The sequence below is a fragment of the Luteimonas sp. MC1895 genome, from assembly GCF_016457215.1.
In the GTDB taxonomy this organism is placed as follows: Bacteria; Pseudomonadota; Gammaproteobacteria; order Xanthomonadales; family Xanthomonadaceae; genus Luteimonas.
The window spans coordinates 285,370-343,040 of sequence record NZ_JAEMDY010000001.1 but is presented as its reverse complement, the minus strand read 5'-3'; the positions used below and the strand labels follow the sequence as shown (position 1 = coordinate 343,040).

Genomic DNA, 57,671 nt, shown 5'->3' with positions numbered 1-57,671 from the left:
CACGTGAAGTCGATCGCCGACGAGGTGGTGAAGTTCGCCAAGCGCCTCGACTGCCAGCCGCTGGGCGTCGAAGGCGAGCGCGAGGCCGAATGGGTGCTGGTCGACCTGGGCGACGTCGTGGTCCACGTCATGCTGCCGCGCGTGCGCGAGTTCTATGCGCTGGAGCGGCTGTGGACGGTGGGCGACCAGCCGCCCGGTGACCACGATGACGGCGGCGGGTATCGCCGCGGCGACAGCGACGACGCGAACCGCGACGCCGGCTGAGGCGCGATGAAGGCTCGCCTGGTGGCCGTCGGCGAACGCCCGCCGGCCTGGGTGGCCGAAGGCTTCGCCGAATACCGCAAGCGGCTGTCGCACTGGCTGCCGCTGGAACTGGTGGAAGTCACGCCGGGCCTGCGCGGCAAGGGTCGCGACGCCGCCCGTGCGACACACGACGAAGGCCAGCGCGTGCTGGCCGCCCTGCCGCGCGACGTCCACGTCGTGGCGCTGGACGGTCGTGGGCGGGCCTGGGATTCAGAGGCGCTGTCCACCCGCCTGGAACACTGGCGTGGCCAGGGACGCGACCTGGCCTTCCTGGTCGGCGGGCCCGAGGGCCACGCCGACGAGGTGTTGGCCCGCGCCGACGAGACCTGGTCGCTGGGCCCGCTCACGCTGCCGCACATGCTGGTGCGGCTGGTGTTGGCCGAGCAGCTGTACCGCGCCGCGGCGCTGCTCGCCAACCACCCCTACCACCGCGCCTGAGCGCGCCGCTCAGCCGCGGTCGAGGCGGAACTCGACCGGCACCACGCCGATGGCCTGCACCGGCCGACCGTCGCGGACGGCCGGCTGGAAGCGCCAGTGGCGCAGCACGTGGCGACGGGCCGCTTCGTCGAGCGCGCGGTAGCCGCTGCCGCTCTCGACGCTGACCTCCAGCGGCCGTCCATCGACGCCAACCAGCACCTTCAGCACCACCGTGCCCTGGTGGCCTGCGCGGAGCGCGTCCCGCGGATAGGGCGGCGCGCTGGCCTCGGCATACGCCAGTTGCATGCCGGTGACCGGCCCCGCCTCGGGCCGGGTGCCCACGTCGACCATTCCGGTGTCCATCGCCGGCGACGGCTCCGCCGGGAGGGTGCCGCCGTCGACCAGCGGCGGGGCCGCGACGGTCGGCGCCGGAACGACCACGCGTCGTGCCTGGGCAGCCGGTGCCGGTGGCGTCACCGCGGGCTGAACCGGCACGAGCTCGGGCGGAGGGGGCGGCGGCAGCGGCCTCGGCTCGAACCACTCGCCCTGCAGGCTCTTTGGCGGTGCCGGAGCCGTGTCCGGGCGGCCGAGCGGCGCCAGCATCAGCATCAGCGCGGCACCGTTGAGGAGCAGGGCGCCGGCGATGCCGACGATGCGAACCGGATCGGGCCGGCGTGGATCGTCCGCGGCGTGGCGGGTGGACAGGGCGGGGAGCGGACTGCCGAGCGCGTGCTGCAGGACCATGGACCACCTCCTCGTTTGCCGGCGTCTTGCCGGGGTGCGGGGATGCCAACGCGCGGCCGCCGGCCGCGGGGTTGTCAGCGCCCCAGTTCGAACACGATCTCCAGGTTGGCCACCAGGGTGTTCTCGCCAGCGGCGACCGGGGTCGACGCCTCGGCATCCATGGCCATCGCGCGCATCGCGTACATCGGCTGCGGCGTCTGCAGCCGGCCGCCTTCGCTGATGCTCACGATCCGGCGCACGCGCAGGCCCAGGGCCTCGGCGTACATGTCGGCACGGCCGCGCGCCTGCTCGAGCGCCTTGCGCCGCGCCTCGTCATAGACCGCCTCGGGCTGGTCGATGCCGAAGCTCGGGCCATTGACGTTGTTGGCGCCGCTGGCCACGAGCGCATCCAGCACCTCGCCGAGCTTCGCGATGTCGCGCACCTTGAGGTTCACCGAGTTGCTGGCGTTGTAGCCGGAGATGCGCGGCTCCTCGTTCTCCACGTGGCGGTAATTCGGATGGATGCTGATGCCCGAGGTCTGGATGTCGCGTTCGGCCACGCCCGCGGCGCGGATGGCCGCGATCACCCTGGTCATCTGCGCGGCGTTCGCGCGCATGGCGGCACTGGCGTCCGCAGCTTGGGTCACCACGCCGGCCGATGCGGTGGCCACGTCCGGCGCGCGGCTGGCTTCGCCGGTGGCCGAGACCGAGAGCAGCGTCCCGTCGGTGGCGCCTGCGGTGGCGGGGGTCTGCGCGTGTGCGGTCAAGGCGGGGCTCCCGAAGGCGATGAGGAGGGAGAGGGCGGCGACGGACGCCGTGCGCTGCAGGCTGGGGATCATCTTGGTCTCCGGAAACGGTCAGGGGAAGGGTTGTGCCGGTGGAGTGAACGGGTCGTGAGCCGCAGCGGGGTTGATGCCGGGGCGCACGGTCGGCCCCGCGCCGGCACGGTATCCTTCGACGATGCTCCACCTTGCCTCGAAATCCCCGCGCCGCCGCGAGCTGCTGGCGCGCCTCGGCCTCGACTTCGGCGTGCTCGACGTCGAAGTCGCGGAGCAGCGCGCGCCGGGCGAGTCCCCTGACGGCTATGTCGCGCGCGTGGCGCGCGAGAAGGCCGGCGCCGGCCTGCTGCGCGTGGTCGCGGTGCCCGGCGCGGTCGTCCTGGGTTCGGACACCGAAGTGGTCCTGGGCGACGAGGTCTTCGGCAAGCCCGCCGACGCCGCCGATGCCGAAGGCATGCTGCGCCGGCTCTCCGGCCGCAGCCATCGCGTGCTGACGGCCGTGTCGCTGGTCTCGGCCGGATGCGAGGCTTCGACCCTGGTGGAGAGCGAAGTGACGTTCGCCACCCTGTCCGATGCCGACATCGCCGAGTACGTCGGCAGCGGCGAACCCATGGGCCGTGCCGGCGCCTATGCGATCCAGGGCGGCGCCGAACGCTTCATCCGCCGCCTGGCGGGCAGCTATTCGGGCGTGATGGGCCTGCCGCTGCACGAGACGGCGGAGCTCCTGCGCGGCTTCGGCCTGCAGGCGCGCACGCCGCGCGCGGACGGCGGCGCATGAGCGAGGAGATCCTGGTCAACGTCACCCCGCGCGAGACCCGCGTGGCCGTGGTCGAGAACGGCATGCTCCAGGAGCTGCACATCGAGCGGGGCTGGAGCCGCGGGGTGGTCGGCAACATCTACAAGGGCAAGGTGCAGCGCGTCATGCCGGGCATGCAGGCGGCCTTCGTCGACCTCGGCCTCGAGCGCGCGGCCTTCCTGCATGCCAACGACGTGCTGCGGCCGGGGCGCGCCGAAGACCTCGCGGTCGAGGAGCCCGGTGCGCCGCGTGCGCCCGCGCCGCCGCCCCAGCCGCAGTCGACGCCGCCGATCGGCGAACTGCTGCGCGACGGCCAGGAAGTGGTGGTCCAGGTGGTCAAGGATCCGATCGGCACCAAGGGCGCGCGCCTGACCACCCAGATCAGCATTCCTTCGCGCTACCTGGTGCTGCTGCCGCAGTCGAAGGTGATCGGCGTCTCCGCGCGCATCGAGGACGAGGCCGAGCGCGCGCGCCTCAAGGCCCTGGTCGGCGACCTGGCGCTGGCCAACGGCCACGGCTACATCGTGCGCACCAACGCCGAAGGCCAGCCGGCCGAAGCCCTGGCCGAGGACGTCGCCTACCTGGCGCGGGCCTGGGCGCTGGTCGAGCGCAGCGTCGCGTCCGCCCGCGTGGGCAGCTGCGTCTACGAGGACCTGACCCTGCCGATGCGGGCGGTGCGCGACCTGATGCGTCGCGACGTGGAGAAGGTCAAGGTCGATTCGCGCGAGACCTGCGACCGCCTGAAGACCTTCGCCGCGCAGTACATGCCGGGCCTGGACGAGAAGATCGAGCACTACACCGGATCGCGCCCGGTGTTCGACCTCTACGGCGTGGAGGACGAGATCGGTCGCGCGCTCGAGAAGGAAGTACCGCTGAAGTCCGGCGGGTACCTGGTGATCGACCAGACCGAGGCCATGACCACGGTCGACGTCAACACCGGCTCCTTCCTCGGCCAGCGCAACCTCGAGGAAACCGTGTACCGCACCAACCTCGAGGCCTCGCAGGCGGTCGCGCGCCAGCTCCGGCTGCGCAACCTCGGCGGCATCATCATCATCGACTTCATCGACATGACCGATCCGGAGCACCGTCGCCAGGTGCTGCGGACGCTGGAGAAGTCGCTGGCGCGCGACCACGCCAAGACCACGGTCTACGACTTCTCGCCGCTGGGCCTGGTGGAGATGACCCGCAAGCGCACCGTCGAGAGCCTGGAGCGCCAGCTCAGCGAAACCTGCCACGAGTGCGGCGGCCGCGGCATGCTCAAGACCGCCGAGACCGTCACCTACGAGGTGTTCCGCGAAGTGGTGCGCGCGGTGCGCCAGTTCGACGCCGAGCGCCTGCTGGTGATCGCCTCGCCCAAGGTGGTGGCGCGCATCACCGAGGAGGAATCGGCGGCGGTGGCCGAGCTGGAGGAGTTCCTCGGCAAGACGATCCGCTTCCAGGCCGACGCGCAGTACCTGCAGGAACAGTTCGATGTCGTCCTGCTCTGAGCCTCGCGCACGGCGCGCGGACCGCTGATGGCGGGCACGCTGCGCCGCGCCCTGCGCCGTGCGCGGCGCGGCGCCTGGTACGCGGTCGCCATCGGCCTGGTGCTGATGGCGCTGGGCGCGGGCATCACCAGCCAGCTGCTGCCGCTGGCCGAGCGCCACCCCGACCGGGTCGCCGACTGGCTGGGCCAGCGCGCCGGGAGGCCGGTGGCCTTCGACCACCTCGAGACCCAGTGGACCCGGCGCGGCCCGCTGCTGCGCGTCGACGGGCTGCGCATCGGCGAGGGCGACCATGCCATCGCCATCGGTGAAGCCGAGATCCTGGTGGCGCAGTACGCCGGCCTGCTGCCGGGGCGCTCGTTCACCGAGCTGCGCCTGCGCGGCCTCGAGCTGACCCTGGAGCGCGACGACGACGGGCGCTGGCAGGTGCGCGGATTGCCGGGCCAGGCGCAGTCGGGCGGCGACCCGTTCGCCGCGCTGGAGGGCCTGGGCGAACTGCAGGTCATCGACGGCGTGCTGGTGGTGGACGTTCCGGCGCTGGGCCTGCAGGCGCGCCTGGACGAGGTCGACCTGCGCCTGCGCGTGGACGGCGACCGGGTGCGCGCGGCGGCGCGTGCGTGGATGGTTCCCGGCGTCTCGCCGCTGGACATCACCGCCGAACTCGACCGCGGCAGCGGCGACGCGCAGGCCTGGCTGGCGCTGCGCCGGGCCGATCTTTCGGCGTGGACGGCCCTGCGGGCGGGCGGCATCGCTGCGGCGGCGGGTACGGGCCGGGTCGAGGCCTGGGCCGACCTGCGCGGCTATCGGGTGGCCAGCGTGGACGTGCGCAGCGAACTCGAGGGCCTTCGGCTGCAGGGTGGCGGCGATGGTCCGGGCGCGCGCGAGGTCGCGCTGGGCGAGGTCGCGGTCCAGGCGCGCTGGACGGCGCTGGACGACGGCTGGCGCTTCGATGCGCCGCGCCTGCGCCTGGGCGCCAGCCCGGAGGCCCAGGTCCTGGACGGACTGCTGCTTGCCGGCGGTGCCCGCCGCGCGCTGCTGGCCGACCGGATCGATGCCGGTGCGCTGCTGGCCCTCGCGCCGCTGGTCCCCGGCGTGCCGGAGCGGCTGGCCACGTGGCTGGCCGAGGCGCGCGCCGGCGGCGTGCTGCACGCGGTGGAGGTCGTCGGTGACGCAGGCGGGGCGCTGCGGGCGCGCGCGCGGGTCGAGGGCCTGGGCTTCGCCGCGGTCGGCGACGCGCCGGGACTCGCCGGCCTGTCCGGACATCTCCAAGGCGACGCCGCGGGCCTGGTGTTCACGCCCGATCCCGCTGCGCCGGTCGTGTTCGACTGGCCCTCCGGCTTCGGTCCCCCGGCGTACGAGATCCGGCTTCGCGGCGACGTGACGGCGTGGCGCGATGGCGACGGCTGGCAGGTGCGGACCCCGGCGCTGCGCGTCGACGGCCAGGGCTATGGCGCGGCGGTGCGCGGCGGCCTGGTGTTCCAGGGCGACGGCACGCGGCCGGCGATCGACCTGGCCGCCGACGTCGACGAGGCGCAGGTGCCGGTGGCCCGCCGGTTCTGGATCCGCCACCTGATGTCCCCTGCGGCGGTCCACTGGCTGGATACCGCGCTGGTCGGCGGACGGGTCCTGGACGGGCGCGCGGTGGTCTCGGGCGACCTCGACGACTGGCCGTTCGAGGCGGCCGGCGGAACGGCCGGAGCAGGGCTGTTCCATGCCTCGGCGCGGCTCGAGGACGCGGAAGTGCTGTTCGATCCGGAGTGGCCGGCCGCCACCGCGCTGGATGGCCGGATCGACTTCGTTGCCGCCGGCTTCAGCCTGGACGGGCGGGCCCGCCTGGGCCAGGTGCCGGTGGCCTCGCTGCGCGCGGGCATCGCGGACTTCGGTGACCAGCCGCTGCGGGTCGACGCGGAGTTCGCCGCCGATGCGGCTCCGGTGCTGGCCCTGCTGCAGGCCAGCCCCCTGCGCGAGGGCCGCGAGGAGATCTTCGACGCGTTGTCGGCCACGGGTCCGCTGCGCGCGAGCTTCGGCCTGGTGCTGCCGCTCGGCAACGGCGACGCGGGCGACGGCCCGCGCATCCGCGGCCGGGTCGCGCTGGCCGGTGCGCGCCTGGCCGAGACGCGCTGGGACCTGGCCTTCGATGACGTGCGCGGCGAAGCCCGCTACGACCAGGCCGGCTTCAGCGCGCGCGGGCTGCGCGTGCGCCGCGACGGCCAGCCGGGGGTGCTGTCGCTGCGCGCGGGCGAGGGGCATGTGCAGTCGCCCGCCATGGGCTTCGAGGCCGAGCTGCAGGCCAGCCTGGACTCGTCCGAACTCGCCGCGCGCGCGCCGCAGCTGGCGTGGCTGGGCGCGCGCCTGGACGGTCGCTCGGACTGGACCCTGGCGCTGGGGCTGCCGGCGGATGCGGGAGGCGACGGTGCGGGCGGGCAGCTGCAGCTGCGCTCCAACCTGGTCGGCACGCGGCTGTCGCTGCCGGAGCCGCTGGGCAAGCCGGCGGCCGAGGCGCTGCCGGCGCGCATCGACCTCAAGCTGCCGCTGGGCGAGGACGACGTCGACGTGGTGCTGGGCGGCCGCGTCGCGCTGCGTGCCCGCAGCCGCGGCGGACGGACGGGCGTCCTGGCCGTCCTTGGGCGCGACCGCGTCGACGCCGCGCCCCCGGACGCGGGCATCCGCATCACCGGACGCACGCCGGTGCTGGACGCCGTCGCCTGGGCCGGCCTGTTCGGCGGCGGCGACGCGGCGGGCGACGGCCAAGGCCTCGCGCTGCAGGGCATCGACCTGCTGGCCGATCGCCTGCAGCTCCTCGGCGGCACCTTCCCCGCCACCAGGGTGGTCGCGCGACCCGAGCGTGGGCTCACGCGCATCCGCTTCGACGGCCCGGCGCTGGCCGGGACGGCGTCGATTCCGGAGGCGGACGGCGCCACGGTTTCCGCGCGCGTCGAGCGCCTGCACTGGCGCAGCGCAGCTGGCACCGGCCCGTCTGGCGAGCGCCCGGGTACGTCGGGGGGACATGGTCCGGCCAGCGATGCGCGCGCGGCGTCCGGCACGGCCGCCAACGTGCCCGCCGACGCCGACGCCGACATCGACCCGGCGGCGATCCCGCCCCTGGACATCGTCGTCGACGACCTGCGCGTGGCGGACTCGCCCCTCGGACGCGTCGAGCTGCGTACCCGGCCCGCGGCCGGCGGGCTGCAGGTGGACACCTTCCGGCTGCGCGCGCCGCGGCAGTCCATCGACGTCGAGGGGGCGTGGACCGGACGCGGCGCCGGCGCGCGGACGCGGATGCAGGTGGCGGTGGACAGCGGCGACTTCGGCGCGCTGCTCGGCGGCCTCGGCCTGGGTGGTCGCCTCAAGGGCGGCGACGGCACGGCGCGCTTCGACGCCAGCTGGCCGGGATCGCCGGCCGGCTTCCGGCTGGGCGAGCTGGAGGGCAGCCTGGCGCTGGTGGTCAAGGACGGCCAGCTGGTCGAGGTCGAACCGGGGGCCGGGCGTTTCCTCGGCCTGCTCAGCGTGGCCGAGCTGCCGCGCAGGCTCATGCTGGATTTCCGCGACTTCTTCTCGCGCGGCTTCGCCTTCAACCGCATCGACGGCACGGTGCGCTTCGCCGACGGCCTTGCGCGCAGCGAATCGCTGGTGATCGACGGCGCCGCGGCCGAGATCCACATCGGCGGCAGCGCCAACCTGCGCGCGCAGACGTACGACCAGGTGATCGAGGTGCAGCCGCGCACGGGCGGCCTGCTGACCGCGGTGGGCGCGCTCACCGCGGGCCCGGTCGGGGCGGCGGTCGGCGCGGTGGCCAATGCGGTGTTCGAGAAGCCGCTCGGGCGCATGGGTGCGCGGACCTACCATGTCACCGGTCCGTGGAAGGACCCGAAGGTGGTGGTGGAAGGCAAGGACGCCGCGCCTGCGGACGCCACGCCTCCGGACACCTCGGCGAAGCCCGTACCGTGAAGGGGTCGCCCGCGCCCTGCGGCGGCGCGACCCGCCTTGAAGCACCGACGACATGCCCGCACCTCTCACCTTGACCCTTCGCAGCCGGACCCCCTCATGACCCAAGCCCTCGAGATCGCCCAGTCACGCTTGCTGCTGCCCGCGGGCCTGGACGTGTCGGGGTTGGAGCGCGCGTTCGGCACCCTGCTGGGCCCGGGCATCGACTTCGGCGACCTCTATTTCCAGCACGCGCGGCGCGAAAGCTGGACGGTCGAGGACGGCATCGTGCGTGACGGCGCGCACTCGATCGAGCAGGGCGTGGGCGTGCGCGCGATCAGCGGCGAAAAGACCGGCTTCGCCTATGCCGACGACATCGATGCGCAGTCGCTGCTGGCCGCGGCCGGATCGGCGCGGGCGATCGCGCGCAGCGGCAGCGAGCACCGCGTGCAGGCGCTGGTGCCGGCCGGCGCGCGCACGCTGTACCCGGCCGAAGATCCGATCGACGGCATGGCCAACGACGCCAAGGTCGAGGCCCTGCGGCGCGTCGACCGCCTGCTGCGCGCCGCCGACCCGCGGGTGAAGCAGGTGATGGTGGGCCTGTCGGGCGGTGTCGACACGATGCTGGTGGCGCGTTCCGACGGCGTGGTCGCCGGCGACGTGCGGCCGCTGGTGCGGCTCAACATCCAGGTGATCGTGGAGCAGGGCGGGCGGCGCGAGACCGGCTCCGCCGGCTACGGCGGCCGGCACGGCTACGCAGCGCTGCTCGGCGACGGCCGCCCGGAGCACTTCGCGCGCGAGGCGCTGCGCCAGGCCCTGCTCAACCTCGAAGCCATCGATGCGCCGGCCGGAGTGATGCCGGTCGTGCTCGGCAGCGGCTGGCCCGGCGTGCTGCTGCATGAAGCGGTCGGCCATGGCCTTGAGGGCGACTTCAACCGCAAGGGCACCAGCACCTACGCCGGCCGCATGGGCCAGCGCGTGGCCGCACCGGGCGTGACCATCGTCGACGACGGCACCCTCGACAACCGCCGCGGCTCGCTCAACGTCGACGACGAGGGCACACCCACGCAGTGCACCACGCTGATCGAGGACGGCGTGCTCACCGGCTACATGCAGGACACGCTCAACGCGCGCCTGATGGGCGTGGCGCCGACCGGCAACGGCCGCCGCGAATCCTTCGCGCACCTGGTGATGCCGCGCATGACCAACACCTACATGCGCGCCGGGCAGGACGATCCCGCCGACATGATCCGCTCGGTGAAGAAGGGCCTGTACGCGGTCAACTTCGGCGGCGGCCAGGTCGACATCACCAGCGGCAAGTACGTGTTCTCGGCGACCGAGGCCTATCTGATCGAAGACGGCAAGGTCACCGCGCCGGTGAAGGGCGCGACCCTGATCGGCAACGGCCCCGAGACGATGCAGAAGGTGCGCATGGTCGGCCACGACATGGCGCTCGACGACGGCGTCGGCACCTGCGGCAAGGACGGCCAGAGCGTGCCGGTGGGCGTGGGCCAGCCCTCGCTGCTGATCGACGGCATCACCGTTGGCGGCACCCGCGCCTGATGCCGAGCGTTCCCCAACCGCGCCACATCCCTGTAGGAGCGGCTACAGCCGCGATGGCAGCAACGCGCCAATACCCTGCAGGAGCGGCTACAGCCGCGATGCGCGCGAAGCCTGCGGTGCAGGCGAAGCGGCGACGCGATTGCGGCTGTAGCCGCTCCTACAGGGAGGGGTCTTCGGCGTCGTCGCCGTCGTGCTGGGTGCCGTCCGACTCCAGCAGCACGCGCACTTCGCGGTACAGCTCGCGGAAGGCGCGCGGCGGCTTGCCGGCCTTGCGTTCGGCCAGGGTGTTGCGCACCAGCTGGCGGATGCGCTGGCTGTCGGCGGCGGGGAATTCGTCGATCAGCGCCGACAGTGCGTCGCTGCCGTCCTCGCCCAGCAGGCGCTCGCGCCAGGCCTCGGCGCGGTGCAGGCGCGCGGTGTCCAGGCGTGCGGCTTCGCCGTCGGTGTCGAGCGCGTCACGCAGCGCGTCCAGCGCCTCCTCGTCCTCGCGCCGCAGCTGCTTGGCGAGAAAGGCGATCTCGCGCTTGCGCGCGATGTTGGAGGTGATGCGGCGCGCCTGGGCGATGAAGGGCAGCAGATGCTCGCCCAGTGGCAGCTTCGCCAGCCGGCCCGGGTCGAGTTCGACCAGCTGCCGGGCCAGCTCCAGCACGTCCAGCGCTTCGCGGCGCTGGGCGCTGCGGCTGGGTCCGAGGAAGTCGCCGGTATCGTCGTCCTTGCCACGCATGTCGTCCCAGCCGCCCGTTCAATCATTCAAGAACCCCGAAGGATAAGGCATTGACCACCGCCATCACCGCAGACCGCGCCCTCCACGACGACAGCCGCGAGCGCCTGGCGCGGCTGGAAGGCATCGCCGGCCAGCTGCTGGAGCGCTGCCGCGCCGCCGGCGCCAGCCAGGCCGAAGTCTCCTGCAGCGAGGACCGCGGCCTGGAGGTCAACGTGCGCATGGGCGAGGTCGAGTCGGTGGAATCGACCCGCGACCGCGGGATCGGGGTCACGGTCTACTTCGGCAAGCGCAGGGGCAGCGCCAGCACCGCCGACCTGCGCGAGGAGAGCCTGGCCGCCACCGTCGAGCAGGCCTGCGCGATCGCCCGCCACACCGAGGACGATGCCGCCTCGGGCCTGGCCGATGCTTCGCTGATGGCGCGCGACCCGCGCGAGTTCGACGCCTGGCATCCCTGGGACATCGACGCGCGGCAGGCGATCGAGCTGGCGCTTGCCGCCGAGCAGGCCGGTCGCGACGCCGATCCGCTGATCGCGAATTCGGACGGTGCCGGCGTGGGCAGCGGCGCCTCGCTGTCGGTCTATGCCAACTCGCACGGCTTCGTCGGTGCCGAACGCGCCAGCCACCACAGCCTGTCGTGCGCGCTGATCGCCGGCGAAGGCGACGCGATGCAGCGGGACGGCTGGTACAGCTACGCGCTGGCCCCGGGCGACCTCGAGCCCGCGGCCGCGATCGGGCGCAGCGCGGCCCGGCGCACCGTCGAGCGGCTCGATCCGCGCCCGCTCGCCACCGGCCGCTACCCGGTGCTGTTCTCGGCCGAGGTGGCGCGCTCGCTGATCGGCCACCTGCTGGGCGCGGTCTCGGGCGGCGCGCTCTACCGTGGCGCCAGCTTCCTGGTCGACGCCGCCGGCACCCGGCTGTTCCCGGACTGGTTCGCGATCCACGAGCGTCCGTTCCTGCAGCGCGGCCTGCGCTCGGCGGCCTTCGACGCCGAAGGCGTGGCCACCCGCGAGGCCCCGCTGGTGGAGGCCGGCGTGCTGCAGCGCTACGTCCTCGGCAGCTACAGCGCCCGGCGCCTGGGCCTGGAGACCACCGCCAACGCCGGTGGCGTGCACAACCTCGAGGTCGCCGCGAACGCCGGCAGCCTCGAAGACATGGCGCGCGACATGGGTCGTGGCCTGCTCGTCACCAGCCTGATGGGGCAGGGCGTCAACACCGTCACCGGCGACTACTCGCGTGGCGCGGCGGGCTTCCTGGTCGAGGGCGGCACGATCGTGCATCCGGTCGACGGCATCACCATTGCCGGCAACCTGCGCGACATGTTCATGGCGATCGAGGCGGTCGGCCGCGACGTCGATCCACGCTCGCACATCCGCACCGGATCGATCCTGGTGGGCGCGATGACCGTGGCCGGCGTGGGGTGATCAGACTTTACTTTCACGATTTGCGGCGATAGCTTGTCCCCCGTTACAGGGGGAAAACTCGATGCAGATCAGGGACGTCCACGGAACGGGAGTTCCGGCGTGAGCGCGCAGCTTGCTGCGCAGCCTTCGGGCTACATCCAGGCGCAGATGACGCGCCTGCAATCCGAACTCGCCCAGGTCAGGACCCGTTCGCAGGGTGCTGTGGCCAAGGTGCGGGAAGGCAACGAGCGAATGCTCTCCTCCGCGGCATCCGCCATCGCCGCCGATTCCGCTCGAAGCTGCGATGCGGCGGCCGCCGCTGCGCTTGAGCGCGCTCGCCGTGGTGCCTGGCCCGCAGCGCTCACGCTGTCGGCCCCCTGGGGCCCCGGCCGTCCGCAGGCGCTGTGCTGGATGGGAGTGCTGGTGGCCGTTCCCGTGGTCGCGATGCTGCTTGGCATGGGCGGTCTGCTCATGTTGATCGCCGTGGCGGGCGCGTATGCCTGGCTGGTGCACTGGGGGCGGCGGCGAGAGGCCGAGCGCGCCAGCGCGTCCGAGCGCGCTGCGATCGAGGGCTTTCGCGCACTGCGGCCACAGCTGCTGGCGTTCGATGTGAAAAGCAGCGCCGATCCCGACTATCCGTACAGCGCCACTATGGCGCCGGTCGGTAATGGCGAGAGTTTCTCCCAGGACATCCGGACCGACACGAAGACGTACGGACCACAGTTCGGCGCCACGTTCCTCGGCCTGCGTGACGGCGCGCGCAACCTCTTGATCCTGGTTCGCCTTCCGGTGGACGGGTTCTCCCTGCAGGCCATCCCGTTCAACGACCTCCAGCGTGCGGACCCGCGCTGGGCGGTCTGGTCGGGACTCGCGGAAGGGCTCGCCGCAGGCGCCGTGCAGCACGCCACGGCCATCAAGCGCTTCGCCGAAGAGGTGGGTGACTGGCAGGCCGAGCTGTCGCGGGCGCGCCTGATCGAGCAGCGGATCGAAACCCTGTCCGGGCAGGAGCAGGCCTGGTCCGACGTGGCCCTGCCGGCCGAAACGCTCGACGCGATCCTGAGCCTCGTGGATTCCTTCAAGTCGGGTCGCCCCGTCAAGGGCATCCTGCTGCATGGCCCGCCGGGCACCGGCAAGACCCTGATCGCGCGCAAGCTTGCCCAGCATGCCGGATGCAATTTTGTCTCCGTCGGGATCGCCGACCTGAAGGCTCCGCATATCGGCGAGACCGGGCCCCGCGTGCGCGAGGTCTGGGAGCGCTGCCGGAAGGGGGCGCCGACGATCCTGTTCATCGACGAGTGCGAAAGCGTGTTTGCCGCCCGCGGCTCGAACACCACCGATGCGTTCGGAAACGAACTGGTGCAGACCTTCCTGGCCGAGTGGGACGGCTTCAACCAGTGCGCGGGGGAGGTGTTCGTGATCGGCGCCACCAATCGCCACGAGCTGCTCGACAACGCGGTCATGTCGCGCTTCACCGAGTCGATCGAGATCCCCGCACCCGACGCGCATGGACGTGAGCGCATCCTGGCCAACGAAATCGCCAAGGCGCGGCTGCACTTCGCGCCGACCGAAGACATGGTGCGCGAGACCGCGGGCATGTCCGGGCGTGACATCCACACGCTGGTGTCGAAGATCGTCGCCAGCCACCTGCACGGCGAAGTGACCCGTGAGGACTTCGCCGCTGAAGTCCGCAAGCTGCGGGGCAAGCAATCCACCTCGGTCGAGCGTCTGGGCTGGGACGCGCTGGTGTTGCCGGAATCGACGCTGGCCGAGTTCAGGAGCCTGGGGCGGGAGCTCGTCCACGCCGAAGAACTGCGCAAGCTGGGGGTCGGCGTGCCGCGCGGCATCCTGCTGTACGGCCCGCCGGGGACCGGCAAGACCCAGGTCGCGCGCGTGCTGGCCTCCGAGTCCGGCCTCGCCTTCATCGCGGCCAGCTCCAGCGAACTCAAGGCGGGCTACACCGGCCAGTCCGGCGGACTGGTCCGCCAGCTGTTCGAGAAGGCACGCGCCCAGGCCCCGTGCATCCTGTTCCTCGACGAGCTCGACACCGTCGCCCGCTCGCGCGGCGACGGAGACAGCTTTACCGGCGAGATCGTGGCGCAGCTGCTGCAGGAACTCGACGGTGTGGCGACGAAGAAGGGCCAGGTATTCCTGCTCGCTGCCAGCAACCATCCCGGGAGCATCGACAGCGCGCTGCTGTCGCGGTTCGAGCGCCGCATCGAGATCGGACTGCCCGACGAGCCGGCCCGCGCAGCGATTCTCGCACTGCAGCTTGCCGGAAAGCCGCTGAGTTTCGAGGTGGAAGCCGCATGCGTAGAACTCGCCAGGCGCACCGGCGGATTCTCGGGCCGTGACCTCCAGTCGCTTGTCACCACGGCGACGCGTCGTGCGCTGCAGCGCGCGATACAGGAGACCGGGGATCCACGCACATTCACGCTAGTCATTGACGACCTTGAAACTAGTCTGGCGGCCTGAACCAGATCGCCACAGCTGCACCTAACTAATAGCGAAAGGGGGTTCTCCATGCGTATCCTGTTGGCTCTTGTCGTTGCGTTGATTGCTGCAGTCGTCGCCTCGTTCATCACGGGCATGTTGGGCTTGGGCTTCCTGAGCTCGCTGGTGTCGATTGGCGTGTTTATCGTCGTTTTCTTCATGATGAAGCGTGGTGCGCCCATTGGGTCGTCCCGGGTTCCGGACGGGTTCAACGCCGACTTCGCCCACGAAAATATTGCGATTGACACTGCGTCCGGCAAGCTGTGGCTCCGCGACAAGAGCGGCGCGTCGACAGTAGTGGACAAGGGAGATGTTCTGCGCTGGAACTTGGCCTTCATGTCGCGAGGCGCCATCCATCTCGACAGCCGGCTTGAGGTTCATGTGCGTGACCTGAAGCGCCCCAAGTTCGAGGTCCCGTTCCGTCGGCATGGGGAGACTTGGAAGTGGGGTGCGGCGCGGAACCATGCCGAGGCGGAGGAGTGGGTCTCCCGCCTGACGACCTGGGTCCAGACCAGTTGATCTAGTCGCGCCGGGCAGGCCGTCCCGGCCATGCGCTAGGGCCGGCGGGGTCCGTGCCGGCCCCCACCCATCGCGATCGCACATCCGATGGCGGGCGGGAGTGACGTGCTAACGTCGGGGAGACCCATCCTGACGGGGAGGCGCGACATGTTCGACCAGGACCATCACGACGACGCACCACGGGTGGCGGCCGGAGGCGCCATCGATCCGCAGCAGCGCCAGTGGGCGATGTTCGCGCACCTCTCCGCGCTGCTGGGCGGGCTGCTCACCACGGCCTGGGGCGGCAGCATCGGCTGCTTCATCGGCCCGCTGGTGATCTGGCTGCTCAAGAAGGACACCATGCCCTTCGTCGGCGACCAGGCCAAGGAAGCGCTGAACTTCAACATCACCGTGGCGATCATTTTCCTGGTGCTGTTCCTGATGACGATCTTCACCCTGGGCATCGGCATCATCATCACCGGCCCGCTGTTCGTGGTGGTCGGCCTGTCCTGGCTGGTGTTCACCATCATCGCGGCGATCAAGGCCAACGATGGCATCGCCTACCGCTATCCGCTGACGCTGCGGCTGATCAAGTAGCCGCCAGGGCCGCGGCCACGCGCCGCTGCCGTCTCAGTGCGAGCGCTCGACCGCCAGGCGGCCGAGCGCGGCCAGCAGGTCACCGCGCGGCCCCAGGGGTTCCAGCATCGCGTCCATGGTGCGCGCCAGCGCGTCGAGCCGGGCGCGCGAGGCGTCCAGGCCGATGATTGCCGGGAACGTCGCCTTGTCCTGGGCGGCGTCCTTGCCCGCGGTCTTGCCCAGCGTGGCGCTCTCGCCCTCGACGTCGAGCAGGTCGTCGCGGATCTGGAAGGCGAGGCCGAGCGCGTCGGCGTACGCATCCAGGCGCGCGCGGTCGGCGTCACCGGCACCGGCGGCGATCGCGCCCATGCGCACGGCGGTGCGGATCAGCGCGCCGGTCTTGAGGGTGTGCAGCTGCTCCAGCGCGTCGATGCCGGCCGTCGATGCCTGGCCGGTCGCGGCGAGGTCCAGCGCCTGGCCGCCGCACATGCCGCCGGCACCGGCGGCGAGCGCGAGTTCGCGCAGCATCGCCACGCGCGCGGCGTCGCTGCAGCGGGCCTCGGCGAGCACCGCGAAGGCCAGCGACTGCAGCGCGTCGCCGGCCAGGATCGCGGTGGCCTCGTCGAAGGCGACGTGGACGGTGGGCTGGCCGCGGCGCAGGGCGTCGTCGTCCATCGCCGGCAGGTCGTCGTGGACCAGGGAGTAGGCGTGCACCAGCTCGATCGCGGCGGCGGCCGCGTCGAGCGCGGACGGGTCGGCGCCGAACGCGGTCCCGGTGGCGTAGGCCAGCAGTGGACGTATGCGCTTGCCGCCGAGCAGCACGGCGTGGCGCATGGCCGCGCCCAGGCGCTGTTCGGCGGCGGGGTGGTCGGTCAGCGCGGACGCGAGCACGCCGTCGATCCGGCTGCGCCAGGCGTCGAGCTGCGCGGCGGCCGTGCCGCCGGTCGCGTCAGGCATCGTCGCCAAGGGCGGGGAACGAGGTTCCGGAGTCAGGCTGTTGCGGATCGGTCAGCAGGCGCACGCGCAGCTCGGCGGCTTCGAGCGCCTGCTGGCAGCGGCGGTAGAGGCCGACGCCGCGCTCGTAGGCGGCGAGCGAATCCTCGAGGCTCATGTCGCCGTGCTCCATCTTGCCGACGAGCTGCTCGAGGGCATCGAGCGAGGCTTCGAAATCGGCGACCGGAGAGCCGGCGTTGGCGGTATCGGCGGGGTCTGGCATGGCCTCGAGTTTACTCCAGCTGCCGCCAGCGCAGGCGCGCGCCATGGTCGCGAAGCCAGTCGCACAGCGTGGCCGACAGCAACCGGTCGCCGGCGGCCAGCACGCGGCCCTCGTGGTCGGACAGCAGCGGCATGCGCGTGCGTTCCCATGGCGGGACGCCGGCGTCCTGGAGCAGGTGCTTGAGGGCGTGGGAGTGGGTGCGCCCGGGCAGCTGCAGGCGCTCGCCGCCGCGCCGCGCGTGCACGCGCAGGGGCGTCGCGAAAGCTTCGGCGCCGTCCAGCGCGAGCTCGCCGCCACCCGGGATCGGCAGCGGCGTCCGGCCGTCCCAGAGCTGCGACCAGTCGGCCGGCAGGGATGGTGCCGCGGGCACCGCGTGCAGCCCGTCGCGCCAGGCGCGCAGGCACGCATCGGCCCAGCGGACTTCCCCTGCGCTGTCGCTACGCGCACCGAGCAGGGTGTCGACGGCTTCAACCGCCGTGGCCGGCAGCGGTGGCAGCCCCAACCCGGCGGCCCAGGCCCGCACGAGGCGTGCCCGTCGCGCGGCCGGCAGGGCGCGCAGCGGCGCCAGCGGCAACCGGCGCGCCTGCCGGCCGCCGGTCGCGTCGGCCAGCACGGCATCGAGCACCGCGCGGTCATCGTCGGCCAAGAGGTCGGCCGCCTGGGCGCACAGCGTCGCGCTGCGGGCCAGGGCGGCATCGGCGCCCGGCCAGCGCTGCCGCAGCAGCGGCATGACCTGGTGGCGCAGCAGGCTGCGGGCGTGGGCGGGCTCGGCATTGGCCGGGTCCTCGATCCAGGACAGGCCGTTCGCCCGCGCCCAGGCCTCGAGGCCGGCGCGGGGCTGGCCAAGCAGCGGACGCCACATCCAGCCTGGTCCAAACCGCCGCCAGGGCCGCATCGCGGCCAGGCCTTCGGGGCCGGAGGCACGCAGCGCGCGCAGCAGGAAGGTCTCGGCCTGGTCGTCCAGGTGGTGGGCGAGCGCGAGCACCTCGTCCGCGTCCAGCGCGGCGGCGAAGGCCGCGTGCCTGGCCTCGCGCGCCGAGGCCTCAAGGCCGAGCCCGCTGTCGCGCGCCACCTGCACCCGCAGCACCCGCAGCGGAACGCGGAGCGCCGCACATGCGGCATCGCAGCCGGCGGCCCAGTCATCCGCGGCGGCGTGCAGCCGGTGGTGCACGTGGACCGCGCGCAGGCCGCGCGCGCGGATCGCCGGCAGGGCGGCGAGCCGGTGCAGCAGCACGGTGGAGTCGAGCCCGCCGCTCAGCGCGACGACGATCCCCCCGTCGGCATCCCCGTCGGGGACGGTGAACAGTGCGTCCGGGAGCGTCGGATCCATGGCCTCGGCTGCGCGGCGCACGCGCCTGCGACGCGGAGGCGGCTCAGGCCGCCTCGTAGGCCCCGTAGCCGCGCAGGCGCCGGTAGCGCTTGTCTACGAGCACGTCGGCCGGCAGCGCCTCGAGCGCATCGAGCTGGTTGAGCAGCACCGCCTTGAGCCGCAGCGCCGTCTGCCGCGGGTTGCGGTGCGCGCCGCCGATCGGCTCGCGCACCACCTTGTCGACCAGGCCCAGGCCGTGCAGGCGCTTCGCGGTCAGGCCGAGCTGCTCGGCGGCGTCCTTGGCCTTGCCCGCGTCCTTCCACAGGATCGACGCGCAGCCTTCGGGCGAGATCACCGAATAGGTGCTGTATTCCAGCATCACCGTGCGGTCGCCGACGCCGATCGCCAGCGCGCCGCCCGAGCCGCCCTCGCCGATCACCGTGCACACGATCGGGGTCTTCAGCTCGGCCATCTCCATCAGGTTGCGGGCGATGGCCTCGGACTGGCCGCGCTCCTCGGCGCCGATGCCGGGGTAGGCGCCGGGCGTGTCGATGAAGGTCAGCAGCGGCAGCTTGAAGCGCTCGGCCATCTTCATCAGGCGCAGCGCCTTGCGATAGCCCTCGGGGCGCGGCATGCCGAAGTTGCGGCGCACCTTCGCCTTGGTGTCGCGGCCCTTCTGGTGGCCGATGATCATCACGCTGCGGCCGCCGATGCGGCCGATGCCGCCGACGATCGCGGCGTCGTCGGCATAGGCGCGGTCGCCGGCGAGCTCCTGGAACTCGTCGCAGACGTAGCGGATGTAGTCGTTGGTATAGGGCCGCGCCGGGTGGCGCGCCAGCTGCGACACCTGCCACGGCGTGAGGTCGCGGAAGATCTGCGCGGTGCGCAGGCGCAGCTTGTCCTGCAGCGTCCGCAGTTCGGCGTCGATGTTGACGGCGGGGCCGGAGCTGGCCTGGCGCAGGTCCTGGATCCTGGCTTCCAGGTCGGCGATGGGCTGCTCGAAGTCGAGGTAGTTGGGATTCATCGGCGTGGCACAGCGTGGAAAGCCGCCAGTCTAGCCGACCGCCTCCCTGTGGGAGCCGCTACAGCGGCGATCGGACCGCCAGCGGTCGATCGACGGCGCTCCGTCGGGCGGGGTCGCCGCTGTAGCGGCTCCTGCAGGTGTCGGGTCAGGTGGCCCAGGGCCGCTGGCCCATGGCGACATGGGCGGCGCGCACGCCGTCCTCGCCGCGCAGGCGGTCGACCAGGTCGGGGTCCACGCGCACCGACTGGCTGCCGTCGAGATCCAGCGTTCCGGCGGCACCCGCGGCCAGAAGCAGGTCGAGGCGCAGCGAGGTCGGGCCGGGACGCTGCGGCGACAACAGCGCCTCCACGCGCTCCATGGTCCCCGGCACCGCCAGGTCCAGCCGCAACGACAGCCGTCGCGCCGACTGGTTGCAGACCTCATGGAAATCCCAGGCCCGGCGCGCGCGCAGCGAGAAGCCGCCGCTGAACTCGTCCTCGCGCAGGCCCCCCTCGACAACCACGATGCGGCCGGTGGTCAGCAGCGGCGCGTGTTCCATCCAGGCCTCGGAGAAGAAGGCGCATTCGATCCGGCCGCGACCGTCTTCCAGGACCACGAAGGCCTGGCTCTCGCCGCGCTTGCGGATGCCGGTGACCTGGCCGGCGAGGATCGCGGTGACCTCCTGGCGCCAGCCGCCGCGGCCGCCCTCGCCGTTGCCGTTGCCACCCTTGCGCATGGAGCTGCCCGATTCCCACAGCGCATCCAGCTGCCCGAGGTCGGCGCCGACCAGGGCCTGCAGCTCCTTGCGATAGGGATCGAGCGGATGCCCGCTGAGGTAGTGGCCGAGCGTGTCGCGCTCGCCGGCGAGCTTCTGCGCCAGCGGCCATTCCGGGACCTCGGGCAGGCTGATCTGCGCCGCCGCGGCCTCGGGCTCGGCGAAGCCGCCGAACAGCGAGGCCTGGCCGGCCTCGCGCTCGCGCGCCAGCTGGTCGACGGCCTTGAGCACCTCGGGCAGCTGCAGCATCAGCGAGGCGCGGTTCGGGCCCAGTGCGTCCAGCGCACCGGCGTTGACCAGGGCTTCGAGCGTGCGGCGATTGAGCCGGGCCGGGCCGGTGCGGCGGCAGAAGTCGAGCAGGTCGACGTAGGCACCGCCGGTGCCGCGCTCGGCGGCGATCGCCTCGCAGGCGCCCTGGCCGACGCCCTTCACCGCGCCGAGGCCGTAGCGCAGCGTGCGTGGATCGTTGGCCTCGAACATGTAGGACGAATGGTTCACGTCCGGCGGCAGCATCTCCAGGCCGAGCGTGCGCGCCTCGGCCAGGAAGCCGACCACCTTGTCGGTGCTGTCCATGTCGCTCGACAGCACCGCGGCCATGAACTCGGCGGGATAGTGCGCCTTGAGCCACGCGGTCTGGTAGGACACCAAGGCGTAGGCCGCGGCGTGCGACTTGTTGAAGCCGTAGCCGGCGAACTTTTCCAGCAGGTCGAAGATCGGCCCGGACACCCTGGGCTCGATGCCGTGGGTCAGCTGCGCGCCGTCCTCGAACTTGGCGCGCTCGCGCGCCATCTCCTCGACCTTCTTCTTGCCCATCGCGCGGCGCAACAGGTCGGCGCCGCCCAGCGAGTAGCCGCCGAGGATCTGGGCGGTCTGCATCACCTGTTCCTGGTAGACCACCACGCCGTAGGTCGGCGCCAGCACGGGTTCCAGCAGCGGATGCGGATACTGCACCTCGGCGCGCCCGTGCTTGCGCTCGATGAAGTCGGGGATCAGGTCCATCGGGCCCGGGCGGTACAGCGAGACCAGGGCGATCAGGTCCTCGAAGCGGTCGGGCCTGGCGCGCTTGAGCAGCTCGCGCATGCCGCGCGATTCGAACTGGAACACGGCCACGGTGTCGCCGCGCGCGAACAGCTCGTAGGTCTTGGTGTCGGTCAGCGGCAGGCTGGCGATGTCGAGCGGCGGCGCGTCGTCGCCGGCATGGCGCCGGTTGATGGCTTTCACGGCCCAATCGATGATCGTCAGCGTGCGCAGTCCGAGGAAGTCGAACTTCACCAGGCCGATCGCCTCGACGTCGTCCTTGTCGAACTGGGTCACCGGGTTGCGCCCGGCGCCGTCGCCATCGTGCTCGGCGAACAGCGGGCAGAAGTCGGACAGCGGCGAGGGCGCGATCACCACGCCGCCGGCGTGCTTGCCGGCGTTGCGCGTGAGGTCCTCGAGCTGCAGCGCGAGGTCGATCAGCTCGCGCACGTCGTCCTCGTCGCCGTAGCGCGCGATCAGCTCGTCCGAGCGCCAGGCGTCGTCCTTCTTCCCCTTCTCGGTGCGCCCCAGGGCGTCGGGCAGCGACACGCCCAGGGTCATCGGCACCAGCTTGGCGATGCCGTCGACCAGTCCGAACGGGTAGCCCAATGCGCGCCCGGCGTCGCGCACCACGGCCTTCGCCGCCATGGTGCCGTAGGTGATGATCTGGCTGACGCGGTCGCGGCCGTACTTGCGCGCGACGTAGTCGATCACCTCGTCGCGGCGGTCCATGCAGAAGTCGATGTCGAAGTCGGGCATCGACACGCGTTCCGGGTTGAGGAAGCGCTCGAACAGCAGGTCGTAGGGCAGCGGGTCGAGGTCGGTGATCTCCAGCGCCCAGGCCACCAGCGAGCCGGCGCCGGAGCCGCGGCCCGGTCCGACCGGGATGCCCTGTTCCTTGCCCCAGCGGATGAAGTCCGAGACGATCAGGAAGTAGCCCGGGAAGCCCATCCGGATGATGACGTCGAGCTCGGTCTCCAGCCGCGCGGCGTAGCTGGCGCGGTCATGGCCTTCGGCCAGCGGCGCGTGTTCCAGGCGGCGCGCGAGGCCGTCGCGGGCCTCGCTGCGGATCCACGAGTCGAGCGTGTGCTGGTCGGGGACCGGGAAGGCCGGCAGGTGGTAGGTGCCCAGGCGCAGCTCGAGGTTGCAGCGCTGCGCCAGCGCGACGGCGTTGTCGATCGCGTCGGGCACGTCGGCGAACAGCGCCGCCATCTCCTCGCCGGACTTCAGGTACTGCTCGGCGGTGTACTCGCGCGGTCGGCGCGGATCGTCGAGCACGCGGCCGGAGGCGATGCAGACCCGCGCCTCGTGGGCCTCGAAGCCTTCGCGATCGATGAAGCGCACCTCGTTGCCCGCCACCACCGGCACCGCGCACAGCGACGCGGCCTGGAGCGCGAAGTCGTTGAACGCGGCCTCGTCGGCGAAGCCGGCGCGCGCCAGCGTCAGGTGCAGCCCGTCGCCGAACACGCCGCTCCAGTCGCGCACCCAGGCCTCGGCCTGGTCGTGGCGGCCGCCGGCCACCAGCCGTCCGGCCGGGGACTGGCGGCCGGCGAGCGCGAACAGGCCGGCATGGTCTTCGCGCAGCCAGTCCGGGCGCACCACCACGCCGTCGTGGCGCTGGCCCTCCATCCACGCGCGGGTCAGCAGGCGCGACAGTGACAGGTAGCCGTCATGGTCGCGGCAGAGCAGGGTGAGGGTCGCCGGCGGCTCGTCGCCCTCGGCCATGCTGATGTCGGCACCGGCGATCGGCTTGATCCCCGCGCCTTCGGCCGCGCGGAAGAATTTCACCAGCGAAAACAGGTTGTTGCGGTCGGTCACCGCCACCGAGGGCTGGCCCATGGCCACACAGCGCTTGACGAGTTCCGGAATCCGGATCGTCGAATCGGCGAGCGAGTACTCGCTGTGCAGGGTCAGGTGGACGAAGCGTCGGGACATCGCGGGGCCGCAGGTGCAGCAGGCAGGGTAGGGGCCTGCCCACCTGCGGACAAGGCTTGACACCCGCGGCGTTGCGGGAGCGCCTCAATGCACGCGGAACAGCGTCGCCGCGCCGTGGTGCAGGTAGCTGTCGGCCCCGCGCATGGCGACGTGCGCGCGCAGCGCGAGTTCGGCCCGGCGTGCTTCCAGCCACTCGTCGCGCCCGAACGCGAAGCGGCGCGGGCGCTCGCCGCGCAGCAGCGCCTCTTCGGCGCGCAGGCGACGGAAGTCGAAGTAGGCCTCGACGTCGGCCGCCAGCTCCGGCCAGGCGATGTCCAGCAGGACGGCGGTGTCCAGTCCGCCGATCACCGGGACCGCGTCGGGCACCAGGCGGTCGCGTCCACGCGCGTAATCGGCCAGCAGCGCGATGCGTTCCAGCTGGCCCGGGCCCAGCTGCCAGCCCGGCTCGTCGACCAGCATGCGCAGCGCCTGCAGGCAGCGGCGGCGCTGGCGGATGCAGGGCGCGCGCGGACGGCCCGCATAGGTACTGGCGAGGCTGCGCGAGGCGCTGGCGATCGCATCGAGGCTGGGAATGTCGTCCCTGTCGGCGAGCGCACGCGCGACCGACTCGAAGCGCGCCAGGCTCCGCGCCGCGGGCTCGGCGCCCGCGATGCGGTGGCGCCGGGCCATGGCCGGCCGGCTGGCGGGCAGGGGCAGGTTGTCGAGGATGGCGTACATGACGCGCTCCACAGCGACGCGCCGGCTCGGCGCTGTCGGAGTCTCGCGCGGCCGTCGCCCGGAAGCTTGAGGTAAACCGCCGGGCCAGGTGATGGAATCGCGATGGAAGCCGGTTTTCCCTGCATGGCGCGTTTATTCCTTTTCCGCTGCCACGCGCACCCGCGAGGGAGCCTGCAATGCCGGACGAGGCGCGCATCTACCGCTTCGGTGACATCGAGGTCGATACCGCCGCCCACCGCGTCCTGCGCATGGGCCGCGAGCTGGCGCTCGAGCCCAAGGCCTATGGTGTGCTCCTCGCGCTGCTCGCCCGGCACGGGCACGCGATCACCCGCGACGAGCTGCTGGACCAGGTCTGGGGCCATCGCCACGTCACGCCCGGGGTGCTGAACCGGGTGGTGGCGCAGCTGCGCAAGGCCCTGGGCGACGAGGCCGAACACCCGCGCTACATCCAGACCGTGCACGCGGTCGGCTACCGCTTCATCGCGGTACCCGAGGTGCTGGCCGTCGAGGACCCGGCCACGGAAATTTCCGCGCCGCCGCAGTCCGGGGGAATTTTCCGCTGGGCGCGGCGGGCGACGGACGTCGCGGCGCGCCGGCCCCCGGCCCGGCGGACCTGGCTGCGGCACCTCGCCGTCGTCCTCGCGATCGTCCTGGCGCTGGCCTGGTGGCAGCGGCCGGAGGACGCGCCGGCCGATGGCGCGGCGATCGCGCTGCGCCCCTTCACCGCGCTCGGCGGCGCCGAGGACGAGGCCTGGTTCGCCGAAGGACTCGCCGTGGAGATGCACGACGCCCTGGCGTCGGTGCCGGGACTGCGGGTGGCGGCGCTGATGGCGTCCACCGACCCGCGGCGCGATGCCGATGTGCGCGAGCTGGGTCGCGAGCTCGGCGTCGACGCCATCCTGGACGCCAGCATCCGCCGCGAAGGCGACCGGGTGCGCATCAACGCGCGCCTCAGCGACACCGCCACCGGCTACGTGCTCTGGAGTCGCGGTTACGAGCACTCGATGGCCGAGGTCTTCGCCACCCAGGGCGCGATCGCCGGCGAAGTCGTCGAGTCGATGCTGGGATCGATGCCGGAGGCCCGCGAGTCGCTGCGCACCCGGCTGGCGCCCACCCGGAACGTCGCGGCCTTCGATGCCTACCTGCGTGGCCGCCACCTGCAGCGGGCGACCCGTGGACGCGTGCAGCAGCTGCAGGCCGCGGAGGCCTTCCGCGCGGCGCTGGCCGAGGATGCGGACTTCGCGCTTGCGCAGGCGGCCCTGTGCGCCACCGAGGCGCGCCGCTTCGAATACTGGAACGACAGCGAGGCCCATGCCCGTGCGCGCTCGGCCTGCGCGCGGGTCGAGGACATGCGTCCGCTGCCGCCCGAGGCCGCGCTGGCCCTCGGCAACCTCGGCCGCATCGACGGCCGGCTGGACGAGGCCGAGCGCTATTTCCGGCTGGCCGGTACGGCGCCGGGCAGCGGCGCCCTGGCCGAGGTCGGCCTGGGCAAGGTCGAGGCCGCGCGGGGGCGCCAGGACCGCGCCCAGGCCCATTTCCGCGCGGCACTGGCACGGGCGCCCGACGACGCGCTGGTGCACGCCGAGGTCGGCTTCCAGGCCTACCGCGATGGCCGGCTGGAGGACGCGATCGCCCGCTACCGCCGGGCGGTGGAGCTGGCACCGGGACACGCCGGCCACTGGAACACCTACGGCTTCCTGCAGCTGCTGGCGGGTCACCCGGACGAGGCCACGCGCGCCTTCAAGCGCTCGATCGCGATCGAGCCCGGCGCCGACGTGCTGGCGAATTTCGCCACCCTGCGCGCACAGGCCGGCGCGCATGCCGAAGCGGTCGCGCTGTACCGGCGCGCGCTGGAGCTCGATCCGGACGACCACCTCAACTGGGGCCGGCTCGGCGACGGGCTGGCCGCCAGTGGCGCGCCGCCGGCGGAGGTCGCCGATGCCTACCGCGAGGCGCAGCGGCGCGCCCGCCAATACCTCGCGCTGGATCCCGGCAACGGCGGCGCGATGGCCGCGCTGGGCTGGTACAGCGCCAATCTCGGCCGTCGCGACGAGGCCCTGGCGCTGGTGGCACGCGCGCGCGCGGCCGGGCGGGGTGATCCGGCGGACGTCGCGCTCCACAACGCGGCGACGCTGGCACTGCTCGGCGACCGCGACGGCGCGGACCGCGAGCTCACCCGTGCGCGGGACGCGGGGATGGCCGAGGTGCGCATCCGCGCGCGCCCGGGGCCGCGTTGATGCGCGCGGCGCAGGGGCTGGCGGCGCGCCGTCAGGTCGCGAGGGCGAGCGGGCAGCCGGCCGCGGCGAACAGGTCCGGCGTCGCGGCCTCGCGCACCGGTGCGAAGCTCCTGCGGTGCTGTGGACAGGGCCCGTGTGCGCGCAGCGCGGCCAGGTGGGCCGGCGTGCTGTAGCCCTTGTGGCCGTCGAAGCCGTAGGCGGGGAACTCCCCGTGCAGCGCCACCATCGCGCGATCGCGGGTGACCTTGGCCAGGATCGAGGCCGCGGCGATGCTGCGATCGCGCGCGTCGCCATCGACCCAGGCCTCGGCCGCGCAGGGCAGGCCCTGCGGGATCGCGTTGCCGTCGATGCGGGCCAGGCCCGCCACGTGCGCCACCGCCTCCATCGCGCGGCGCATGCCGAGCATGGTCGCGTGGTAGATGTTGATGCGGTCGATCTCGTCGGCCTCGATCGCGACCACGTGCCAGGCCAGCGCACGCTCGACGATCCGCGCGTACAGGGCCTCGCGGCGCGCCGCGGTGAGCTGCTTGGAATCGTCGAGGCCGTTGATCCGCGGGCGCGCCGGGTCGAACACCACGGCCGCCACCACCACGGGCCCGGCGAGCGGACCGCGGCCGGCCTCGTCGATGCCGGCCACCAGCGAGGAGATCGCCGGCGTGCTGCAGGGCGCCGGCCGTGCGCGGACCCCCGCCAGCGGCGCGCGCTGCCTCACGGCGCCGCCTCGACCGGTACCGACACATGGCGCGGGTCGAGCAGCCCGATGACCGCGGCCGCCGCCTCGCGGGAGGCGTCGCGGCGCAGCAGCAGGTGCAGCTCGCGGTAGCGCGGCTCCAGCGCCTCGACCGCTTCGGGCTGCGAGAACCAGGCGAGCACCGCGTCGGCGAGCGCGCGCGGGGTGCACAGGTCCTGCATCAGTTCCGGCGCGATGGTCTCGCCCGCCAGCACGTTGGGCAGGGCGTAGCGGTCGACCTTGAGCAGCCCGAGTCCCTTGACGATGGCGTGGGTGGCTGGCGCGATCCGGTAGCCGACGACCATCGGCCGCTTGGCCAGCATCGCCTCGAGCGTGGCGGTGCCCGACGCCAGCAGGACCACGTCGGCCGCGACCATCGCCTCGCGCGCGGTGCCGTCCAGCAGGCGCACCCGCGCGGCAGCCCCCGGCGGGGGCAGCAGCGCGTCCAGGGCGTCGCGGCAGGCGGCGTTGGCCGCGGGCACCAGCACCTGGAGCCCGGGGACCTGCTCCGCCACCAGTTCCGCGGCCTGCAGGAAGGCCGGCGCCAGGCGCTCGATCTCGCCCAGGCGGGAGCCCGGCAGCGCCGCCAGCACCGGCGCGTCCTGGTCGACGTCGAGCGCGATGCGCGCGCCGCGGCGGTCGGGATTGAGCGGCATGGCGTCGGCCATCGGATGGCCGACGAAGCGCGCGTCGACGCCGTGGCGGGCGTAGATGGCCGGCTCCATCGGGAACAGGCAGAGCACGCGGTCGGCGCTGCGGCCGATCTTCGCCGCGCGGCCCTGCCGCCAGGCCCAGACCGAGGGGCTGACGTAGTGCACCGTGCAGACGCCGCGGGACTTGAGCTGGCGCTCGAGTCCGAGGTTGAAGTCGGGCGCGTCGATGCCGATGAAGACGTCGGGCTTCCACGCCAGCAGGCGACGGCGCAGGCCGCGGCGCAGGCGCAGCAGCCGCGGCAGGTGGGCCAGCACCTCCGACAGCCCCATGACCGCCAGCTCGCCGGCATCGTGCCAGGCGTCCATCCCGGCGGCGCGCATCGCGTCGCCGCCCACGCCGACGAACTGCGCATCGGGAAAGCGCTCGCGCAGGGCCTCGACCAGGCCGGCACCCAGCAGGTCGCCGGACGCTTCGCCAGCAACCAGCGCGAAGCGCGGCCCCGCCGCGCTCACCGCAGCAGCGGCCGGTCGCCGCCCTCGATGAAGTCGAGCATCAGGCGCACATCGTCGCTGCCTTCGGCCAGTTCGACCAGCCGCGCGCGGGCCTCGTCCAGCGCCTCGCCGGACATGTAGACCGCGCGGTAGGCGCGCTTGATCGCCGCGATCCGCTCGGGGTCGAAGCCGCGGCGCTTCAGGCCCTCGGCATTGATGCCGCGCGGGCGGCCGTAGCCGTCCTGCGCGACCATCAGGAAGGGCGCCACGTCGCCGTTGACGAAGGCGCCCATGCCGATGAACGCGTGGTCGCCGATGCGGCAGAACTGGTGCACGCCGGCGAAGCCGCTGAGGATCACGTGGTCGCCGACCACGACGTGCCCGGCGAGGGTGGCGTTGTTGGAGAAGATGCAGTGGTTGCCGATGACGCAGTCATGCGCCACGTGGGTATAGGCCAGCAGCCAGTTGTCGTCGCCGATCCGGGTCACCCCGCCGCCGTCGCCGGTGCCGCGGTTGAGCGTGGTGAATTCGCGGATGACGTTGCGGTCGCCGATCTCCAGGCGCACCGGCTCGCCGCGGAACTTCTTGTCCTGCGGCTCGCCGCCGATCGCGGCGTGGCCGTGGACGTGGTTGTCGCGGCCGATGCGCGTGGGGCCCGTCACGCTGCAGTGCGGGCCGATGCGCGTGCCGGCGCCGATCTCGACGCCCGGGCCGACGATGGTGAAGGCGCCGATGCTGGCGCCCTCGCCGATGACGGCCGACGGATCGACGATCGCGCTGGCGTGGATCGCCGCGGCGGCCATCTCAGGCATCGACCTCGGCGCAGAGGATCTCGGCGCTGGCCACCTGGCCGCCGTCGACGCTGGCGACGCCGGAATAGAGGGTCATGTTGCGGATCTCGCGCTTCACCGTGACCTCGATGTCGAGGCGGTCGCCGGGGACGACCATGTTGGCGAAGCGCGCGTTGTCGACCTTCACCAGGTAGGACAGCCGGCCCACGTGGCTGGCACCGCCGCGCGCCAGCTGGGTGAGCACGCCGCCGCCCTGGGCCATGGCCTCGATCACCAGCACGCCCGGCATCACCGGGCGGTCGGGAAAGTGGCCCTGGAAATAGGCCTCGTTCGCGGTCACGTTCTTGTAGGCGAGCACGCGCCTGGCCTCCGCGTCGAACTCGACCACGCGGTCGAGCAGCAGGAAGGGGTAGCGGTGCGGCAGCATCGTGCGGATGCCCTCCACGCCAATGGGAAACGTGAACTTGCCGACGGTCATGTCTTCTCCTTGCCGAGCGCCTGCACCTGGCGGGCGAGCGCGTCGAGTTGCCTGAAACGGGCCGCGCTCCTGCGCCAGCTCCGGTTGTCCATGAGCGGCGTGCCCGACGAGTACTCGCCGGGCGCGTCGATCGAAGCCGTGACCAGGGCCATCGCGGTGATGGTGACCCGGTCGCAGATGCTGATGTGCCCGACGATGCCGGCGGCGCCGCCGATCAGGCAATAGCGGCCGATCGTGGTGCTGCCCGCCACCGCGACGCAGCCAGCCATCGCGGTATGCGCGCCGATGCGCACGTTGTGGGCGATCTGGATCTGGTTGTCGAGGCGCACGTCCTCCTCGAGCACGGTGTCCTCGATGGCGCCGCGGTCGATGGTGGTGTTGGCGCCGATCTCGCAGTCGTCGCCGATGCGCACGCCGCCCTGCTGCGGGACCTTGATCCAGCGGCCGGCGTCCATCGCCAGGCCGAAGCCGTCGGCGCCGAGCACGGCGCCGGGATGGACCAGCACGCGCTCGCCCAGGCGCACGCGGCGCACCAGGGTCACGCGCGCCACCAGGCGGCTGCCGGCGCCGACCACGCAGTCCTCGCCGATCACGCAGCCCGGACCGACGATGGCCCCGGGTCCGATGCGCGAACGCGCGCCCACGCAGGCCAGCGGGCCGATCTCGGCGGAGGGATCGACCTCGGCGGAGTCGTCGACGACGGCGGAGGGGTGCACGCCGGGCTGCGCCGCCGGCACCGGATCGAACAGCGCCGCGATCTTCGCGAACGCGACATACGGATCGCGCGCGACCAGCAGCGTGCGATCGAGGTTGGCGGCGTCATCCTCGCGGACCAGCACCACGCCCGCGGCCGAGCCGGCCAGCTGGCTGCGGTAGCGCGGGTTGGACAGGAACGAGAGCTGGCGCGGTCCGGCGCCGGCAAGGGTCGCCACCGACTCGACCACCGCCTCGCCATCGCCGCGCAGCGCCAGCCCGAAGCGTTCGGCCAGCGCCGCCGCCGTGAGCGTCGTGGGCTGCATGTCCGCGTCGCCGGCGGCTAGAACGCGCCGCCGAAGGTGAACTGCAGGCGCTCCAGCTCGTCGCCGTCCTCCTTGCGCAGCGGCATGGCGTAGCTGATCGAGATCGGACCCACCGGCGCGCGCCACATCAGCGCCACGCCCGCGGACGCCCGCAGCTCGCCGGCATCGAAGGCATCGACATCCTTGAAGACATTGCCGAAGTCGACGAAGGCCGAGACGCGCGCGGCGGGGGAGTCGAGCAGGGTGGGGAAGAACATCTCGAGCGAGCCGATGGTTTTCACCGCGCCGCCGATGACCTGCTGGTAGCTGCTGTTCCAGGCGGCCTCGCGCGGGCCCAGCGTGTTGTCGCGGAAGCCGCGCACCGAGCGTGCGCCACCGGCGTAGAAGTTCTCGAAGAACGGCAGGCCGTCGGCCACCGCCACGCGCGGGATCGGGTCGCCGGTGGGCGGCGCATTCGCGTCGGCGGGGATGTAGGGGTCGTAGACGATGCCGACGCGCGGATCGCCGTAGCTGTCGCCATAGCCCAGCTCGAGCCGCGTGTTGAGCACCACCGCGCGCGACAGCGGCCAGTACTTGGAGAACTCGTAGTTGAGCTTGTAGTACTCGGCGGTGGAGCCGGGCAGGGTGACTTCGGCCGAGACGCGCTGCAGGGTGCCGCGGGTGGGCTGGAGGAAGTCGTTGCGGGTGTCGCGCGCCCAGCTCACCTCGCCGCGCCAGGCGTGGAAGGTGCGCTGGCCGATGACGTCGATGTAGTCGACGATCGACTGCGGCGAGCTGCCGCGGAAGGCGAAGATCTGGTTGCTGTCGATGCCGAACATCGCCGAGACGGTGTCGTGCTCGGTGATCGGCACGCCCAGCACCATCTGCGCGGCGCGGCTGGTCGACGAGTACTGCGCGGTGTTGAACTCGGAGTTGTCGAATTCGCGCCACCACAGGTTGTAGCCCAGCGACAGACCGCTGTCGTTGAAGTACGGGTTCATGTACGAGAACGAATAGCGCTGCAGGTAGACGTTGCGCTGCGCCTCGATCGAGATCCGGTTGCCGCTGCCGAGGAAGTTGTTCTGCGACAGCTGCACCGACGTGGTCATGCCGCTGAGCTGCGAATAGCCCACGCCGAACATGAAGCTGCCGGACGTGGTCTCGGTGACGCTGAACTCGACGTCGACCTGGTCGTTGCTGCCGGGGACCGGCTTGCTCTCGACGTTGACGCTGCCCGATTCGAAGAAGCCCAGGCGCTGCAGGCGCACCTTGGAGCGGTCGATCGCGGCCTGCGAGTACCAGGCGCCCTCGAACTGGCGCATCTCGCGGCGCATCACCTCGTCGGCGGTGCGGCTGTTGCCCTTGAACACGATGCGGCGGACGCTGACGCGCGGGCCGGGGACGACCTGCAGGTTGATGTCGACGCGGCGGTTCTCGCGGTCCACCTGCGGCACCACGTTCACCTGGGCGAAGGTGTAGCCGATGTTGCTGAGGGTCGCCGAGATCTGGTCGGAGCTGAACTCGAGCAGGGCGCGCGAGAAGGTCATCTCCGGCTGCAGCAGCACCAGGCGCTCGATGTCCTCCTTCGGCAGGATCGTGTCGCCGGTGACCTCGATCGAGTCGACGGTGTACACCTCGCCCTCGGTCAGGCCGGCGGTGATGTACATGTCGCGCTTGTCCGGGCTGATCGCGACCTGGATGTTGTCTTCGCTGAAGTCGACGTAGCCGCGGTCGAGGTAGAAGTTGCGCAGCTTCTCGCGGTCGCCCTCGAGCTTCTCGCGCGAGTACTGGTCGTCGCGGCGGTACCAGCTCAGCCAGTTGCTGGTGCCGGACTCCCAGGTGTCGGTCAGGGTCTCGTCGTCGAAGGTCTCGTTGCCGATCAGGTTGATGTGGCGGATGCGCGCGGCCTTGCCTTCGTCGACCTTGATGCCCACGTCGACGCGGTTGCGGTCCAGCGGCGACACCGTGGGCGTGATCTGGACGTTGTACTTGCCGCGGTTGTTGTACTGCCGGGTGAGTTCCTGGGTGACGCGGTCCAGCGCCAGGCGGTCGAAGGTCTCGCCTTCGGCCAGGCCGATGTCGGTCAGGCCCTTGGTCAGGTCCTCGGTCTTGATGTCCTTGTTGCCGGTCAGCGTCAGCTTGTTGATCGCCGGGCGTTCCTTGACCTGCAGCACCAGGATGTCGCCCTGGCGGCCGGCGCTGACGTCCTCGAAGAAGCCGGTCGCGTATAGGGCCCGGATGGCGTCGCCGATCCGGCTGGCATCGACCGTGTCGCCGCGCTCGATCGGCAGGTAAGTGAAGACGGTGCCGGCGCCGATGCGCTGCAGGCCGTCGACGCGGATGTCGGACACGGTGAACGCGCCGGGCACGGGTGCCGCGGCCGGCTGGGGTGCGACGCCGAAGGCGGCCTGGGGGTCGACCGGCTGCTGGGCCCAGGCCGGCGCTGCGAGCGTCGAGGCGAGGGCGATGGCGAGCAGGCGGCGGTTCGGGAATCGCGTCATCAATGGCGTCCGGTCTGGCGTTGCGTGGGGGTGGGGCGGTGGGTCCGGCGGTCTTGCATGCGGCGTCATCGCACCAGTTGCAGGATGTCGTTGTAGAACGCCAGGCCCATCAGGCCCGCGAGCATCGCCAGGCCGACGTACTGCCCGGCGATCATGGCGCGCTCGCTCAAGGGGCTGCCCTTGACCAACTCGATAAGGTAATACAACAGGTGACCGCCGTCCAAGATCGGGATCGGCAGCAGGTTGATGATCGCCAGGCTCAGCGAGAGCAGGGCGAGGAAGTTCAGGAACCAGGCCGGGCCCAGGTTCGCGGAGGCGTTGGCATAGCGGGCGATCGTGATCGGCCCGGAGACGTTCTCGACCGACGCCCGGCCGCTGGCCATGCGCCAGACCATGCCCACGGTGTCGCGGGCCAGACGCCAGGTCTCGCCGAAGGCCGCGGGTACGGCCGCGATCGGCCCGTGGCGCAGGGTGGCGTCGTGTTCCGCGCCGGCGCCGGCATCGGGTTCGATGCCCAGGGCCCAGAAGGGCTCGCCGCCGTCGGTCGGGGTGGCCAGGGACGGAACGATCTCCAGCGCCAGCCGCTCACCGTCCCGGTCGACCTCGACCATGCCGCCGCCGCCCTGTTCGCCCAGCGCCTGCACCAGCGGCCGGATGTCGGAGAACGCGTGCACCGACGTGCCGTCGATCGCGGTGATGCGGTCGCCCTCGGCCAGAACCCCCCACGCGGCGCCATCCTCGACCACCCGGCCGACGTCCGCGGGGCGCACGAAGGCCTGCGGCACCAGGCCGATGGCCTGCATCGCACGGCGCTGGTCCAGCTCGGCCGGCAGGGTGGACAGGCGCAGGCTGCGTGACGCGTCCTGGCCGGCGGCGGTGCGCAGCCGCACCTCCACGTCGCGGCGGTCGATGGCGGCGGTCACCAGCGCCATCGAGGCCTCGCTCCAGGTGGGCGTGGCGCGGTCGTCCACGGCCAGCAGGGTGTCGCCGCGCGCAAGGCCGGACGCCGCCGCCACGCCCTGCACCTGGCCGAGCACGGGCTGGTAGTCGGGGCGCCCGATCACGAACATCGTCCACAGCAGGGCCACGCACAGCAGCAGGTTGGCGGCCGGGCCGGCGGCGACGATGGCGATCCGCTGCCAGACCGTCTTGCGGTTGAATGCGGCGTCGCGTTCGTCCGCGCCCACGTCGCCTTCGCGCTCGTCGAGCATGCGCACATAGCCGCCCAGCGGCAGGGCCGCGATGACGTACTCGGTGCCGTCGCGGCCCAGGCGGGTCCACAGCGGGCGTCCGAAGCCGACCGAGAAGCGCAGCACCTTGACGCCGTTGCGGCGCGCCACCCAGAAATGGCCGAATTCGTGGAAGGTCACCAGCACGCCCAGGCTGACGATCATCCACCAAACCGAACCGAGGAACGTCATCATGGCGTGCTCGTCAGGAGCCCTGGCGGGAGAGGGCGGCGCGGGTGCGGTGGCGGGCCTGGGCGTCGGCCTCGCGCAGCGCGTCCAGCGACGCGGCGGGGACGGCCGGCAGCGCGGCCAGCGCGTCCTCGACCAGGGCGGGAATGGACAGGAAGCCGATCCGGCCCTGAAGGAAGGCTGAAACCGCCTCCTCGTTGGCTGCGTTGAGCACCGCGGGGGCCGTACCGCCGGCGCGCAGCGCGTCGAAGGCGAGGCGCAGGCAGGGAAACGCCGCGGTGTCCGGGGCCTGGAAGTCCAGCCGCCCCTGGGCCAGCAGGTCCAGCCCGCCGACCCCCGAGGCGATCCGTCGCGGCCAGCCCAGGCCGACCGCCAGCGCCGTGCGCATGTCCGGCAGACCCAGCTGGGCGAGGGTGGATCCGTCGACGAACTCGACCAGCGAATGCACCAGGCTCTGCGGGTGCACCAGCACGTCGATGCGGTCGGCCGGCAGGCCGAACAGGTGGTGGGCCTCGATGACCTCCAGGCCCTTGTTCATCAGGGTGGCCGAGTCGACCGAGATCTTCGGGCCCATCGACCATTTCGGATGGGCGACGGCCTGGGCCGGTGTCACGTCGGCCAGCGAGGCGCGATCGCGGCCGAGGAAGGGACCGCCCGACGCGGTCAGCACCAGCCGGCGCACGTCGGCGCAGTCGCCGTCGGCAGGCAGGCACTGGAAGATGGCGTTGTGTTCGCTGTCGATCGGGATGATCCGCGCGCCATGCCCGCGGGCGGCGGCCATCACCAGCTCGCCGGCCAGCACCAGGGATTCCTTGTTCGCCAGCAGCAGGCGCTTGCCCGCGCGTGCGGCGGCCAGGGTCGAATCCAGCCCGGCGGCGCCGACGATCGCGGCGACCACGGTGTCGCTGCCGCCGTCGGCGGCGAGCGAGGCGATGGCGTCCATGCCCGCATGGGCCCGCGTCGCCAGGCCGGCCTCGCGCAGGCCTTCGCGCAGGCGGGGCAGCGCGGTCTCGTCGGCGATGGCGGCGTCGTCGGGCCGGTGCCGGCGGCAGGCGTCGAGCAGCGCGTCCACCTGCTGGCCGGCGGCGAGCACCGAGGCCCGCATCGCGTCCGGATGCCGGGCGATGACGTCGAGCGCCGAACCGCCGATCGAGCCGGTGGCGCCGAGGACGGCGACGCGCTGCATCAGAAGCCCAGCCAGATCTTGCCGAGCGCGAACACCGGGAGTGCGGCCAGCACGCTGTCGATGCGGTCCATGACGCCGCCGTGGCCCGGGATCAGGTTGCCCGAGTCCTTGACCCCGACATGGCGCTTGAGCAGGCTTTCGAGCAGGTCGCCGACCACCGAGAACAGCACCGTGAGCAGGCCCACCAGCGCCACCAGCGGCAGCTGGGCCACGCCGGTGCCGAGGATCCACGCACCGACCACCGCCACCAGCACGCCGAGCAGCGCGCCGCCGACCAGGCCGGCCACGGTCTTGTTGGGGCTGATCCGCGGCGCCAGCCGGCGCTTGCCGAAGGCGCGCCCGGCGAAGTACGCGCCGGTGTCGGTGCCCCAGACGATCATGAAGGCCAGCAGCAGCCAGCCGGGGCCGTCATTGTGGAGGAGGGCGAGGCCACACCAGGCGGGCACCACAGCCAGGGTGGCGGCGGCAAGCTTGAACACCCGCGCATGCGTGTCGTGGTCGGAGGCGAAGTCGTAATGCACCAGCCACAGCATGGCCAGCAGCCACCAGACCACGCCCACGACCACCGCGAGCTTGAACAGCACGAGGGTCGCGGCCGTGCCGCCGGTGCCCCAGACCAGCGCCACCATCAGCATCAGGTTCAGCACCAGCAGGGCGCTGCGGGCCAGGGAATCGTCCACCTCGGCCAGGCCGAACCATTCCCACAGGGCGGCGAGGAACACGATCGCCGCGGCCAGCATCATCCAGGGCGTGGGCAGGAGCAGCACGGCGGCGATGGCCACCGGGGCCATCACGAGCGCGGCGAGGACGCGGGTACGGGTCATTGGGCCTCCATGGGATTGGCCGTGGCCACCTGGTCTGCGGTCAGTCCGAAGCGCCTCTCGCGGCCGGCGAAGACGTCCAGCGCCTGCTGGAGGGTCGCTGCGTCGAGGTCCGGCCAGAGCACGTCGGTGAACCAGAGTTCGGTATAGGCGAGCTGCCAGAGCAGGAAATTGCTGATCCGCACGTCGCCGCCGGTGCGGATGAACAGATCCGGCGGCGGCAGGTCGGACAGGGCGACGTGGCGCGCGATCGCCGCCTCGTCGATGTCGTCGGGGCGCAGGCGTCCCTCGGCCACCTCGACCGCCAGCGCACGCGCGGCGGCGGCGATGTCCTGGCGTCCGCCATAGCTGGCGGCGATGGCCAGGGTCAGCCGGTGGTTGCCGGCGGTCAGGGCCTCGGCGGCGTCCATGCGCGCGATGATCCCGGCGTCGAAGCGGCCGCGTTCGCCGATGAAGCGCACGCGCACGCCGCGGCGATGCAGCTCGGCCACCTCGCGGTCGAGCGCGTTGAGGAACAGCTTCATCAGCGCGCCCACCTCGTCGGCCGGGCGGCCCCAGTTCTCGCTGGAAAACGCGAACAGGGTCAGCGCCGCGATCCCGCGCTCGATGCAGAAGTCGATGCACAGGTTGACCGCGCGCGTGCCGGCGCGGTGGCCGATCATGCGCGGCCGGCGCCGGCGCGCAGCCCAGCGCCCGTTGCCATCCATGACGATGGCGACGTGGCGCGGGACGGCGGTGGTCGTGGCGGACGGGGCGCTCATGCCGGCGCCATCAGACCGCCATCAGCTCCTGTTCCTTGGCCTTGACCACGTCGTCGACGTCCCGGATCGCGTCGTCGGTGATCTTCTGGATCTCGCCCTCGAAGCGGCGCTCGTCATCCTCGCTGATCGCCTTTTCCTTCAGCAGGTCCTTGGCCTGCTGGTTGGCGTCGCGGCGGATGTTGCGGATCGCGACCTTGGTCGACTCGCCTTCGGAGTGCACCAGCTTGGTGAGCTCGCGGCGACGCTCCTCGGTCAGCGCGGGCAGGTTGATGCGGATGGTGGTGCCGGCCGTGTTCGGGGTGAGGCCCAGGTCGGAGGCGAGGATCGCCTTCTCGACCGCCGCGACCATGGGCTTTTCCCACGGCGTGATGGTCAGCGAGCGCGCGTCGCTCACGGTCACCGACGCCACCTGGGTCAGGGGCATGTCCGAGCCGTAGTAGTTGACCTTCAGGTGGTCGACCAGCGCGGTGGAAGCGCGGCCGGTGCGGACCTTGGTCAGGTCGTGGCGCAGGGTTTCCACGCTCTTGGCCATGCGCGTCTGCGCGTCCTTCTTGATCTCGTTGAGCATCGGCTGCCCGCTCCTGTTCGCAATCGCGGGATTATAGGCCATGCCGGTGCGCGCAGGCCTCCGGCGCATGCTCCCGGTCGATGCAGGCATCGCCGCCCCGCTCGAGCTGGAGGGTGGCGTGGTCGATGCCGAAACGCGATTTCAGGTCCTCGCGCGTCGCATGGATGAACGCGTCGTCGTCGCCACCGCCGGGGCGGACCAGGTGCGCGGTCAGGGCCACGGCGCCGGCGCCCAGCGACCAGATATGCAGGTGGTGCACCGAGGCCACGCCGGGCAGCCCGGCGATGAACCCGCGCACCTCGCTCGTGTCGATGTCCGGCGGGACGGCATCCATGGCGGCGTTGAAGCTGTCGCGCAGCAGGCCCACCGCGCCGGCCGCGATCACCACGCCGACCAGGAGCGCGATCGCCGGATCGAGCCAGGCCCAGCCCCACAGCAGCATGCCCACGCCGGCCACCACGGTCGCCAATGAGATGGCGGCGTCGGCCATCAGGTGCAGGTAGGCGCCGCGGCGGTTGAGGTCGCCATGGCCACCGCTGACCATCAGCGCCGTGCCGAGATTGACCGCGATGCCGATCGCCGCCACCACGATCACGGTCATCCCCGGCACCTCCGGCGGCGCGCCCAGCCGGCGCAGTGCCTCCCACGCCAGCGCGCCGGACAGGCCGACCAGCAGGACCGCGTTCGCCAGTGGCGAGAGCAGGGTCGCGCGTCGCCAGCCATAGGTGTGGCGCTCGGTCGGCGGCCACTGGGCGACGGCCGCCGCGCCCCAGGCCATGGCCAGGCCCAGCACGTCGCCCAGGTTGTGCAGCGCATCGGACAGCAGCGCCAGCGAACCGGTCAGGAAGCCGTAGGCCGCCTCGACGATGGTGTAGGCGAGGTTGACGAGGGTGATCAGCGCGAAGGTGCGCGTCGCGCTGCCCGGCGGCGGCGCGTGGTGGTGATGGTGATGGCCGTGGCCGCCGTGGTCATGCTGGTGCATGCGGCCAGCCTGCCATCCCGGTCGGCCCGGACACTATTCCAGTCGCGGCGGTGTCGCGCACGCGGAAGGCGTGCGCGCCGGACTCAGCTCCGGCCCTGCACCAGGGTGCCGATCGGCTCGCCCTTGAGGATGCGCAGCAGCTGGCCCGGCTGCTCCATGTCGAAGATGCGCAGGGGCAGGTCGCTGTCGCGCGCGAGCGCGAATGCCGCCGTGTCCATCACCTGCAGGTCGCGGCCCAGGACTTCGTCGTAGCTGAGGCGCTCGAACCGCGTGGCATCCGGGTTCTTCTTCGGGTCCGAGTCGTAGACGCCATCGACCTTGGTCGCCTTGAGCAGCAGGTCGGCGCCGATCTCGATCGCGCGCAGCGCGGCGCCGGAATCGGTGGTGAAGAACGGATTTCCGGTTCCGGCGGCGAAGATCGTGATCCGGCCCTTCTCGAGGTGGCGGACCGCGCGACGGCGGATGTAGTCCTCGCAGACGTCGTTGATCTTGATCGCGCTCATCACGCGCACCTTGGCGCCGAGCTTTTCCAGCGCGTCCTGCATCGCCAGCGCGTTGATGACCGTGGCCAGCATGCCCATCTGGTCGCCGGTCACCCGGTCCATGCCGCCGGCGGCGAGTCCCGCGCCACGGAAGATGTTGCCGCCGCCGATCACCAGCGCCACCTCGGCGCCCGCGGCCTGCGCCTCGATGACCTCGGCCGCCAGGCGGTGGATGACCTTGGGATCGATGCCGTAATCCTCGTCCCCCATCAGCGCCTCGCCGGACAGTTTGAGCAGGACACGGCGATAGGCGAGCTGGGACATGTGCGGATTCCGGTGGGCAAACCGGGCGGATGTTACCAGATGCGCCATAGTCCGCCGTTCCGGGTGTCGGCTCCCTGTGTCGGGCCCGTCGTGGCGTGATCGTCATCACAATGTTCAGGTTTCATTTATGAAAAGTTCCTGACTTCTTCGTGTCATCCGTGCCTGAACCATGACCTCAGGCAGGCGACGCGGGGAAATTTCCCGACCCTCAGGGTCATATTGCGGGGAGACTTCAGCGTGCAGGAAGACACATCGCGTTACAGGAACGGACTGGCGGGCATCCGGCGCAGCGCACTCTGCGTGGCACTGGGCTTCTGCTTCGCCGGGGCCGTACAGGCCCAGAGCACGACCGGCAGCGTGTACGGCACGGTTCCGTCCGGGGAGGGGGTCAGCGTCGTCGCCAGCAACAACAGCGGCTTCAGCCGCACCGTCGAGGCGGATGCCGGCGGACGGTACAACTTCAGCACCCTGCCGGTGGGCGAGTACACGCTGACGGTGCAGCGTGGCGGGGATGTCCTGGGCAGCCGCAACGTGGTGGTCCGCGCCGGTTCGGGCGTGGACATTTCCTTCGCAGGGTCGGCGGGCGCGACCACGATGGAGGCGGTCACCGTGACCGGCTCGTTCGTGCCGCCAATCGACATCTCGGCGACCGACACGCGCAGCGTCATCACCGCCGAGCAGATCGAGCGGCTGCCGCTGCGGCGATCGGCCGAGGCCATCGCGCTGCTCGCCCCGGGCGCGATCTCCGGAGCCGGCGGCTACTTCGACAACCTGGTCTCGTTCGGCGGCTCGGGCGTGTCCGAGAACGCGTACTACATCAACGGCTATTTCAGCGGCGAGCCGCTGTCCAACCTGGGTGGCTTCAGCCTGCCGTTCGGCACCATCGACCAGCAGGAAACCTACATCGGCGGCTACAGCGCGAAGTACGGCCGCTCCGCCGGCGGCGTGATCAGCCAGATCGGCAAGCGCGGCACCAATGACTGGACCTTCGGCGGCCAGGTGGTGTTCTCGCCCAAGTCGCTGCGCGAGGACAACGACGACCTGTACTTCCCGTCGATCGACCTGAGCGGTGCCAACGCCAACCCCAACCTGCCCAGCACCTGTGGACCGGATCCGGACGGCCCCACCGGTCCTGCGGTGCCCAACGAGTTGTGCCAGTGGGCGTACGAGGATCCCGACCGTCCCGGAACCCTGTACTCCCGGGGACGCGACGCCAGCTCCGAGAACCTGGTGTACAGCGCCTACGTGGGTGGTCCGATCATCCAGGACCGCCTGTTCTTCTTCGTCGGCGCCGAATACTCCAGCACGGAGAGCACCTATTCGCCGACCGCGCTGGGCAGCCCGCGCCGGGAATCGCGTGACCAGGACAGCCCAAAGCTCTATAGCAAGCTCGACTGGAACGTCAGCGACGACCACCTGCTGGAACTGACCTATCTGCGCGAGAAGATCGACCGCGACGGCGCGTTCTACGACTACGACTTCGACACCGGCTCCGTCGGCGAGCGGCTGACCATCTCGCCCACCCCTATCGAGCAGGAGAACGAATACAAGATCCTGAAATACACCGGGTTCCTGAACGACGTCCTGACCCTGAGCGCGGTCTACGGCGAGAGCGAGTTCACCAACCGGCAGATCAACGCGGGCATCCTGCCGGGCGTTCCCTACGTCGTGGGCGCGACCAACCAGAACCCGGCGATCGTCGGGTCCAGTCCGATCCCGAACCGCCAGCCGGCCTACCAGGGCCGCGATGGCATGAGCGAGACCAAGGCGCTGCGTGCCGACCTCGAATGGGTCGTCGGCGACCACACGCTGACCTTCGGCATCGACAACATCGAGTTCGAGGCGACCAACGAGGGCACCTCGCAGGAAGCGGAATACTGGCAGTACGCGCGCGTCGCCGACCCCAACAGCAACCTCGCGCCGGCGCTCGGCGTGGGGGCGCCGGGCAGCAACTATTACGTCCGCGAGCTGCGCTACTTCACCAACACCAGCATGTCGCTCGACCAGAAGGCCTGGTACATCGAGGACCGCTGGAACGTGACCGACAACCTGCTGCTGTCGATCGGCGTGCGCAACGACCAGTTCACCAACAAGAACAACTTTGGCGAGACCTACATGGACGCCAAGGACCAGTGGGCGCCCCGCCTGGGCCTGTCCTGGGACGTCTTCGGCGATGCCTCGGCCAAGCTGTTCGCCAACGCCGGCAGGTACTTCCTGGCGATGCCCAACAACGTCGCGATCCGCGGCGCCTCGGCATCGACCTTCACCTACGAGTACTTCACCTACAGCGGAATCGATCCCGACGGCCGCCCGACCGGGCTGACGGCGGTGCCTGGCGTCGGCGGCGCGCCCGCGCCGGGCCCGGTGTCGTCCAACGGCGAGACCGGCGCGGCCGTGGACGTGCTCGCGTTCGCCCCGTCCGACCTGAAGAACATGTACCAGGACGAGTACATCATCGGCTTCGAGAAGATGCTCGGCGAGACGTGGATGGCCGGCGCCAAGCTGACCTACCGCGACCTCAAGTCCTCGATCGACGACGTCTGCGATCCGTACTCGCTGATGGACGCGGCGGGCCTGGAGATCTACGGCGAGCAGGACGGCAAGTACCTCGCCAGCAGCGCCGAGCTGGGCCAGGTGGAAGTCGCGTACTGCTACATGTTCAACCCCGGGGGCACCAACACCTTCAGCCTCGCCAACGTGGATGACGCCGGCAATCCCACCGGTAGCCGCGTCAACGTCACCATGGGGCCGCAGGACTGGCGCTTCGAGGAAGGCATGAAGCGCGAGTACAAGGCGCTCGACCTGTACTTCGAGCGTCCGTTCGACGGCAAGTGGGAGGCGCGGGTCGACTACACCCTGAGCTTCAGCGAAGGCAACAACGAAGGCCAGGTGAAGTCCGAGTTCGGCCAGAGCAACATCTCCAAGACCCAGGACTGGGACGTGGCCGAGTTGATGCGCTACGCCTCCGGCTACCTCGCCAACGACCGCAGGCACCAGCTCAAGGTCCGCGGCAGCTACGCGATCACGCCCGAGTGGCTGGTTTCGGGCAACCTGCGGGTGGAGTCGGGCATGCCGATCAGCTGCCTGGGCCTCTACAACCCGGACGGCAGCATCGACGAGAACACCTCCGATGCCGATCCCGTGGGCTACGGGGCGAGCTACCACACCTGCTTCGGTGAGGTGGCCACGCCCGGTGACGAGCGCACGTCGTGGAACAAGGCGCTGGACCTGGGCCTGACCTACAACCCGCAGGCCTTCGACAACCGGCTCACGCTCGGGATGCAGGTGCTCAACGTGTTCAACCAGAACGAGACGCTGCAGGTGGACGTCACCTCGGGGACCGACGCCCCGTACACGGTGTCCAACACCTACCTGCTGCCGATCTCCAGGCAGACCCCGCGGTACGTGATGTTCTCGGCGGCCTACCGCTTCTGACCATCGCGCAGGCAAAAAAAAATCCGGCCCCGCAAGGGGCCGGATCCTGTCCAGGCGAGGGCGCGGGCGGTTACGCCAGGCCGGCCTGCTTCATCACTTCGGCCGCGTAGTCCTCGACCACCTTCTCGATGCCTTCGCCGACGGCGAGGCGCTCGAAGCGGACGACGTCCGCGCCGGCGGCCTTGAGCACCTGCTCGACCGACTTGTCGGTGTCGAGCACGTAGGGCTGGCCGTACAGGGTGACCTCGTTGACGATCTTGGCGATCTTGCCGCTGATGATCTTCTCGAGGATGTCGGCCGGCTTGGCCCGGTCCTTGTCGCTCATCTTCGCCAGCTCGATTTCCTTCTCCTTGGCCAGGAACTCGGCCGGAACGTCGGATGCCTTGTTGTGCGGCGGGTTCATCGCCGCGACGTGCATAGCGAGGCTGCGCGCGAGTTCGGCGTCGCCGCCCTGGAGCTCGACCAGCACGCCGATGCGGCCGCCGTGGACGTAGCCGGCGACGGTGTTGCCGCTCTCGAGCGAGATCATGCGGCGGACCTGCACGTTCTCGCCGACCTTGGCGATCAGCGCGGCGCGGGCTTCCTCGACGGTCTGACCGCCGACGGTGGCGGCCTTGAGCGCGTCGATGTCGTCGACGCCGACCGCGGCCTGGGCCACGGTCTCGCAGAACGCCACGAAGTTCTCGTCCTTGGCGACGAAGTCGGTCTCGGAGTTGATCTCGACGATGGCGGCGCGGTTGCCGGCCTGCGCGAACGCGACGCGGCCTTCGGCGGTGACGCGGTCGGCCTTCTTGTCGGCCTTGGCCAGGCCCGACTTGCGCAGCGCCTCGGCGGCGGCGTCGATGTTGCCGCCGGCTTCGGTGAGCGCCTTCTTGCACTCCATCATGCCGGCGCCGGTGCGCTCGCGCAGTTCCTTGACCTGGGATGCGGTGATTTCCATTGGGGACCTCGGGATCTGTGGGTGTTTCAAAGTGCGCGGCCGCGCATGGTGGCGCGGCCGCGTGTCAGGCGTGCGAAGCCGAGCGGCTTACTCGGCCGGCTTGGCGTCTTCCGCCTTGGCCTCGTCAGCCTTGGCCTCGTCGGCCTTCGGCTCGTCGGCCTTGGCCTCGGTGGCCTCGGCCTTCTTGCGGGCCGGGCCGCGGCGCGGCTTGTCGCCATCGGCGCCGTCGGTGAACTCTTCCTCGCGCACGGTCGCGGCGCTCGGCGCGGCGGCCTTGCCCTCGAGCACGGCGTCGGCGGCGGCGCGGGCGTACAGCTGCACGGCGCGGATGGCGTCGTCGTTGCCGGGGATGGCGTAGTCGACCAGGGCCGGGTCGTAGTTGGTGTCGACCACCGCGATCACCGGGATGCCGAGCTTCTTGGCTTCCTTGATCGCGATGTCCTCATGGCCGATGTCGATCACGAACAGCGCGTCCGGCAGGCGGTTCATTTCCTTGATGCCGCCCAGCGAGGCCAGCAGCTTGTCGCGCTCGCGGCGCAGGCCCAGCACTTCGTGCTTGACCAGCTTGTCGAAGGTGCCGTCGGTCTCGCCGGCTTCCAGCGTCTTCAGGCGCGAGACCGAGCCCTTCACGGTGCGGAAGTTGGTCAGCGTGCCGCCCAGCCAGCGCTGGGTCATGTACGGCATGCCGCAGCGCTCGGCCTCTTCCTTGATCGGCTCGCGCGCGCTGCGCTTGGTGCCGACGAACAGGATCATGCCGCGCTTCTGGGCGATGCCAGAAATGAAGTTCATCGCGTCCGAGAACAGCGGGACGGTCTTCTCGAGGTTGATGATGTGGATCTTGCCGCGGGCACCGAAGATGTACGGCGCCATCTTGGGGTTCCAGTAGCGCGTCTGGTGGCCGAAATGGACGCCGGCTTCCAGCATCTGGCGCATGGTGATCTGGGGCATTGCAGAACTCCTGGCATGGAACCCGGCCGCCGGAAGGGTAGGGGCGGCTTGCCCGCGCGGAGGCGGGCGATGGGTTCCGGGGTTGGGCCTCCCCGCCGCCTCCGTATCCAGATCCCGGCCTTCGCAGGCGCGGGACACCCCGGAACGGGTGGTTGCAGCGGGTGTGTATTCGACGGTGGCGCCCGTCGTGGGCGGCTCCGGGCCGGGGTCCGGCTGCGGAACCGGTTGATTCTAGCCGCCCGGGCCTGCAGGGGCAAGGTCCGGACAGCAGCGCCCGCCGATGGGCGATAATGCGCGGATGGCCATCACCCCCAAGACCCCCGAACAGATCGAGAAGATGCGCGCCGCCGGCCACCTGGCTGCGGAGGTGCTGCAGATGATCGCCCCGCACGTGAAGCCCGGCGTGAGCACCGAAGAGCTCGACCGCCTCTGCCACGAGCACATCGTCAACGTGCAGCAGGCCACGCCGGCCAACGTCGGCTACAAGGGCTATCCCAAGGCGACCTGCATCTCGGTCAACAACGTCATCTGCCATGGCATCCCGAACGAGGCCAAGGTCCTGAAGGACGGCGACATCGTCAACATCGACGTCACCGTGATCAAGGACGGCTGGCACGGCGACACCAGCCGCATGTATTTTGCCGGCACGCCGTCGGTGATGGCGAAGCGGCTGGTCGAGGTCACGCGCGAAGCGATGTTCCGCGGCATCCGCGCGGTCAGGCCGGGCGCGACGCTCGGCGACATCGGCCATGCCATCCAGAGCTACGCCGAGGCCGAGCGCTTCAGCGTGGTGCGCGAGTACTGCGGCCACGGCATCGGCAAGGTCTACCACGAGGAGCCGCAGGTGCTGCACTACGGCCGCCCGGGCGAGGGCGTGGTGCTGGAGGCAGGCATGACCTTCACCATCGAGCCGATGATCAACGAGGGCACGCGCCACACCCGGCTGCTGCCCGACGGCTGGACCGTGGTCACCAAGGACCGCAAGCTCTCGGCGCAGTGGGAGCACATGGTGGCGGTGACCGCCGACGGCGTGGACATCCTCACCCGCCTGCCCGGCGACGACAACGATTTCTGACGTGGACGCGGCCGCGCCTTCCGATGCGCAGGGCCGCAGCGATGTCGCCGGCGATGCAAGCTGGGCGCAGCTGCGCCGCGAGCAGCTGGCCGCGGGCGCGGCAGCGCTGGCGGCACGCTTCGACGCCGGTGGCGATGTCAGCCGCCTGATTGCCGAGCGTGCGCACGCGGTCGACGCGGTGCTGGGGGACACCTGGCGGCGCTGCGTGCCGGACGATGCCGGGCTGGCGCTCTTCGCCGTGGGCGGCTACGGCCGCGGCAGCCTGTTCCCGCATTCCGACATCGACCTGCTGGTGCTGGCCGAACGCGAGCCCGACGACGTCGCCGGTGCCGCGCTGTCGCGCCTGTTCGCCCTGCTGTGGGACACCGGGCTGGCGGCCAGCCACGCCGTGCGCACGCCGACCCAGTGCACGGAGGCCGCCGCGGACATCAGCGTGATGACGGCGCTGATCGAGGCCCGGCCGGTCGTCGCCGCCGAGGCCGCCCGCGCGGCGCTGGCGCGGGCGATCGCGCCCGACCGCGCCTGGCCCGCGCGTGACTTCTTCGTGGCCAAGGCGCGCGAGCAGGAGGCGCGCCATGCGCGCTTCGGCGACACGTCGGACAACCTCGAGCCCAACCTCAAGGAAGGGCCCGGCGGCCTGCGCGACCTGCAGACCCTGGGCTGGATGGCGCGCCGCGCATTCGGCACCCACGAGCTGGAGCCGCTGGTCGCGCTGGGTCACGTCGGCGCCGACGAGTCGGCGGCCCTGGGACGCGAGCGCCAGGCGCTGGAGCGGCTGCGCTACGGCCTGCACCTCGTGGCCGGTCGCGCCGAGGACCGCCTGCGCTTCGACCACCAGAAGGCGCTGGCCGAGCGGCTCGGCTTCGCCGACGACGCGCGCAACCTGGGCGTCGAGAAGATGATGCAGGGCTTCTACCGCAGCGCGGCGGTGGTGCGCCGGATCGGCGACCGCCTGCACCAGCGCTTCGAGGAGCACTTCGACGGCGCTGCCGAACCGGAGCCCGTCGACGCGCGCTTCGAACTGCGCCGCGGCTACCTGGCCGCGCGCGACCACGGCTGGCCGCACGGCGACATCGGCCAGGTGTTCGAACTGTTCGCGGCCTGGGCGCGCCTGGGCGAACTGCGCGGACTGCATACCCACACCGCGCGCGCTCTGGCCGAGGCGCTCGACGCCCTGGCCCCGTATACCTCGGCCAGCGACGCGCAGCGCGCCGCGTTCCTGGCGCTGCTGCGCGGCCCGGCGCCGGTGCGCGGCCTCGAGCGCATGGCGCGGCTGGGCGTGCTGGGGCGCTGGATCCCGGCGTTCGCACAGGTGTCCGGACGCATGCAGTTCGACCTGTTCCACGTCTACACCGTCGACCAGCACACGCTGGCGGTGCTGCGCAACCTCGCCGCCTTCGCCAGCGGCGAGGCCGACGAGCGCTTCTCGCGCGCGCACGAGGTGCATCCGGGCCTGCGCAAGCCCGAGCTGCTGTTGCTCGCGGGACTGTTCCACGACATCGCCAAGGGCCGCGGCGGCGACCATTCCGAGCTCGGCGCGGTCGACGCGCGCGCCTTCTGCGAGACGATGGGGCTCGGCGAAGGGGACACCGCGCTGGTCGAGTGGCTGGTGCTGCGCCACCTGCTGATGTCGGTCACCGCGCAGAAGCAGGACATCGCCGACCCGGCGGTGATCCATCGCTTCGCCACCGAGGTCGCCGACCGCGAACGCCTGGACTACCTCTACCTGCTGACCTGCGCCGACATCGCCGGCACCTCGCCCAAGCTGTGGAACGCGTGGAAGGACCGCCTGCTCGCCGACCTGCGCGATGCCACGCGCCTGGCGCTGCGGCGCGGCCTGGAACATCCGGTCGCCGCCGCCGAGCGGATCGCCGAGACCCGTGGCGCCGCGTCGAAGCGGCTGGCCGACGCCGGCATCGCGCCCGCCACGGCCGACGCGCTGCTCGACAGGTTCCCCGCGCACAGCTTCCTGCGTGCCCGCGCGGAACAGATCGCCTGGCAGGCGCAGGCGCTCCATGACGCCCGTGGCGACGACCCGGTGCGCGCGGTGGTCAAGGCTCGCCTGGTCGCGTCCGGCAGCCAGGCGATGGAGGTGTTCGTTCACGGCGCGGACCGCGACGGGCTGTTCGCCGCGATCGTGGTCACCCTCGACCGCCTGGGGCTGGCCATCCAGCAGGCGCGTGCGCTCGATGGCCCGGGCGGCGCGGTATTCGACAGCTTCCAGGTGCTGCCCGAGGACGCGCGCGCCGATGCGGATCCGCACGCGGTCGCACGCAAGCTCGGCGCGGTGCTGGCGGGTCCGCTGGACCGGGTGCGGCCGGCGCAGCGCACGCTGCCGCGGCACCTGCGCCATTTCCGCATCGCCCCGCAGGTCGAGTTCGCCACCGGCGCCGACGGCACGAGCACCGTGCTGAGCCTGGTGGGCACCGACCGCCCCGGCCTGCTGGCCGATGTCGCGCACGTGCTGCGCAGCGAAGGGCTGCGCGTGCACGACGCGCGCATCGCGACCTTCGGCGCACGCGCCGAGGACGTGTTCCGGGTGACCGGAGAAGACAAGCAACCGCTGGACGGGGAGGCCTGCGCGCGGCTGCGCGCGGCGCTCCTGGCCAGGATCGACGGAGAAGGATCGAAATGAGCATTGCGAAGAAGGCCCGCGCGAAGAAGGCGTTGGCCACGGGTTCGGCTGCGGGCAAGGCGGCAGCGAAGCCTGCGGCGGCAAAGAAGTCCGCCTCCAAGAAGTCTGCCGCCAAGAAGTCTGTCGCGAAGGCGCCTGTGGCAAAGAAGTCCGTTGCGAAGAGTCCGGTAGCGAAGAACGTCGCAACGGCGAAGGCCGCAACGAAGAAGGTCGCATCGAAGAAGGTCGCAGCGAAGAAGTCTGTAGCGCGGAACCCTGTCGCCAAGAAAGTCCCGACGAAGAAGTCCGCGACGAAGCCAGCAGCCAAGGTCACCGCGACCGCCGGAGGCATGATGCCGGCTGCGTCCGGTGCGTCCCGTGTCGCCGGTGGCGCCGGCGCCGCCGAGGCCCCGGCGCATCCGCACGTGGCGGATGCCGACCGCGAGCTCGCCTTCATGATCGACAGCGCCTGGGCGCGGCGATCGATGCTGACGCCCGAGGAAATCGAGGGCTCGACGCGGCTGCTGGTCGACCAGGCCATCGAGGGCCTGGAGGCCGGGCGCCTGCGCGTGGCCGAGCCCGATGGCAAGGGCGGCTGGCACGTCAACGAATGGCTGAAGAAGGCCGTGCTGCTGTACTTCCGCGTGCAGGAGATGGAGCTCGGCGAGCAGTACCCGGCGCCGTACTGGGACAAGATCCCGATGCGCTTCGAGGACTTCGACGAGGCCGCGTTCCGCAAGCTCGGCGCGCGTGTCCTGCCCGGCGCGATCGCGCGCCGCGGCGCGCACATCGGCCGCGACGTGGTGCTGATGCCCTCGTTCGTGAACATCGGGGCCTGGATCGGCGCCGGCACGATGGTCGACACCTGGGCCACGGTGGGGTCCTGTGCGCAGGTCGGCAAGCACTGCCACATCTCCGGCGGTGCCGGCATCGGCGGCGTGCTCGAGCCGCTGCAGGCCGCGCCGACGATCATCGAGGATCATGTCTTCGTCGGGGCCCGGTCCGAGGTGGTGGAGGGCGTCATCGTCGGCCACCACAGCGTGATCGGGATGGGCGTCTTCCTCGGCCAGTCGACCCGCATCTACAACCGCATGACCGGCGAGACCAGCTACGGCGTGGTGCCCCCGGGCAGCGTGGTGGTGGCCGGCTCGCTGCCCGCGGCCGACGGATCGCATTCGCTCTACTGCGCGGTGATCGTCAAGCAGGTCGACGCGCGCACGCGCGCCAAGACCTCGGTCAACGAGCTGCTGCGCGGACACGCGCAGTGAGCGGGGACGCACCGGTGGCCGCCACGCTGTACGGCCTGAAGAACTGCGATACCTGCCGCAAGGCGCGCAAGTGGCTCGACCGCTTCGACATCGCCCACGACTTCGTCGACTACCGGGAGGAAAAGCCTTCGCCCGAGACCCTGCTGGAGTGGTCGGCGAGGCTGGGCGGCTTCGAGGCCATGGTCAACAAGTCGTCCATCACCTGGCGCGAGCTGCCGCCCCACCGCAAGGCCGCGGGCTCGGACGCCGAGTGGAAGCTGCTGCTGCGCGAGTATCCGCAGCTGATCCGGCGGCCGCTGGTGGTGACCGCGGATGGCACCGTCACCCAGGGCTTCAGCGACAACGGCTTCCGCAAGCGCTTCGGGACCGACGCGTGAGCGACGTGCTGGCCCTGGCCTGCGAACTCATCGCGCGGCCCTCGGTCACGCCGGACGATGCCGGTTGCCAGGCGCTGATCGCGGAGCGGCTGGCTCGCGCCGGCTTCCTCTGCGAGTCGCTGCGCTACGGCGAGGTCGACAACCTGTGGGCCACGCACGGCAGCGGCGCGCCGGTGCTGGTGTTGCTGGGCCACACCGACGTGGTGCCGCCGGGTCCGCGCGCGGCGTGGGCCAGCGATCCCTTCGTGCCCGACATCCGCGATGGCGTGCTGTACGGGCGCGGCGCTGCCGACATGAAGGGCAGCGTCGCGGCCTTCGTGGTCGCGCTGGAACGCTACGTGGCGGCGCACCCCGACCACCGCGGCACGGTGGCCCTGCTGCTGACCTCGGACGAGGAGGGCGACGCGATCGACGGCGTGCGCCGGGTGGCGGAAGAGTTCCGCCGTCGAGGCCAGCCCGTCGACTGGTGCGTCACCGGCGAGCCCTCGTCGAGCGAGCAGCTGGGCGACCTGCTGCGCGTGGGACGGCGCGGGTCGCTCAGCGGGGCCCTGACCGTGCACGGCGTGCAGGGACACGTCGCCTATCCGGACAAGGCGCGCAATCCGGTGCATGAAGCGCTGGCGGCGCTGGCCGAGCTCACCGGCCGCCGCTGGGACGCCGGCTACGAGAGCTTCCCGCCCACCAGCCTGCAGATCAGCAATGTCGCCGCGGGCACGGGTGCGGGCAATGTGATTCCGGGCGAACTGCGGGTGGACTTCAACCTGCGCTACAACCCGCACTGGGACGCCGCGCGGCTGGAGGCCGAGATCGAGACGGTGCTCGAGCGCCATGGGCTGGACGTCTCGCTGCGCTGGCACCGGAGCGGCGAGCCGTTCTTCACTCCGGAAGGGCCGCTTCGGGCGGCGGCGCGCGAGGTGCTGGCCGCGTCGGCGGGCGCACCGCCCGAGGAAAGCACCGGCGGTGGCACGTCGGACGCGCGCTTCATCGCGCCCCTGGGTGCGCAGTGCATCGAGATCGGTCCGGTGAACGCGAGCATCCACCAGGTCGACGAGCATGTCGCCGTGGCCGACCTGGAGGCCTTGCCCGACCTTTACCTGGCGCTGCTGGAACGCCTGCTGCCCGGCTGACCCGGGCGCGGCGGCTCAGTTCCCGAGCGCGAGCGTATGCAGCGTGTCGCCGGGAAGGAATGGCGACGGCCGCCCCTGGACCCAGTCCGCGTGGCCGGCGCCCCAGAACGGCGACAGCGGATGCCCGCTCTGTCCGCCGGGCTGGTGGATGATGCCCTCGGCCTCGCGGCCCGGCGCAACGATCATGCGCTGCGAGGCGCCCATGGCCGGCGCCTGCACGCGCGGCATGTGGGCGTCGCCCGGCAGCGGATCCGCCGGCATGCACAGCGCGCCGCGCAGGGCGCCCGGCAGCACCTGCGCCAGCGGATGGCAGATGCGCGCGGTATTGGCTTCCCCCCAGCTGCGTTCGCCCAGCGGCCCCTGGCCTGCGAGGTCGTCGCGCACGGCGGCGGCGGCCTCCTCGAACAGCGCGTCCCAGCTCGCATGTCGACGCGGCAGCAGGTGCCCAGGACGCTGCGAGACCAGCGGCCAGGCCACGCCTTCCAGCTGTGCCAGCGGCGGCATTTCGAAGTCCTCGCCCAGCGCCGCGCGCGCCGGCGCCAGCAGGCCCTCCGCGATCCGCGCGTTGACCTCGACCCGCCAGGCCCGCACCAGCCGATAGCCCGTGGACTCGATGGACGCGTGGCCGCTCCAGTCGTCGGAGGCATCCGCGAGCGCACGCAGGGCGGGGAGATCCCCGCCGCGCGCGCGTTCAAGCATCAGTGCGTGCCAGCGCTCGAGGAACAGGGCGCGATCGTCGAGCTGGATCGCCAGCAGGTCGCGTTCGTCGAATCGCTCGCGTGCGCGCAGTGCGTCGCGGATCTGCGCGCCGCGCGCGCCCAGCGCGTAGCCACCGTCGCCGATGGTCGCCAGGGCGGCCCCGTCCACCACCCGCGCATTGGCGGTCCAGATGCGATCGGCGGTCGGCGATGCCACGGTCGGGCCGTGGCGGGTGCCCATCGTCCATGGCGGGCAGTCGCTCGCCGCGGGCTCGATCGGCGCCGTCGGATCGCAGCCCGCCGCGCGCAGCGGAACCGGTCCCAGCAGGCGCCACGCGATGCGGCCGGCGCTGTCGCCGATGACCAGGTTCTGGTTCGGGAGCGCGATGTCGCGCGCCAGCAGCAGGGCGCGTTCGATGTCCGGGACGCGCGCCATGCCGGCCAGGCCCAGGTTGATCGCACCGGGCAGGTGGGCGGTCCAGCGCAGCGTCAGCACACGGCCGTCGGCCAGGCGATGGAGGACCGGTCCCCAGGACGATTCCTCGACCTCCAGGTCTTCGGGCTCGCCGCCTGCCACGTCGATGCGTTCGCGGTGGCGCGCGAGCGGCGTGCAGGTGTCGCTGGCCGGCCCGTCGCACGGCGTCTCGAGCGCCCAGTCGAGGTAGTCGCCATAGCTGTTGGTGAAGCCCCAGGCCACGTGTCCGTTGCTGCCGACGATCACCGCGGGCAGCCCGGGCAGGGTGAACCCGGACACGTCGACCTGGCCGCCCGGCGCCAGCGGGTCGGGGTGGCGCAGCCGCGCCCGGAACCAGATCCCGGGCGCGCGCAGGCCGAGGTGCATGTCGTCGGCGACCAGGGCCGACCCGTGCGCGGTCAGCGTGCCGGCCACGGCGAAATTGTTGCTTCCGACCGCGGGTGGCTCGGCAGGCGGCGCTCCGGCCTGCGGCTCGCCGTCGGGCGTGGGCAGCGTACGCAGGTCGACGACGTCCGCCCCGGGCAGGACCGCGTCGCCGATGGCGCGGCCCACCAGCGGCGCATCCCAGTCCGATCCCGCGTGGGCCACCAGCGCGTACAGCGCTTCGGGCAGATGCGGCCGGGCTTTCCACAGCGCCAATTCGCGTGCGTTGCCGGCGTCCTGCAGGTCGAAGTACATCGCATGCCCGACCAGCACCGAGTCCTCGGGCATCCAGGGTTCGGGCGTGGCGCGCAGCAGCAGGTAGGGCCAGGGCCGCCTGCGCAGCGAGGACATCCCGGCGTTCACGCCGTCGGCATAGGCCTGCAGCAACACGCGCTCGGCCTCCGGTGCAGCGGCGATCTCGGCGCGTGCGCGGGCGCGCATGCGGTGGACGCGGTGGCGGCGGTCGACGTCCAGCGCGGCCGGGCCGAACAGCGCGGCCAGCTCGCCGGCTGGCGACCGGCGCATCAGGTCCATCTCGAAGCCGCGCTCCTGGGCATGCACGTAGCCGAGTGCGCGGACGGCGTCCAGGCCATTGGCCGCATCGACGGTCACCACGCCAAGCGCGTCGCGCGAGACGTCTGCCGGCGCCGACAGGCCGGCGAGCGCGGCAGGGCCGTCAAGCTGCGGCAGGCTGCCGCGCAGCGCCCACCAGGCCAGCAGCGCCAGCACCAGGGCCAGCGCCACCAGCAGTCCCGCGATGCGGGCGATCCACTTCACCATCGGCACACCCCTCCCCGAGGTCGCCGCCATCATGCGGCCTTATTCGACCGACAGCCCCTCGACCTTCTGCCAGCCGCGCGGCAACAGCCCGCCGCGACTGCCCCGGGCGCCGAGGTAGGCCTCCAGGTCGCGCCAGGACAGGGTCATGGTGCGCGTGCCCGAATGCACCATCAGGCTGCCGCCGTCCGCTACCGCGGCCACCGCGACCACGCGCTCGGTGCCGCGCTTGGCCTTGGGGATCTCGATGATCTTGTTGCCCTTGCCGCGCTCCAGCTCGGGCAGCTCCGAGAGCGGGAAGGCCAGCAGGTGGCCGGCGCTGGTCACCGCCACGATGCGGTCGGACGCGAGGCTGGCCACGGCCGAGGGCTGCAGCACGCGCGCGCCCTCGGGCAGGCTCAGCATGGTCTTGCCGGCCTTCTGCCGGCTGGTCAGGTTCTCGAAGCGGGTGACGAAGCCGTAGCCGGCCGAGGACGCGACGGTGAACCGCGCGTCCGGCTCGCCGCTGGCCATGGCCACGAAGCTCGCCCCGGCCGCCGGCGAAAAGCGCCCGGTCAGTGGCTCGCCGTTGCCGCGCGCCGAGGGCAGGCCATGCGCCAGCGTGGAATACGCACGCCCGGTCGAGTCGAGGAAGGCGACCTGCTGGGTGCTGCGCCCGCGCACCGCGCCGAGCAACGCGTCGCCCTCGCGGTAGGACATCGTCGAGGCGTCGACGTCGTGGCCCTTGGCCGCGCGCACCCAGCCCTTCTGGCTCAGCACGATGGTCACCGGCTCGCTGGCCACCAGGTCGGTCTCGGCCAGCGCCTGGGCCGCGCCGCGCGCGACCAGGGGCGAGCGGCGTGCGTCGCCGAAGGCCTTGGCGTCGGCCAGCAGCTCGTCCTTGATCAGCTTGCGCAGCCTGGCCTTGCTGCCGAGCGTCGCGACCAGGCCGTCGCGCTCCGCCGCCAGCGCGTCCTGCTCGCCGCGGATCTTCATCTCTTCCAGCCGCGCCAGCTGGCGCAGCCGGGTGTCGAGGATGTAGTCGACCTGGTCGTCGCTGAGCCCGAAGCGGGCCTGCAGCACCGGCCGCGGCTCGTCCTCGCTGCGGATGATGCGGATCACTTCGTCCAGGTTGAGGAAGGCGACCAGCAGGCCTTCGAGCAGGTGCAGGCGGCGCTCGACCTTGTCCAGCCGGTGCTGCAGGCGGCGGGTGACGGTGTCCGCGCGGAAACCCAGCCATTCCAGCAGCAGGCTGCGCAGGTTCTTGACCTGGGGCCGGCCATCCAGGCCGATGATGTTGAGGTTGACCCGGAAGCTCTTCTCGAGGTCCGTGGTCGCGAACAGATGGCCCATCAGCTGGTCGGCGTCGACGCGGTTCGAGCGCGGCACCAGCACCACGCGCACCGGGTTGGCGTGGTCGGACTCGTCGCGGATGTCCTCCAGCCACGGCAGCTTCTTGGCGCGCATCTGCGCGGCGATCTGCTCGATCACCTTGCCCGGGCTGACCTGGTAGGGCAGGGCGGTAATGACGATGTTGGCCGCTTCCTTCAGGAAGGTCGCGCGGGCGCGCACGCTGCCGTGGCCGGTCTCGTAGATCGCGCGCAGGTCGGCGACCGGGGTGATGATCTCGGCCGTGGTCGGGTAGTCCGGTCCGCGCACGTGTTCGCAGAGGTCGGCGACGGTGGCGTCGGGATCGTCCAGCAGCCGCACGCAGGCGCTGACGATCTCGTTGAGGTTGTGCGGCGGCACGTCGGTGGCCATGCCCACCGCGATGCCGGTGGTGCCGTTGAGCAGCAGGTGCGGCAGGCGCGCCGGCAGCCAGGTCGGCTCCTCGAGCGTGCCGTCGAAGTTCGGCGCCCAGTCCACGGTGCCGTGGGCCAGCTCGCCCAGCAGGACCTCCGCGATCGGCGTCAGCTTGGACTCGGTGTAGCGCATGGCCGCGAACGACTTCGGGTCGTCGGGCGAGCCGAAGTTGCCCTGGCCCTCGATCAGCGGATAGCGGTAGCTGAAGGGCTGCGCCATCAGCACCAGGGCTTCGTAGCAGGCGCTGTCGCCGTGCGGGTGGAACTTGCCGATCACGTCGCCGACGGTGCGTGCGGACTTCTTCGGCTTGGACGCCGCGCCGAGGCCAAGCTCGCTCATCGCATAGATGATCCGCCGCTGCACCGGCTTGAGCCCGTCGCCGATGAAGGGCAGGGCACGGTCGAGCACCACGTACATCGAATAGTCGAGATAGGCGCGCTCGGCGTACTCGCGAAGGGGGATCTGCTCGAAGCCGTGGAAGACGGTGCGGACGGGGTCGTTCATCGGGACTGCGGTGGCGTGGGAACCCGGCATTCTACCGGGCCACTCCTCCCGGGCGCGCTCAGCGTGCGGGGCGCGTGGCCCAGGCCACGGCGCGGTCAAGCGCGACCACGTCGGCGGCCTTCGATCCTGCGAGCACCTTGAACGCCGCGGCCCGCAGCGGCGGCTGGCCGGCGACGGCCTCGCGCACCACCGCGACCTTGTATTCGCGTGCATTGGCGTCGATTGCGGTCGCCAGGACGCAGGACTCCAGCGCCATGCCGGCCAGCAGCAGGCGGCGCACGCCCAGCTTGGCCAGCAGGACCGGCAGGGCGGTGTCGAGGAAGGCGGAGTGCTTGGGCTTCAGGACGAAGTAGTCCTTCGGCGTCGGCTCCAGCAGGCCGGCGATCGCCTGCGCGGGGCCGGGGCTCGCCGAAGCCATCGCGACCAGCTCGCGGAAATCCGACTGCCAGCGGGCGAAGTTGTCGTTGACGTAGGCCACCGGCCAGCCACGCCGGTGGAACCGGTCGCGCAGGGTCCGTACGCCGCGGGCGGCGCGCAGGGCCGACGGCGCCACGCGATCGGCACCCGGGAAGTCGAGCAGCCCGATCATGTCGATCACCAGCAGCGCGGGCGGGGCGCCGGTGGCCACGCTCAGTCGGGCGCCTTGGCCGGAACGAAGGGCGACACAGGGTCGCTGGCGGGGAAGGTTTCCTCCAGCGCCTCGTCCTGGTTCTCGCTCTCCTTCTGCTTGCGCTCGCGGCGTTTGCCGGGACTCTCGTCCCGCGTGGCGTGGTCTTCGGGGAGGTCTTTCCTGTCACGGCTCATGGCGGGCCTCGCGGTTCTGGGATGCCCTGTTCTTAGCGCCGGCTCCGTTGCCGCCGCGTGACCGGCGCGCGCGTGCCTGCATGGGCGCGGACCAGGTAGCGGCGTGCCGCCTCTTCCCACTGGCGGGGGCCGCGGGCGCGACGGGCCGCGCGGGCCAGGCTGCCGTCCTCCCAGCCTTCGAACACGCAGGGATCGACGTAGGATTTGCGGCACACCGCCACCGTGTTGCCGAGCAGCCCGGACACGTCGCCCAGCACCTGCTGCTGGATCGCCGCCAGCGCGCGTCCGCTGGCGTCCGCGGGCGGCGGAGCCGCGGCCAGCAGCCGGAAGGCCTGCAGCGTGGCGCCCCAGGTGCGGAAGTCCTTGGCGGTGAAGTCGGCGCCCATGCGCTCGCGCAGGTAGGCGTTGACCATGCTGGAGTCGACCGGGTGGGGTTCGCCATCCTCGCCGGTGTACTGGAACAGGCGCTGCCCCGGCAGCTGGTGCATCGCGCGCAGCATCCGCGCCAGGCGGCGGTCGTCGACCTCCACGTCGTGTCGCTTGCCGCCCTTGCCGGTGAACTGCAGGCGCAGGGCGCCGCGGGGAAAACGCGCGTGGTGGCTGCGCAGGGTGGTGAGGCCATACGAGCGGTTCGCGCGCGCGTACGCGTCGTTGCCCACGCGCACCAGGGTCGCCGCCATGGTCGCCACGACCAGGGCCAGCACCTTCTCGCGCGGGAAGCCCGGCAGGGCCAGGTCGTTGCGCAGGGCCCGGCGCAGGCGCGGCAGCGCCTCGGCGAAGCCGGGCAGGCGATCGAACTTGCCCGTGTCGCGACTGCTGCGCCAGTGCGCGTGGTAGCGGTACTGCTTGCGCCCGCGCGCGTCGCGTCCCGTCGCCTGCAGGTGTCCGCGCCCGGAGCGGCAGATCCACACGTCGCGATAGGCCGGCGGGATGGCCAAGGCGCGGATCCGCTCGAGCGTGGCCGCGTCACGTACCGCCTTGCCCTCGGGATCGCAGTAGCGGAAGCCCCGCCCGCAGCGCAGGCGGCGGATGCCCGGGTCCTGGTCGCTGACGTAGAGCAGCCCGGCGTCGGCGGCTTCGAGGGATTCGGCGGATTGCGCGTCGGCGGCGCCGGGGTCGGGGGTGGTGGCCATGGCGGCACGCTACGGGCGCGCGGTGATCTGGCGATGAAAACCGACCGCGTCGCAACGGACGGCGACTGCGATCACGCGGCCTTGCCGCCATCGGCCGCAGTGTCCGGATCGCCGCGCCGCCCCGCGCGCGATCCAGGAGATGCGCCATGTCCCGCGACCCGCACCGCGATCCGCCCCCGCCGGACCAGGCCTCGCCCGGGCAGCCATCGCCCGACCCGAC

At 71.8% G+C, this 57,671-nt stretch carries 47 protein-coding genes (2 of these 47 only partly in view); 18 read left to right on the top strand and 29 right to left on the bottom strand.

What is annotated here, in order from left to right; all coding sequences use genetic code 11:
• Both rsfS and rlmH read left to right on the top strand, forming a co-directional pair.
• On the top strand, positions 1-264 hold the 3' portion of the coding sequence (gene rsfS / locus JG616_RS01490) for a ribosome silencing factor (protein WP_199362195.1). 186 nt of this gene lie to the left of the window's left edge; only the last 264 of its 450 coding nucleotides appear in the window; the start codon falls outside the window, past its left edge; the stop codon is at positions 262-264.
• A gap of 6 nt (positions 265-270) precedes the next feature.
• Positions 271-741 carry a 23S rRNA (pseudouridine(1915)-N(3))-methyltransferase RlmH gene (gene rlmH / locus JG616_RS01485; protein WP_199362194.1) on the top strand — a complete coding sequence of 157 codons (471 nt, stop codon included), beginning with the start codon at positions 271-273 and terminating at the stop codon, positions 739-741.
• Positions 742-750: 9 nt separating this feature from the next.
• Here rlmH and JG616_RS01480 read toward each other — a convergent pair whose 3' ends face one another.
• Together JG616_RS01480 and JG616_RS01475 are read right to left on the bottom strand one after the other, a co-directional pair.
• A complete protein-coding gene (locus JG616_RS01480) occupies positions 751-1,464 on the bottom strand; it encodes an energy transducer TonB (RefSeq protein ID WP_199362193.1) in 714 nt (237 codons plus the stop codon).
• A gap of 74 nt (positions 1,465-1,538) precedes the next feature.
• Positions 1,539-2,282: an SIMPL domain-containing protein gene (locus JG616_RS01475; protein ID WP_199362192.1), complete on the bottom strand. Its 744-nt coding sequence runs from the start codon at positions 2,280-2,282 to the stop codon at positions 1,539-1,541.
• A gap of 121 nt (positions 2,283-2,403) precedes the next feature.
• Between JG616_RS01475 and JG616_RS01470 the strand changes: the two genes are divergently transcribed.
• From JG616_RS01470 to tldD, 4 genes are all read left to right on the top strand, one after another.
• Positions 2,404-3,000, top strand: a complete 597-nt coding sequence (locus JG616_RS01470) for a Maf family nucleotide pyrophosphatase (RefSeq protein ID WP_199391445.1) — start codon at positions 2,404-2,406, stop codon at positions 2,998-3,000.
• On the top strand, positions 2,997-4,505 hold the full coding sequence (gene rng, locus JG616_RS01465; RefSeq protein ID WP_199391444.1) for a ribonuclease G: 1,509 nt from the start codon (positions 2,997-2,999) through the stop codon (positions 4,503-4,505). Before JG616_RS01470 ends, rng begins: the two co-directional genes overlap by 4 nt.
• Positions 4,506-4,532: 27 nt before the next feature.
• Positions 4,533-8,450: a YhdP family protein gene (locus JG616_RS01460; protein ID WP_199391443.1), complete on the top strand. Its 3,918-nt coding sequence runs from the start codon at positions 4,533-4,535 to the stop codon at positions 8,448-8,450.
• A gap of 96 nt (positions 8,451-8,546) precedes the next feature.
• The gene (tldD, locus tag JG616_RS01455; protein ID WP_199391442.1) at positions 8,547-9,989 is read left to right on the top strand and encodes a metalloprotease TldD; all 1,443 of its coding nucleotides are present in this window, start codon (positions 8,547-8,549) and stop codon (positions 9,987-9,989) included.
• A gap of 157 nt (positions 9,990-10,146) precedes the next feature.
• Here tldD and yjgA read toward each other — a convergent pair whose 3' ends face one another.
• On the bottom strand, positions 10,147-10,713 hold the full coding sequence (yjgA, locus tag JG616_RS01450; RefSeq protein WP_199391441.1) for a ribosome biogenesis factor YjgA: 567 nt from the start codon (positions 10,711-10,713) through the stop codon (positions 10,147-10,149).
• Between the two features lie 50 nt (positions 10,714-10,763).
• Between yjgA and pmbA the strand changes: the two genes are divergently transcribed.
• From pmbA to JG616_RS01430, 4 genes are all read left to right on the top strand, one after another.
• Positions 10,764-12,134 (top strand): metalloprotease PmbA, encoded by a 1,371-nt coding sequence (gene pmbA / locus JG616_RS01445; protein ID WP_199362186.1) that lies wholly within the window; start codon positions 10,764-10,766, stop codon positions 12,132-12,134.
• A gap of 99 nt (positions 12,135-12,233) precedes the next feature.
• A complete protein-coding gene (locus JG616_RS01440) occupies positions 12,234-14,585 on the top strand; it encodes an AAA family ATPase (protein WP_343224958.1) in 2,352 nt (783 codons plus the stop codon).
• A 48-nt stretch (positions 14,586-14,633) separates the two neighbouring features.
• On the top strand, positions 14,634-15,122 hold the full coding sequence (locus JG616_RS01435) for a hypothetical protein (protein WP_199362185.1): 489 nt from the start codon (positions 14,634-14,636) through the stop codon (positions 15,120-15,122).
• A 147-nt stretch (positions 15,123-15,269) separates the two neighbouring features.
• The gene (locus JG616_RS01430) at positions 15,270-15,698 is read left to right on the top strand and encodes a DUF4870 domain-containing protein (RefSeq protein WP_255527455.1); all 429 of its coding nucleotides are present in this window, start codon (positions 15,270-15,272) and stop codon (positions 15,696-15,698) included.
• A gap of 33 nt (positions 15,699-15,731) precedes the next feature.
• On the opposite strand, the gene JG616_RS01425 is transcribed toward JG616_RS01430, so the two are convergent.
• The 6 genes from JG616_RS01425 to JG616_RS01400 all read right to left on the bottom strand — a co-directional run bounded on the left by JG616_RS01425 (position 15,732) and on the right by JG616_RS01400 (position 23,649).
• Positions 15,732-16,634, bottom strand: coding sequence for a farnesyl diphosphate synthase (locus JG616_RS01425; protein ID WP_199391440.1), 903 nt, complete (start codon positions 16,632-16,634; stop codon positions 15,732-15,734).
• Positions 16,627-16,893, bottom strand: a complete 267-nt coding sequence (locus tag JG616_RS01420; protein ID WP_199362183.1) for an exodeoxyribonuclease VII small subunit — start codon at positions 16,891-16,893, stop codon at positions 16,627-16,629. The genes JG616_RS01425 and JG616_RS01420 overlap by 8 nt, the downstream gene beginning before the upstream one ends.
• A 10-nt stretch (positions 16,894-16,903) precedes the next feature.
• Complete coding sequence (gene tilS / locus JG616_RS01415) at positions 16,904-18,223, bottom strand: tRNA lysidine(34) synthetase TilS (protein ID WP_199391439.1); 1,320 nt, start codon at positions 18,221-18,223, stop codon at positions 16,904-16,906.
• Positions 18,224-18,266: 43 nt separating this feature from the next.
• Entirely contained in the window at positions 18,267-19,226 is a 960-nt protein-coding gene (locus tag JG616_RS01410; RefSeq protein WP_199391438.1) for an acetyl-CoA carboxylase carboxyltransferase subunit alpha, read from the bottom strand.
• A gap of 145 nt (positions 19,227-19,371) precedes the next feature.
• Entirely contained in the window at positions 19,372-22,932 is a 3,561-nt protein-coding gene (gene dnaE, locus JG616_RS01405; RefSeq protein WP_199362180.1) for a DNA polymerase III subunit alpha, read from the bottom strand.
• Between the two features lie 84 nt (positions 22,933-23,016).
• Positions 23,017-23,649 (bottom strand): hypothetical protein, encoded by a 633-nt coding sequence (locus tag JG616_RS01400; protein WP_199362179.1) that lies wholly within the window; start codon positions 23,647-23,649, stop codon positions 23,017-23,019.
• Between the two features lie 176 nt (positions 23,650-23,825).
• Between JG616_RS01400 and JG616_RS01395 the strand changes: the two genes are divergently transcribed.
• A complete protein-coding gene (locus JG616_RS01395) occupies positions 23,826-25,886 on the top strand; it encodes a winged helix-turn-helix domain-containing protein (RefSeq protein ID WP_199391437.1) in 2,061 nt (686 codons plus the stop codon).
• A gap of 31 nt (positions 25,887-25,917) precedes the next feature.
• On the opposite strand, the gene JG616_RS01390 is transcribed toward JG616_RS01395, so the two are convergent.
• From JG616_RS01390 to pyrH, 13 genes are all read right to left on the bottom strand, one after another.
• Positions 25,918-26,580, bottom strand: coding sequence for a ribonuclease HII (locus tag JG616_RS01390; protein WP_207748911.1), 663 nt, complete (start codon positions 26,578-26,580; stop codon positions 25,918-25,920).
• A gap of 14 nt (positions 26,581-26,594) precedes the next feature.
• Positions 26,595-27,782, bottom strand: a complete 1,188-nt coding sequence (gene lpxB / locus JG616_RS01385; RefSeq protein WP_199391436.1) for a lipid-A-disaccharide synthase — start codon at positions 27,780-27,782, stop codon at positions 26,595-26,597.
• A complete protein-coding gene (gene lpxA, locus JG616_RS01380; protein WP_199391929.1) occupies positions 27,779-28,564 on the bottom strand; it encodes an acyl-ACP--UDP-N-acetylglucosamine O-acyltransferase in 786 nt (261 codons plus the stop codon). Before lpxA ends, lpxB begins: the two co-directional genes overlap by 4 nt.
• Position 28,565: 1 nt before the next feature.
• Positions 28,566-29,030: a 3-hydroxyacyl-ACP dehydratase FabZ gene (gene fabZ / locus JG616_RS01375; protein ID WP_199362175.1), complete on the bottom strand. Its 465-nt coding sequence runs from the start codon at positions 29,028-29,030 to the stop codon at positions 28,566-28,568.
• Positions 29,027-30,049: a UDP-3-O-(3-hydroxymyristoyl)glucosamine N-acyltransferase gene (gene lpxD / locus JG616_RS01370; RefSeq protein ID WP_199391435.1), complete on the bottom strand. Its 1,023-nt coding sequence runs from the start codon at positions 30,047-30,049 to the stop codon at positions 29,027-29,029. Before lpxD ends, fabZ begins: the two co-directional genes overlap by 4 nt.
• A gap of 17 nt (positions 30,050-30,066) precedes the next feature.
• Positions 30,067-32,529: an outer membrane protein assembly factor BamA gene (gene bamA, locus JG616_RS01365; RefSeq protein WP_199362173.1), complete on the bottom strand. Its 2,463-nt coding sequence runs from the start codon at positions 32,527-32,529 to the stop codon at positions 30,067-30,069.
• A 65-nt stretch (positions 32,530-32,594) separates the two neighbouring features.
• A complete protein-coding gene (gene rseP / locus JG616_RS01360; RefSeq protein ID WP_199362172.1) occupies positions 32,595-33,953 on the bottom strand; it encodes an RIP metalloprotease RseP in 1,359 nt (452 codons plus the stop codon).
• 10 nt (positions 33,954-33,963) lie between these two features.
• Positions 33,964-35,148 (bottom strand): 1-deoxy-D-xylulose-5-phosphate reductoisomerase, encoded by a 1,185-nt coding sequence (locus tag JG616_RS01355; RefSeq protein ID WP_199391928.1) that lies wholly within the window; start codon positions 35,146-35,148, stop codon positions 33,964-33,966.
• Positions 35,133-35,957 (bottom strand): phosphatidate cytidylyltransferase, encoded by an 825-nt coding sequence (locus JG616_RS01350; RefSeq protein ID WP_199362171.1) that lies wholly within the window; start codon positions 35,955-35,957, stop codon positions 35,133-35,135. Before JG616_RS01350 ends, JG616_RS01355 begins: the two co-directional genes overlap by 16 nt.
• Complete coding sequence (gene uppS / locus JG616_RS01345) at positions 35,954-36,715, bottom strand: polyprenyl diphosphate synthase (protein ID WP_199362170.1); 762 nt, start codon at positions 36,713-36,715, stop codon at positions 35,954-35,956. Before uppS ends, JG616_RS01350 begins: the two co-directional genes overlap by 4 nt.
• A gap of 10 nt (positions 36,716-36,725) precedes the next feature.
• On the bottom strand, positions 36,726-37,283 hold the full coding sequence (gene frr / locus JG616_RS01340) for a ribosome recycling factor (protein WP_199362169.1): 558 nt from the start codon (positions 37,281-37,283) through the stop codon (positions 36,726-36,728).
• 31 nt (positions 37,284-37,314) lie between these two features.
• A complete protein-coding gene (locus JG616_RS01335; RefSeq protein ID WP_199391434.1) occupies positions 37,315-38,265 on the bottom strand; it encodes a cation diffusion facilitator family transporter in 951 nt (316 codons plus the stop codon).
• Positions 38,266-38,348: 83 nt separating this feature from the next.
• A complete protein-coding gene (gene pyrH / locus JG616_RS01330) occupies positions 38,349-39,071 on the bottom strand; it encodes a UMP kinase (protein WP_199362167.1) in 723 nt (240 codons plus the stop codon).
• A gap of 237 nt (positions 39,072-39,308) precedes the next feature.
• Between pyrH and JG616_RS01325 the strand changes: the two genes are divergently transcribed.
• Complete coding sequence (locus JG616_RS01325; RefSeq protein ID WP_199391433.1) at positions 39,309-42,506, top strand: TonB-dependent receptor; 3,198 nt, start codon at positions 39,309-39,311, stop codon at positions 42,504-42,506.
• A gap of 70 nt (positions 42,507-42,576) precedes the next feature.
• Here JG616_RS01325 and tsf read toward each other — a convergent pair whose 3' ends face one another.
• Both tsf and rpsB read right to left on the bottom strand, forming a co-directional pair.
• Complete coding sequence (tsf, locus tag JG616_RS01320; RefSeq protein ID WP_199362165.1) at positions 42,577-43,446, bottom strand: translation elongation factor Ts; 870 nt, start codon at positions 43,444-43,446, stop codon at positions 42,577-42,579.
• Between the two features lie 87 nt (positions 43,447-43,533).
• Positions 43,534-44,394 (bottom strand): 30S ribosomal protein S2, encoded by an 861-nt coding sequence (rpsB, locus tag JG616_RS01315; RefSeq protein ID WP_199391432.1) that lies wholly within the window; start codon positions 44,392-44,394, stop codon positions 43,534-43,536.
• A 298-nt stretch (positions 44,395-44,692) separates the two neighbouring features.
• Between rpsB and map the strand changes: the two genes are divergently transcribed.
• From map to dapE, 5 genes are read left to right on the top strand one after another with little or no spacing between them, the layout of a single operon-like run.
• Positions 44,693-45,469 (top strand): type I methionyl aminopeptidase, encoded by a 777-nt coding sequence (gene map, locus JG616_RS01310; RefSeq protein WP_199362163.1) that lies wholly within the window; start codon positions 44,693-44,695, stop codon positions 45,467-45,469.
• A 1-nt stretch (position 45,470) separates the two neighbouring features.
• On the top strand, positions 45,471-48,104 hold the full coding sequence (gene glnD / locus JG616_RS01305) for a [protein-PII] uridylyltransferase (RefSeq protein ID WP_343224957.1): 2,634 nt from the start codon (positions 45,471-45,473) through the stop codon (positions 48,102-48,104).
• Positions 48,101-49,351 carry a 2,3,4,5-tetrahydropyridine-2,6-dicarboxylate N-succinyltransferase gene (gene dapD / locus JG616_RS01300; RefSeq protein WP_199391431.1) on the top strand — a complete coding sequence of 417 codons (1,251 nt, stop codon included), beginning with the start codon at positions 48,101-48,103 and terminating at the stop codon, positions 49,349-49,351. The genes glnD and dapD overlap by 4 nt, the downstream gene beginning before the upstream one ends.
• A 14-nt stretch (positions 49,352-49,365) precedes the next feature.
• Positions 49,366-49,728 carry a Spx/MgsR family RNA polymerase-binding regulatory protein gene (locus tag JG616_RS01295; protein WP_199362270.1) on the top strand — a complete coding sequence of 121 codons (363 nt, stop codon included), beginning with the start codon at positions 49,366-49,368 and terminating at the stop codon, positions 49,726-49,728.
• A complete protein-coding gene (dapE, locus tag JG616_RS01290) occupies positions 49,725-50,855 on the top strand; it encodes a succinyl-diaminopimelate desuccinylase (RefSeq protein WP_199362161.1) in 1,131 nt (376 codons plus the stop codon). The genes JG616_RS01295 and dapE overlap by 4 nt, the downstream gene beginning before the upstream one ends.
• A gap of 15 nt (positions 50,856-50,870) precedes the next feature.
• On the opposite strand, the gene JG616_RS01285 is transcribed toward dapE, so the two are convergent.
• Genes JG616_RS01285 through JG616_RS01265 form a run of 5 tightly spaced genes read right to left on the bottom strand, consistent with a single transcriptional unit; the run spans position 50,871 to position 57,451 of the window.
• A complete protein-coding gene (locus JG616_RS01285; protein ID WP_199391430.1) occupies positions 50,871-53,231 on the bottom strand; it encodes a penicillin acylase family protein in 2,361 nt (786 codons plus the stop codon).
• Positions 53,232-53,270: 39 nt separating this feature from the next.
• Positions 53,271-55,514, bottom strand: a complete 2,244-nt coding sequence (gene parC / locus JG616_RS01280; protein ID WP_199391429.1) for a DNA topoisomerase IV subunit A — start codon at positions 55,512-55,514, stop codon at positions 53,271-53,273.
• A gap of 58 nt (positions 55,515-55,572) precedes the next feature.
• Complete coding sequence (locus JG616_RS01275; RefSeq protein WP_343224956.1) at positions 55,573-56,142, bottom strand: isochorismatase family cysteine hydrolase; 570 nt, start codon at positions 56,140-56,142, stop codon at positions 55,573-55,575.
• A 2-nt stretch (positions 56,143-56,144) separates the two neighbouring features.
• Positions 56,145-56,318, bottom strand: a complete 174-nt coding sequence (locus JG616_RS01270) for a hypothetical protein (protein WP_199391428.1) — start codon at positions 56,316-56,318, stop codon at positions 56,145-56,147.
• 32 nt (positions 56,319-56,350) lie between these two features.
• Positions 56,351-57,451: a DNA topoisomerase IB gene (locus JG616_RS01265; RefSeq protein ID WP_199362157.1), complete on the bottom strand. Its 1,101-nt coding sequence runs from the start codon at positions 57,449-57,451 to the stop codon at positions 56,351-56,353.
• Between the two features lie 146 nt (positions 57,452-57,597).
• Between JG616_RS01265 and JG616_RS01260 the strand changes: the two genes are divergently transcribed.
• A protein-coding gene (locus tag JG616_RS01260) for a hypothetical protein (protein ID WP_199362156.1) crosses the window boundary here: on the top strand, positions 57,598-57,671 show its 5' portion. The gene runs 142 nt beyond the window's last position; 74 of the gene's 216 nt are visible here — the first part of the coding sequence; it begins with the start codon at positions 57,598-57,600; its stop codon lies off the right edge, out of view.

What these genes read in the sequence shown, in the direction of transcription:
- lpxD (WP_199391435.1), bottom strand. Translation starts at nt 30,049, where the DNA reads ATGCAGCCCACGACGCTCACGGCGGCGGCGCTGGCCGAACGCTTCGGG.
- JG616_RS01410 (WP_199391438.1), bottom strand. Translation starts at nt 19,226, where the DNA reads ATGAATCCCAACTACCTCGACTTCGAGCAGCCCATCGCCGACCTGGAA.
- lpxA (WP_199391929.1), bottom strand. Translation starts at nt 28,564, where the DNA reads ATGGCCGCCGCGGCGATCCACGCCAGCGCGATCGTCGATCCGTCGGCC.
- fabZ (WP_199362175.1), bottom strand. Translation starts at nt 29,030, where the DNA reads ATGACCGTCGGCAAGTTCACGTTTCCCATTGGCGTGGAGGGCATCCGC.
- JG616_RS01285 (WP_199391430.1), bottom strand. Translation starts at nt 53,231, where the DNA reads ATGGTGAAGTGGATCGCCCGCATCGCGGGACTGCTGGTGGCGCTGGCC.
- pyrH (WP_199362167.1), bottom strand. Translation starts at nt 39,071, where the DNA reads ATGTCCCAGCTCGCCTATCGCCGTGTCCTGCTCAAACTGTCCGGCGAG.
- tsf (WP_199362165.1), bottom strand. Translation starts at nt 43,446, where the DNA reads ATGGAAATCACCGCATCCCAGGTCAAGGAACTGCGCGAGCGCACCGGC.
- frr (WP_199362169.1), bottom strand. Translation starts at nt 37,283, where the DNA reads ATGCTCAACGAGATCAAGAAGGACGCGCAGACGCGCATGGCCAAGAGC.
- JG616_RS01430 (WP_255527455.1), top strand. Translation starts at nt 15,270, where the DNA reads ATGTTCGACCAGGACCATCACGACGACGCACCACGGGTGGCGGCCGGA.
- rlmH (WP_199362194.1), top strand. Translation starts at nt 271, where the DNA reads ATGAAGGCTCGCCTGGTGGCCGTCGGCGAACGCCCGCCGGCCTGGGTG.
- parC (WP_199391429.1), bottom strand. Translation starts at nt 55,514, where the DNA reads ATGAACGACCCCGTCCGCACCGTCTTCCACGGCTTCGAGCAGATCCCC.
- JG616_RS01270 (WP_199391428.1), bottom strand. Translation starts at nt 56,318, where the DNA reads ATGAGCCGTGACAGGAAAGACCTCCCCGAAGACCACGCCACGCGGGAC.
- rng (WP_199391444.1), top strand. Translation starts at nt 2,997, where the DNA reads ATGAGCGAGGAGATCCTGGTCAACGTCACCCCGCGCGAGACCCGCGTG.
- bamA (WP_199362173.1), bottom strand. Translation starts at nt 32,529, where the DNA reads ATGACGCGATTCCCGAACCGCCGCCTGCTCGCCATCGCCCTCGCCTCG.
- JG616_RS01265 (WP_199362157.1), bottom strand. Translation starts at nt 57,451, where the DNA reads ATGGCCACCACCCCCGACCCCGGCGCCGCCGACGCGCAATCCGCCGAA.
- JG616_RS01350 (WP_199362171.1), bottom strand. Translation starts at nt 35,957, where the DNA reads ATGACCCGTACCCGCGTCCTCGCCGCGCTCGTGATGGCCCCGGTGGCC.
- tilS (WP_199391439.1), bottom strand. Translation starts at nt 18,223, where the DNA reads ATGGATCCGACGCTCCCGGACGCACTGTTCACCGTCCCCGACGGGGAT.
- JG616_RS01395 (WP_199391437.1), top strand. Translation starts at nt 23,826, where the DNA reads ATGCCGGACGAGGCGCGCATCTACCGCTTCGGTGACATCGAGGTCGAT.
- dapD (WP_199391431.1), top strand. Translation starts at nt 48,101, where the DNA reads ATGAGCATTGCGAAGAAGGCCCGCGCGAAGAAGGCGTTGGCCACGGGT.
- map (WP_199362163.1), top strand. Translation starts at nt 44,693, where the DNA reads ATGGCCATCACCCCCAAGACCCCCGAACAGATCGAGAAGATGCGCGCC.
- uppS (WP_199362170.1), bottom strand. Translation starts at nt 36,715, where the DNA reads ATGAGCGCCCCGTCCGCCACGACCACCGCCGTCCCGCGCCACGTCGCC.
- rpsB (WP_199391432.1), bottom strand. Translation starts at nt 44,394, where the DNA reads ATGCCCCAGATCACCATGCGCCAGATGCTGGAAGCCGGCGTCCATTTC.
- dnaE (WP_199362180.1), bottom strand. Translation starts at nt 22,932, where the DNA reads ATGTCCCGACGCTTCGTCCACCTGACCCTGCACAGCGAGTACTCGCTC.
- yjgA (WP_199391441.1), bottom strand. Translation starts at nt 10,713, where the DNA reads ATGCGTGGCAAGGACGACGATACCGGCGACTTCCTCGGACCCAGCCGC.
- JG616_RS01470 (WP_199391445.1), top strand. Translation starts at nt 2,404, where the DNA reads ATGCTCCACCTTGCCTCGAAATCCCCGCGCCGCCGCGAGCTGCTGGCG.
- rseP (WP_199362172.1), bottom strand. Translation starts at nt 33,953, where the DNA reads ATGATGACGTTCCTCGGTTCGGTTTGGTGGATGATCGTCAGCCTGGGC.
- JG616_RS01435 (WP_199362185.1), top strand. Translation starts at nt 14,634, where the DNA reads ATGCGTATCCTGTTGGCTCTTGTCGTTGCGTTGATTGCTGCAGTCGTC.
- JG616_RS01480 (WP_199362193.1), bottom strand. Translation starts at nt 1,464, where the DNA reads ATGGTCCTGCAGCACGCGCTCGGCAGTCCGCTCCCCGCCCTGTCCACC.
- JG616_RS01400 (WP_199362179.1), bottom strand. Translation starts at nt 23,649, where the DNA reads ATGTACGCCATCCTCGACAACCTGCCCCTGCCCGCCAGCCGGCCGGCC.
- JG616_RS01420 (WP_199362183.1), bottom strand. Translation starts at nt 16,893, where the DNA reads ATGCCAGACCCCGCCGATACCGCCAACGCCGGCTCTCCGGTCGCCGAT.
- JG616_RS01475 (WP_199362192.1), bottom strand. Translation starts at nt 2,282, where the DNA reads ATGATCCCCAGCCTGCAGCGCACGGCGTCCGTCGCCGCCCTCTCCCTC.
- JG616_RS01460 (WP_199391443.1), top strand. Translation starts at nt 4,533, where the DNA reads ATGGCGGGCACGCTGCGCCGCGCCCTGCGCCGTGCGCGGCGCGGCGCC.
- JG616_RS01335 (WP_199391434.1), bottom strand. Translation starts at nt 38,265, where the DNA reads ATGCACCAGCATGACCACGGCGGCCACGGCCATCACCATCACCACCAC.
- tldD (WP_199391442.1), top strand. Translation starts at nt 8,547, where the DNA reads ATGACCCAAGCCCTCGAGATCGCCCAGTCACGCTTGCTGCTGCCCGCG.
- JG616_RS01425 (WP_199391440.1), bottom strand. Translation starts at nt 16,634, where the DNA reads ATGCCTGACGCGACCGGCGGCACGGCCGCCGCGCAGCTCGACGCCTGG.